Origin of the sequence: Streptomyces sp. NPDC048361 (assembly GCF_040651795.1) — a bacterium.
In the GTDB taxonomy this organism is placed as follows: domain Bacteria; phylum Actinomycetota; class Actinomycetes; order Streptomycetales; family Streptomycetaceae; genus Streptomyces.
In genome coordinates this window covers 82672-140342 of sequence record NZ_JBEZKW010000012.1, presented here as the reverse complement: position 1 = coordinate 140342, position 57671 = coordinate 82672, and the positions used below count along the sequence as shown (strand labels likewise).

General features: G+C 71.6%; 46 protein-coding genes and 1 pseudogene (1 of these 47 running past the window's edge). 27 read left to right on the top strand and 20 right to left on the bottom strand.

Translation table 11 applies throughout. The features are described from left to right. Nucleotides 1-385, bottom strand: the 5' portion of a protein-coding gene (locus tag AB0D31_RS09760) for a class I SAM-dependent methyltransferase (RefSeq protein WP_362719474.1). It extends 392 nt beyond the left edge of the window; 385 of the gene's 777 nt are visible here — the first part of the coding sequence; its start codon is at nt 383-385; its stop codon lies off the left edge, out of view. Between the two features lie 205 nt (nt 386-590). Continuing rightward, a complete protein-coding gene (locus tag AB0D31_RS09755; protein WP_362719471.1) occupies nt 591-1178 on the bottom strand; it encodes a molybdopterin-dependent oxidoreductase in 588 nt (195 codons plus the stop codon). A gap of 737 nt (nt 1179-1915) precedes the next feature. Here AB0D31_RS09755 and AB0D31_RS09750 point away from each other — a divergent pair. From AB0D31_RS09750 to AB0D31_RS09715, 8 genes are all read left to right on the top strand, one after another. Continuing rightward, a complete protein-coding gene (locus AB0D31_RS09750; protein WP_362719468.1) occupies nt 1916-3463 on the top strand; it encodes a DEAD/DEAH box helicase in 1548 nt (515 codons plus the stop codon). Between the two features lie 432 nt (nt 3464-3895). Then, a complete protein-coding gene (locus AB0D31_RS09745) occupies nt 3896-4666 on the top strand; it encodes a GntR family transcriptional regulator (RefSeq protein ID WP_362719465.1) in 771 nt (256 codons plus the stop codon). A gap of 74 nt (nt 4667-4740) precedes the next feature. Then, nucleotides 4741-4968 (top strand): ferredoxin family protein, encoded by a 228-nt coding sequence (locus AB0D31_RS09740; RefSeq protein WP_362719462.1) that lies wholly within the window; start codon nt 4741-4743, stop codon nt 4966-4968. A 14-nt stretch (nt 4969-4982) separates the two neighbouring features. After that, nucleotides 4983-6338, top strand: coding sequence for an ABC transporter substrate-binding protein (locus tag AB0D31_RS09735; RefSeq protein ID WP_362719459.1), 1356 nt, complete (start codon nt 4983-4985; stop codon nt 6336-6338). Next, on the top strand, nt 6335-7189 hold the full coding sequence (locus AB0D31_RS09730; protein WP_362719457.1) for an ABC transporter permease: 855 nt from the start codon (nt 6335-6337) through the stop codon (nt 7187-7189). The genes AB0D31_RS09735 and AB0D31_RS09730 overlap by 4 nt, the downstream gene beginning before the upstream one ends. Beyond that, nucleotides 7186-7944 (top strand): ABC transporter ATP-binding protein, encoded by a 759-nt coding sequence (locus tag AB0D31_RS09725; RefSeq protein ID WP_362719454.1) that lies wholly within the window; start codon nt 7186-7188, stop codon nt 7942-7944. The genes AB0D31_RS09730 and AB0D31_RS09725 overlap by 4 nt, the downstream gene beginning before the upstream one ends. Nucleotides 7945-7985: 41 nt before the next feature. Further along, a complete protein-coding gene (locus AB0D31_RS09720) occupies nt 7986-10727 on the top strand; it encodes a fumarate reductase/succinate dehydrogenase flavoprotein subunit (protein ID WP_362719452.1) in 2742 nt (913 codons plus the stop codon). 328 nt (nt 10728-11055) lie between these two features. Further along, nucleotides 11056-11508 (top strand): ATP-binding protein, encoded by a 453-nt coding sequence (locus tag AB0D31_RS09715; RefSeq protein WP_362719449.1) that lies wholly within the window; start codon nt 11056-11058, stop codon nt 11506-11508. Between the two features lie 57 nt (nt 11509-11565). On the opposite strand, the gene AB0D31_RS09710 is transcribed toward AB0D31_RS09715, so the two are convergent. After that, a complete protein-coding gene (locus AB0D31_RS09710; RefSeq protein WP_362719446.1) occupies nt 11566-13578 on the bottom strand; it encodes a SpoIIE family protein phosphatase in 2013 nt (670 codons plus the stop codon). Between the two features lie 420 nt (nt 13579-13998). Then, the gene (locus tag AB0D31_RS09705) at nt 13999-14379 is read right to left on the bottom strand and encodes an STAS domain-containing protein (RefSeq protein ID WP_362719444.1); all 381 of its coding nucleotides are present in this window, start codon (nt 14377-14379) and stop codon (nt 13999-14001) included. 226 nt (nt 14380-14605) lie between these two features. Between AB0D31_RS09705 and AB0D31_RS09700 the strand changes: the two genes are divergently transcribed. The 3 genes from AB0D31_RS09700 to AB0D31_RS09690 all read left to right on the top strand — a co-directional run bounded on the left by AB0D31_RS09700 (nt 14606) and on the right by AB0D31_RS09690 (nt 17311). Next, entirely contained in the window at nt 14606-15415 is an 810-nt protein-coding gene (locus AB0D31_RS09700) for an MEDS domain-containing protein (protein ID WP_362719441.1), read from the top strand. Further along, a complete protein-coding gene (locus AB0D31_RS09695; protein ID WP_362719438.1) occupies nt 15412-16392 on the top strand; it encodes a sensor histidine kinase in 981 nt (326 codons plus the stop codon). Before AB0D31_RS09700 ends, AB0D31_RS09695 begins: the two co-directional genes overlap by 4 nt. 262 nt (nt 16393-16654) lie before the next feature. Beyond that, on the top strand, nt 16655-17311 hold the full coding sequence (locus AB0D31_RS09690; protein ID WP_362719435.1) for a hypothetical protein: 657 nt from the start codon (nt 16655-16657) through the stop codon (nt 17309-17311). Nucleotides 17312-17489: 178 nt separating this feature from the next. Here AB0D31_RS09690 and AB0D31_RS09685 read toward each other — a convergent pair whose 3' ends face one another. Genes AB0D31_RS09685 through AB0D31_RS09675 form a run of 3 tightly spaced genes read right to left on the bottom strand, consistent with a single transcriptional unit; the run spans nt 17490 to nt 22278 of the window. After that, nucleotides 17490-18887 carry an MFS transporter gene (locus AB0D31_RS09685; RefSeq protein WP_362719433.1) on the bottom strand — a complete coding sequence of 466 codons (1398 nt, stop codon included), beginning with the start codon at nt 18885-18887 and terminating at the stop codon, nt 17490-17492. Nucleotides 18888-18898: 11 nt separating this feature from the next. Then, the gene (locus tag AB0D31_RS09680; protein WP_362719430.1) at nt 18899-20908 is read right to left on the bottom strand and encodes a PEP/pyruvate-binding domain-containing protein; all 2010 of its coding nucleotides are present in this window, start codon (nt 20906-20908) and stop codon (nt 18899-18901) included. Then, nucleotides 20905-22278, bottom strand: coding sequence for an ATP-grasp domain-containing protein (locus AB0D31_RS09675; protein ID WP_362719520.1), 1374 nt, complete (start codon nt 22276-22278; stop codon nt 20905-20907). Before AB0D31_RS09675 ends, AB0D31_RS09680 begins: the two co-directional genes overlap by 4 nt. A gap of 435 nt (nt 22279-22713) precedes the next feature. Here AB0D31_RS09675 and AB0D31_RS09670 point away from each other — a divergent pair, with 435 nt between their 5' ends. From AB0D31_RS09670 to AB0D31_RS09650, 5 genes are all read left to right on the top strand, one after another. Continuing rightward, on the top strand, nt 22714-24009 hold the full coding sequence (locus tag AB0D31_RS09670) for a PAS domain S-box protein (RefSeq protein ID WP_362719428.1): 1296 nt from the start codon (nt 22714-22716) through the stop codon (nt 24007-24009). An 88-nt stretch (nt 24010-24097) separates the two neighbouring features. Further along, on the top strand, nt 24098-24271 hold the full coding sequence (locus tag AB0D31_RS09665; protein ID WP_267057763.1) for a hypothetical protein: 174 nt from the start codon (nt 24098-24100) through the stop codon (nt 24269-24271). Between the two features lie 460 nt (nt 24272-24731). Next, nucleotides 24732-24998: a hypothetical protein gene (locus AB0D31_RS09660; protein ID WP_362719425.1), complete on the top strand. Its 267-nt coding sequence runs from the start codon at nt 24732-24734 to the stop codon at nt 24996-24998. A 499-nt stretch (nt 24999-25497) separates the two neighbouring features. Continuing rightward, nucleotides 25498-26019: a MarR family transcriptional regulator gene (locus tag AB0D31_RS09655; RefSeq protein ID WP_362719423.1), complete on the top strand. Its 522-nt coding sequence runs from the start codon at nt 25498-25500 to the stop codon at nt 26017-26019. A gap of 152 nt (nt 26020-26171) precedes the next feature. Then, the gene (locus tag AB0D31_RS09650) at nt 26172-27776 is read left to right on the top strand and encodes an MFS transporter (protein WP_362719517.1); all 1605 of its coding nucleotides are present in this window, start codon (nt 26172-26174) and stop codon (nt 27774-27776) included. Nucleotides 27777-27813: 37 nt separating this feature from the next. Here the strand turns inward: AB0D31_RS09650 and AB0D31_RS09645 are convergent, their stop codons facing one another. After that, complete coding sequence (locus AB0D31_RS09645) at nt 27814-28782, bottom strand: LysR family transcriptional regulator (protein WP_362719420.1); 969 nt, start codon at nt 28780-28782, stop codon at nt 27814-27816. 421 nt (nt 28783-29203) lie between these two features. Between AB0D31_RS09645 and AB0D31_RS09640 the strand changes: the two genes are divergently transcribed. From AB0D31_RS09640 to AB0D31_RS09630, 3 genes are all read left to right on the top strand, one after another. Beyond that, a complete protein-coding gene (locus tag AB0D31_RS09640) occupies nt 29204-30403 on the top strand; it encodes a serine hydrolase domain-containing protein (protein WP_362719417.1) in 1200 nt (399 codons plus the stop codon). Nucleotides 30404-30837: 434 nt separating this feature from the next. Continuing rightward, complete coding sequence (locus AB0D31_RS09635) at nt 30838-32187, top strand: APC family permease (protein WP_362719414.1); 1350 nt, start codon at nt 30838-30840, stop codon at nt 32185-32187. A gap of 282 nt (nt 32188-32469) precedes the next feature. Beyond that, nucleotides 32470-33387, top strand: coding sequence for an SDR family NAD(P)-dependent oxidoreductase (locus AB0D31_RS09630; RefSeq protein WP_362719411.1), 918 nt, complete (start codon nt 32470-32472; stop codon nt 33385-33387). 256 nt (nt 33388-33643) lie between these two features. Here the strand turns inward: AB0D31_RS09630 and AB0D31_RS09625 are convergent, their stop codons facing one another. Continuing rightward, nucleotides 33644-34084: an OsmC family protein gene (locus AB0D31_RS09625; RefSeq protein ID WP_362719408.1), complete on the bottom strand. Its 441-nt coding sequence runs from the start codon at nt 34082-34084 to the stop codon at nt 33644-33646. A gap of 298 nt (nt 34085-34382) precedes the next feature. Here AB0D31_RS09625 and AB0D31_RS09620 point away from each other — a divergent pair, with 298 nt between their 5' ends. From AB0D31_RS09620 to AB0D31_RS09605, 4 genes are all read left to right on the top strand, one after another. Next, the gene (locus tag AB0D31_RS09620) at nt 34383-34757 is read left to right on the top strand and encodes a VOC family protein (RefSeq protein ID WP_362719405.1); all 375 of its coding nucleotides are present in this window, start codon (nt 34383-34385) and stop codon (nt 34755-34757) included. Between the two features lie 642 nt (nt 34758-35399). Further along, nucleotides 35400-35636, top strand: coding sequence for a DUF397 domain-containing protein (locus AB0D31_RS09615; protein WP_362719402.1), 237 nt, complete (start codon nt 35400-35402; stop codon nt 35634-35636). An 89-nt stretch (nt 35637-35725) separates the two neighbouring features. Continuing rightward, a complete protein-coding gene (locus AB0D31_RS09610; RefSeq protein WP_362719399.1) occupies nt 35726-36664 on the top strand; it encodes a helix-turn-helix transcriptional regulator in 939 nt (312 codons plus the stop codon). A 401-nt stretch (nt 36665-37065) separates the two neighbouring features. Beyond that, on the top strand, nt 37066-37860 hold the full coding sequence (locus AB0D31_RS09605) for an SDR family oxidoreductase (protein ID WP_362719514.1): 795 nt from the start codon (nt 37066-37068) through the stop codon (nt 37858-37860). A 30-nt stretch (nt 37861-37890) separates the two neighbouring features. Here AB0D31_RS09605 and AB0D31_RS09600 read toward each other — a convergent pair. The 4 genes and pseudogenes from AB0D31_RS09600 to AB0D31_RS09585 all read right to left on the bottom strand — a co-directional run. Further along, nucleotides 37891-38064, bottom strand: a pseudogene (locus tag AB0D31_RS09600) (IS5/IS1182 family transposase); the annotation flags it as partial. A gap of 138 nt (nt 38065-38202) precedes the next feature. Beyond that, a complete protein-coding gene (locus AB0D31_RS09595) occupies nt 38203-39012 on the bottom strand; it encodes an SAM-dependent methyltransferase (protein WP_362719511.1) in 810 nt (269 codons plus the stop codon). A gap of 198 nt (nt 39013-39210) precedes the next feature. Continuing rightward, a complete protein-coding gene (locus AB0D31_RS09590) occupies nt 39211-39753 on the bottom strand; it encodes a hypothetical protein (RefSeq protein ID WP_362719397.1) in 543 nt (180 codons plus the stop codon). Between the two features lie 184 nt (nt 39754-39937). Continuing rightward, nucleotides 39938-40195 carry a hypothetical protein gene (locus tag AB0D31_RS09585; protein WP_362719394.1) on the bottom strand — a complete coding sequence of 86 codons (258 nt, stop codon included), beginning with the start codon at nt 40193-40195 and terminating at the stop codon, nt 39938-39940. Nucleotides 40196-40653: 458 nt separating this feature from the next. Between AB0D31_RS09585 and AB0D31_RS09580 the strand changes: the two genes are divergently transcribed. Next, nucleotides 40654-41010: a VOC family protein gene (locus AB0D31_RS09580; protein ID WP_362719391.1), complete on the top strand. Its 357-nt coding sequence runs from the start codon at nt 40654-40656 to the stop codon at nt 41008-41010. A 54-nt stretch (nt 41011-41064) separates the two neighbouring features. Here the strand turns inward: AB0D31_RS09580 and AB0D31_RS09575 are convergent, their stop codons facing one another. From AB0D31_RS09575 to AB0D31_RS09550, 6 genes are all read right to left on the bottom strand, one after another. Further along, the gene (locus tag AB0D31_RS09575; RefSeq protein WP_362719388.1) at nt 41065-42867 is read right to left on the bottom strand and encodes an FAD-dependent monooxygenase; all 1803 of its coding nucleotides are present in this window, start codon (nt 42865-42867) and stop codon (nt 41065-41067) included. 284 nt (nt 42868-43151) lie between these two features. Beyond that, the gene (gene meaB, locus AB0D31_RS09570; protein WP_362719385.1) at nt 43152-44138 is read right to left on the bottom strand and encodes a methylmalonyl Co-A mutase-associated GTPase MeaB; all 987 of its coding nucleotides are present in this window, start codon (nt 44136-44138) and stop codon (nt 43152-43154) included. Further along, nucleotides 44135-46309, bottom strand: coding sequence for a methylmalonyl-CoA mutase (scpA, locus tag AB0D31_RS09565; RefSeq protein ID WP_362719382.1), 2175 nt, complete (start codon nt 46307-46309; stop codon nt 44135-44137). Before scpA ends, meaB begins: the two co-directional genes overlap by 4 nt. Further along, nucleotides 46309-48126: a methylmalonyl-CoA mutase family protein gene (locus AB0D31_RS09560; protein WP_362719380.1), complete on the bottom strand. Its 1818-nt coding sequence runs from the start codon at nt 48124-48126 to the stop codon at nt 46309-46311. The genes scpA and AB0D31_RS09560 overlap by 1 nt, the downstream gene beginning before the upstream one ends. Before the next feature lie 193 nt (nt 48127-48319). Then, nucleotides 48320-48952 carry a response regulator transcription factor gene (locus AB0D31_RS09555; protein WP_362719509.1) on the bottom strand — a complete coding sequence of 211 codons (633 nt, stop codon included), beginning with the start codon at nt 48950-48952 and terminating at the stop codon, nt 48320-48322. Further along, nucleotides 48952-50241, bottom strand: a complete 1290-nt coding sequence (locus AB0D31_RS09550) for a sensor domain-containing protein (protein WP_362719377.1) — start codon at nt 50239-50241, stop codon at nt 48952-48954. The genes AB0D31_RS09555 and AB0D31_RS09550 overlap by 1 nt, the downstream gene beginning before the upstream one ends. Nucleotides 50242-50511: 270 nt before the next feature. On the opposite strand from AB0D31_RS09550, the gene AB0D31_RS09545 reads away from it, so the two are divergent. The 3 genes from AB0D31_RS09545 (at nt 50512) to AB0D31_RS09535 (ending at nt 55269) form a co-directional block, all read left to right on the top strand. After that, on the top strand, nt 50512-52968 hold the full coding sequence (locus AB0D31_RS09545; RefSeq protein WP_362719374.1) for an ABC transporter permease: 2457 nt from the start codon (nt 50512-50514) through the stop codon (nt 52966-52968). 232 nt (nt 52969-53200) lie between these two features. Next, nucleotides 53201-53953 carry an alpha/beta hydrolase gene (locus tag AB0D31_RS09540; protein WP_362719371.1) on the top strand — a complete coding sequence of 251 codons (753 nt, stop codon included), beginning with the start codon at nt 53201-53203 and terminating at the stop codon, nt 53951-53953. Nucleotides 53954-54117: 164 nt separating this feature from the next. Beyond that, a complete protein-coding gene (locus tag AB0D31_RS09535) occupies nt 54118-55269 on the top strand; it encodes a hypothetical protein (RefSeq protein ID WP_362719368.1) in 1152 nt (383 codons plus the stop codon). Nucleotides 55270-55648: 379 nt separating this feature from the next. On the opposite strand, the gene AB0D31_RS09530 is transcribed toward AB0D31_RS09535, so the two are convergent. Next, nucleotides 55649-57154, bottom strand: coding sequence for a SulP family inorganic anion transporter (locus AB0D31_RS09530; RefSeq protein ID WP_362719366.1), 1506 nt, complete (start codon nt 57152-57154; stop codon nt 55649-55651). Between the last annotated feature and the right edge of the window lie 517 nt (nt 57155-57671).

Below are 57671 nucleotides of genomic sequence, written 5' to 3'. Positions count from 1 at the left end.
CGATCGGGCCCCGCGTGACGCGGCGCATCTCGCGCAGACCGGCCGCCGGGTCGGACCACTGATGGACGCTGAAGAGGGTCATGGCGGCGTCGAACCGGCCGTCGGCGAACGGGAGGTCCTCGGCGACGGCGTCGATGGCGGTGGCCAGCTCGGCGGGCCGCTGGGCCCGCATCGCGAGAGAGGGCTCCACCGCGGTGGTCTCGTGGGCCTCGCTCTCGTACGAGCCGGTGCCGGCGCCGACGTTGAGGACGGAGTGTGCGTCGCCGAGCGCCTGGGCGATGACGCGGGCGATGCGCTCGTCCGGCCGACGGTAGGAGCGGTATCCGGGCGCGAGGGTGCCGTAATAGACATCGCCGACGCCTGCGTCGTAGGTGCGCATGACCATGGGGACCTCGCCTTGTGGGCCTGTTGTGGGCCTGTTGTGGGCCTGTTGTGGGCCTGTTGTGGGCCGGGGGCGGTGCCTCCGCGTCCCGGGCGACGCATCTCATCTTGCATCTGCGAGGCTCGATCGCCTAGATGGTTCGCCCATGCTTGTCCCATCAGCCAAAAAGCGCCGCACCTGCGATAGTGCGTTTGGAGGTTGTGGGGCGCTACGGGGTCTCGTCCTCCTGGTACGAGTGGCGCCGGCCCGACCAGGGGTCGGCGATGTTGTGATATCCGCGCTCTTCCCAGAAGCCGCGCCGGTCCCGCGTCATGTATTCGATGCCGCGCAGCCACTTGGGCCCCTTGTAGCCGAACAGGTGGGGTACCACCAGGCGCAGCGGGAAGCCGTGTTCGGCGGTGAGCGGCTCATGGTTGTGGTGGGTGGCCAGCACGGTGGTCTCGGCGGTGAAGTCCGACAGCCGAAGGTTGGCGCTGTATCCGTATTCGGCCCAGGCCATGATGTGCGACACGCCGTCGGCGGGCGGCGCGAGGGCGAGCACGGTGCGTGCGGGGACGCCGAAGAACGTGTGGCCGAGGGTGCTGGTGCCCGACGCGCAGTGCAGATCCGCCTCCACGGTCGTCTTGGGCATGTCGAGGACTTCGTCGAACGTCCAGGAGCGGGTGCCTCCGTCGGCGGTGGCACCGAAAACCTGAAGCGTCCACCGTTCGGGACGGAAGCGCGGCACAGGGCCGTAGTGGGAGATGGGCCATCCCTTGGCCAGGCGTTGGCCCGGCGGCAGCATGCCGTGGTCCATGAGGCGGGCTCACCCTTCCTGTCGACGCAGATACAAGGGGAAAGCCTAGGTCAGTGGGGCAGGTGCGACTTGATGACGCTAGCCGGCCTGCACCCGCGAGGCCCGGGCCGGGCAAGGCCGAGCCGTCGCGGGCCGCCTGTTCTTCTCGATACCTCGCCGCGGTGCGCGGCCGCACCCGTCCACGCCTCGATACGGGCGGGCGATATCTATCACCGCGAGATCAGGATTTACCGCGCGGTGCGGGGAGTGTTTGTGCGGCGCCGGGCGGGGCGGAGTTATTTTCCGTATGCCGCCGGTCGCCCCGTGCTACTGTCGATCTCAGTTGCTGATGTGGTTCCCAAACCTTCAGGCTCTTCCGTCGGATTGTCCGACGTCGACCACAGCCGGCATCCCTCGGGGCGCGACCCCGGCCGCGGACATTTCACGCAATAGTGTCGCCACCCGCAAGGTGACCGACACCGCCGGCCGCCCGTCCTCGAGTGGGGCGCTCCCTCAGAGCCGCACCGGTCGCGTCGTCAGACGGAATTCGATATGCGCATCGTGGCGCATGGCGCCCGCCCTTTCGAAATCCGCATGACGTTCCTTTTCGGATTCACACCACGTCGCACTTGTCCTCGCATTTCATTCGGTTCGTTCTTGTGATTCCCCGCGCTGTGTTTTCGCTGCGGAATTCCTTGATGCGCGCCGTATCGCCATCCCGCCGTATCGCAGAATCGGCGCATCAAGGAAGGTTCTCGATGAACCCCGCACGTACGAACAGCCGTTCCGCCCGCCCGCGCCGCACCGAGGGGGCTGCCCCCTTCTCCGCCTCCGGCGGCGGTTCTCGGCGGGCCGCGCGCTTCGGCTCGCCCGCCCCGGCCCGCTCGGGCGGCCCCGCCCGCTCCACTGGTTCGGGCCGCTCCGGGGGGCCGGGCCGTCAGGGCGGCCGCCGGTCCGGCGGCGTTCAGGGCGAGTTCGCCCTGCCCAAGACGATCACTCCCGCGCTGCCCGCGGTCGAGGCGTTCGCCGACCTCGACATGCCTGCCCCGCTGCTCGCCGCGCTGAGCGCGCAGGGCGTCAGCGTGCCGTTCCCGATCCAGGGGGCGACCCTGCCCAACACCCTCGCTGGCCGCGACGCCCTGGGACGCGGGCGCACCGGCTCCGGCAAGACCCTCGCCTTCGGGCTCGCCCTGCTGGCCCGCACCGCGGGACAGCGCGCCGAACCGCGCCAGCCGCTGGCCCTGGTCCTCGTACCGACGCGCGAGCTGGCCCAGCAGGTGACCGACGCCCTCACCCCCTACGCCCGCGCCGTGCAGCTGCGCCTGACCACGGTCGTCGGCGGCATGTCGATCGGCAGGCAGGCCGGGATGCTGCGCGGCGGCTGCGAAGTCGTCGTCGCGACACCGGGCCGGCTCAAGGACCTCATCGACCGCGGTGACTGCCGGCTGAACCAGGTCGCGATCACCGTCCTCGACGAGGCCGACCAGATGGCGGACATGGGCTTCATGCCGCAGGTCACCGCCCTCCTGGACCAAGTACGCCCCGAGGGCCAGCGGATGCTGTTCTCGGCCACCCTCGACCGCAACGTCGACCTCCTGGTCCGCCGTTACCTCGTCGACCCGGTGGTCCACTCAGTCGACCCGTCGGCAGGCGCCGTCACTACGATGGAACACCACGTCCTGCACGTCCACGGCGCCGACAAGCACCGTACGACCACGCACATCGCGGCCCGCGACGGCCGGGTGATCATGTTCCTGGACACCAAGCACGCCGTCGACCGCCTCACGCAGGACCTCCTGAACAGCGGGGTCCGTGCCGCGGCCCTGCACGGCGGGAAGTCCCAGCCGCAACGCACCCGCACCCTGGCCCAGTTCAAGACCGGGCACGTCACCGTGCTCGTGGCCACCAACGTCGCCGCCCGCGGCATCCACGTCGACAACCTCGACCTCGTCGTCAACGTCGACCCGCCGACCGACCACAAGGACTACCTGCACCGCGGCGGCCGTACCGCGCGAGCCGGTGAGTCCGGCAGCGTCGTCACCCTGGTCACCCCCCAGCAGCGCCGCGACATGAGCCGCCTCATGACGGCCGCCGGGATCGTGCCCCAGACCACCCAGGTCAGCTCCGGCGACGAGGCGCTCAGCCGCATCACCGGCGCACAGGCCCCGTCCGGCGTCCCCGTCACGATCGCCGCGCCGGTCGCCGAGCGGCGCCAGCGAAGCGCGTCCTCGCGCGGTCGGCGTAGCCCCGCCGCGGCGGCCCGGCGCGTCAACGCCCGCCAGACGTCCTTCGGCACCGTGGCCTAGGGAGTCGCTTCAAAGGAGCGTCGCCGCCCACCGGGCCGGACGAAACTTTGAAGCCATGACCTGGCCGCATCGCTGAAGCGAACCGAGGGCCCGACCGAGACATACCGGTCGGGCCCTCACCGCGTAAGGACTCGCGTAGCAAACCGTCCAGGGACGCGGGTACGGAGTCGCGCAGCAAGCCGTGCGGGGAAGCGTGGCGTACGGAGTCGTAGCGATTCGTGTATCGAGTCGCATCCCGAGTCGCGGAGAAGTCCTGGCGGTGAGCGCGGATCCCGTGCGGCGCCGGCCTCCGTCCACCCTGTGGGCACCCCAGTGGCGGATCTCACCGAAGGGCTCTGCATCACCGCAGGTCAGCGGCGTATGCGGCGTGTGCGAGGTGGCGCAATACTGTGGCAACACCATGCGGCGCGCTCCGCCGGTACGTTCCCTGTCATGCCAGCAGAACCCGCCCCCGCCTCGCCTCCGGTCGCCGCCGCGCGCCGTCGGCGGCTGCGCGCCGACCAGGCGCGACAGCTCGCAGACCTGCTGCGCCACCAGATCCTCACGGGCGGCTTCCCCGGCGGTTTGCTCCCCCTGGAACACGCCATCGCCGCCGACTACCGGGCCAGCCGCAACACCGTGCGCCAGGCCCTGGAAATGCTGCGCGACGAGCAGTTGGTGGACCGGCAGCCCGGCGTCGGCACCGTGGTGGTCTGCGAGAAGAAGTACCCGCACGGCCTCGACCGTCTGCAGGGGCTCGCCGAGACCCTGCACGAACACGGCACGGTGACCAACGAAGTACGCACCGTCGGACCGGTCCGCGCCCCGAGCCCGGTGGCGCACCGGCTCGGGCTGCCCGAGCAGAGCGATGTGCTCTGTATCGAGCGGCTGCGCCGCCTGAACGGGCTTCCGCTCTCCCTCGACCTGTCCTATCTGCCGATGGACGTGGGCGGTGAACTGCTCGGCTGCGACCTGGAGAACACCGATGTCTTCCGCCTCGTGGAGTCGCTGACCGGTGCCCCGCTCGGCCACGCCGAGGTCACCCTGGAGGCGGTCAACGCCGACGCGCACTCCGCCGCCGTGCTCCAAGCCCCGCGCGGAGCAGCCGTGTTGATGCTGGAGCGGCTCACCCACCTGTCCGACGGGCGCCCCGTGGACCTGGAGTTCATCCGCTTCCGCGGCGACCGCATCAGCATGAGCGGCGTACTCCACCGCTCCCTCTGAACCGCGGCCCCGTCACGCCCACAGCCTGCGCCCTCTCCTCTCTTCTTCTCCCTTCCCATCGCCTGGAGACAGCCATGCCTCTCGTCCCGCACCTCGCCGACGTGCCCGTGACCATCGACGAGTCCAAGTGCATCGACGGCTGCACGCTCTGCGTCGACATGTGTCCGCTCGACTCCCTCGCGATCCGGGAGGACAACGGCAAGGCGTACATGCATGTGGACGAGTGCTGGTACTGCGGCCCCTGCGCGGCCCGGTGCCCCACCGGCGCGGTCACCGTCAACATGCCCTATCTGCTCCGGTGAAAGGCCACACCAGCATGCTCGGCAAGCGAGTCACACCGCTCCTGGCCCTCGCCCTGACCCTGTCGTCGGCCACGGGCTGCGGCGGCGCGGCCGGGGCCGACGACGGCAACGGGGCGAAGTCGGTCACGGTCACCGTCGGCTACCAGTCCAAGACCATCAACACCGTCACCGCCGGCACCCTCCTGCGCTCCCTCGGCTACTTCGAGGAGGAACTCGCCGCGCAGGGCCGCAAGGATGGCAACACGTACCACGTGCAGTGGCAGGACTACGCCACTGGCGCCCCCATCACCGCCCAGATGACCGCGGGGAAGATCGACATCGGCTCGATGGGTGACTTCCCGCTGCTCATCAACGCGGCCCGCGGCAAGGAGCTCAAGCAGCCGACGCAGCTCGTGTCCGTCACCGGTTACAACTTGCGCGGCGGCCTCAACACGGTGCTCGTCGCGCCCGGTTCACCGCTGAACTCCCTGAGCGACCTGCGCGGCAAGAAGGTGTCCACCAGCGTCGGCTCCGCCGCCGACGGCACGCTCGTTCGCGCGCTCCAGCAGGCCGGCATCGACCCGGACAAGGGCATCCACAAGCTCAACCAGCAGCCGAGCGTCGGCGCCTCCGCGCTCACCGCGGGCAGTGCCGACGCGCTCTCCCAGTTCGTCGCATGGCCGGGACAACTGGCCTTCGAGGGCAAGGGCAGGGCGCTGTACGACGGGGCCGAGTTGAACCTTCCGACTTTCCACGGCGTCACAGTCCGCGCGAAGTTCGCCAAGGCCCACGCCGCAGCCCTCGACGCCTTCCTCGCGGCCCAGCGCCGCGCCACCGACTATCTGCGTGCCAAGCCGGTCGCCGCCGCGGAATCGGTGGCCAAGGAGACCGGACTCCCCGCCGAGGTGGTGTACCTCTACAACGGCGCCAACGGCATCGCGACCTTCGACCCCGCCCTGCGTCCCGAACTGATCGACGCGCTCAAGCGGGACGTACCGGTCCTCAAGGGCGAGAAGCTCGTGAACGACGTGGATGTGGACGCCTTCGTCGACCCGGCGCCGCTCACGCGTGCCGTGCGGGCCCCCGCCTATCCGCAGGCACCCGCGGCCCGTCCCGAACTGTGGCTCAAGGGCCAGGACACGACCCGCTCCTTCGACAGCCCCAAGGACCTCCTCAAAGCGGTCAAGGCCGTCGACGCCACCGGCGTCCGCGCCGCGTACGTGCCCGACGCGGTGACCGGCACCCTGTGGTTCGCCGACCGCGCGGTGTGGGTGGCGGACGGCACGGACCTGCGCGCCTTCATCACCGCAGCCGGCGCCCGGGCATATGTCGCCCGGCACCCCGCCGCGCGGACCGTCGACTACGCGAACGCACTGGAGCTGGCCTCATGAGCGCGGGACGCCGGCTGCTGCGGGTGGCCTCGATCGTCGCGGCGCTCGCGCTGTGGCAGCTCCTCACCTCGCTCGACGTCGACCTGTGGCTGCGCTTCTCGCAGTTCCCCACCGTCGGCGAGGTGGCGGCCGCCTTCACCGACCGCGCCGCGACGGCCGCGTACTGGCAGGACCTCGGGTACAGCCTGCGCCGCATCGCGGTCGGCTTCCTGCTCGCCGCGGTCCTGGGCGTGGCGACCGGCACCGCCGTGGCCCGCTCGCGGTGGGCGGCGGACCTGCTCGGCCCGCTGATCGAGGCGGTCCGGCCGGTGCCCGCCATCGCCCTGGTGCCCGTCGCGATCCTGCTGCTGCCCACCAACGAGCAGGGCATCGTGTTCATCACGTTCACCGCCGCCTTCTTTCCCGTCGTCGTCTCGACCCGGCACGCGGTGCGCGCTCTGAGCCCGGTGTGGGAGGAGGCCGTGCTCACCCTGGGCGGCGGCCGGCTGCGCGTGCTGTTCTCGGTGGTGTTGCCCGGGGCGCTGCCGGGGATCTTCGGCGGCCTTTCGGTGGGAGTCGGCGTCTCGTGGATCTGTGTGATCTCCGCCGAAATGATCTCGGGGGAGTACGGGGTGGGCTACCGCACCTGGCAGGCGTACACCGTCGTCGACTACCCGGGCGTGTTCGTCGGCATGGTCACCATCGGTGCGCTCGGCTTGCTGACCTCGACGGCCGTGGAACTCGTCGGCCGCCGCGCCACCGCCTGGCTGCCCAGCCCCGCCGGCAGCCGCGCGACCCGTCGCGGCAGCGCCGCCATCCCCGTGCGGAAGCGGGTCGCCACGCTCGTACCGCGGAAGGAGCCCGTCGCATGAGCACCACCACGACGCTGCCCGCCCCGGCCGCCCTGGCCGGCGCCGAACTCGTGTTGCACGGCGTGCGGTTGGGCCACCCCGGCACGCCGCCTCTGTTCGGTGCGCTCGATCTGCGGGTGGCGCCGGGGGAGGTGCTGACCGTCGTCGGGCCCTCCGGCTGCGGGAAGTCCACCCTGCTGCGCACCCTGGCCGGACTGCTGCCCGCGCTCGGCGGCCGGGTCACCCAGGACGGGCGGGCGATCACCCGCCCCGACGCCGACCGGGCCCTGGTCTTCCAGCACGACGCGCTGCTGCCGTGGCGCACCGCGCGCGCCAACGTCGAGCTGCCGCTGGCGATCCGGCGCATCCCGAGGGACGAGCGCCGGCGTGCCGCCGCCGAGTGGCTGGACCGGGTCGACCTGTCCGGACACGCCACCAGGCTCCCGCACCGGCTCTCCGGCGGCCAGCGTCAACGGGTGCAGCTGGCACGGGCGTTGGCGGGCCGGCCCCGCTGCGTCCTGATGGACGAACCCTTCGGCGCACTCGACGCACACACCCGGACCGGGATGCAGGACCTGCTCGTGGACATCCTCGGCGAGTCCGGCGCCACCGTCGTCTTCGTCACGCACGACGTGGACGAGGCACTCCACCTCGGCGACCGGGTCGCCCTGCTCGCCACGGGCCAGGTGCTCCCCGTCCCGCACCCCCGGCAGCGCGACGCGGACCAGGCCCCCGCCACCACGGCGCTGCGCCGCCGCGTCCTTGCCTCCCTCTGAGGCTCTGAAACTCTGAAAGGCCCTCTGTGGAAACCCCTTTGATGACCGTACCCGCCCTCGCCGACGCGACCGAACTCGCCTGCGACGTGCTGGTCATCGGCGGCGGCACCGCCGGCACCATGGCCGCGCTCACCGCCGCCGGGCGCGGCGCGAACGTCCTGCTCCTGGAGAAGGCACACGTGCGGCACTCCGGGGCGCTCGCCATGGGCATGGACGGGGTCAACAACGCGGTCGTCCCGGGCCGTGCCGAACCCGACGACTACGTCGCCGAGATCACCCGCGCCAACGACGGCGTCGTCGACCAGTCCACCGTGCGTCAGACCGCGACCCGGGGCTTCGCCATGGTCAAGCGGCTGGAGTCGTACGGGGTCAAGTTCGAGAAGGACGAACACGGCGAGTACGCGGTACGCCAGGTCCACCGCTCGGGCTCCTACGTACTGCCCATGCCGGAGGGCAAGGACGTCAAGAAGGTCCTCTACCGGCAGTTGCGGCGGCGCGAGATGCGCGAGCGGATCCGCATCGAGAACCGGGTGATGCCCGTACGGGTGCTCACGGCAGGCGGCCGTGCCGTCGGCGCGGCCGGGTTCAACACCCGCACCGGCGAGTTCGTCACCGTACGGGCGGGCGCCGTCATCCTGGCCACCGGCCCCTGCGGCCGGCTCGGCCTGCCCGCGTCCGGCTATCTCTACGGCACGTACGAGAACCCGACCAACGCGGGCGACGGCTACGCCATGGCCTACCACGCCGGGGCCGCCCTCACCGGGATCGAGTGCTTCCAGATCAACCCGCTGATCAAGGACTACAACGGGCCGGCCTGCGCGTATGTGGCCAACCCGTTCGGCGGCTACCAGGTCAACCGGCACGGCGAACGGTTCGTCGAGTCGGACTACTGGTCGGGGCAGATGATGGCCGAGTTCTCCGCCGAACTCGCCTCCGACCGGGCGCCGGTGTACCTCAAGCTCAGTCATCTGCCCGAGGAGACCATCGGCGCCGTCGAGTCGATCCTGCACACCACGGAACGGCCCACCCGGGGCACCTTCCACCAGGGCCGCGGCCACGACTACCGCACCCACGACATCGAGATGCACATCTCGGAGATCGGACTGTGCGGCGGGCACTCCGCGTCGGGCGTACGCGTCGACGCCCACGCCCGCACCACCGTGCCCGGCCTGTACGCGGCCGGCGACCTCGCCTGCGTACCGCACAACTACATGATCGGCGCCTTCGTCTACGGCGACCTCGCCGGTGAGGACGCCGCCCAATTCCCCTGCTACGAGGGCGAGTTGCCCGCGTCTCAAATAGCCGCCGCGCACGAGCTCGTCTACCGGCCGCTGCGCAATCCGGACGGGCCGCCGCAGCCGCAGGTGGAGTACAAGCTGCGGCGGTTCGTCAACGACTATGTCGCGCCCCCGAAGACCGGCGCCAAGCTGTCGCTCGCGGTCGAGGCGTTCGACCGGATGCGCGGGGAGATCGCCGGGATGGGCGCCCGCACCCCGCACGAGCTGATGCGCTGCGCCGAGGTGAGCTTCATCCGGGACTGCGCCGAGATGGCGGCCCGCTCCTCGCTCGCCAGGACCGAGTCCCGCTGGGGCCTGTACCACCAGCGTCTCGACCATCCGGAACAGGACGACGCGGGCTGGCTGCACCATCTGGATCTGCGTAAGTCGCCTTCCGGAACCATGGAGTTCACCGCCCGCCCGGTCGAGCCGTACGTCGTCCCGGTCCCGGAGTTCACACCGTCCGGCGGACCCGAACGGCCCCTCGGAGAGGTCGCCCTGGTACCCGTCGCGACGGCAGGACCACGCGAGACGGCCCGGGCCGCGGGGGCGGGGGGAGCGGCGGGGACGGAAGGAGCGGCCGGGGCGGCGCCCGCCGAAGCCTCGGCTCCGTACGCCCCGCTCCCGGTGTCGGAGCCAGGCGCTGCCCTGCTGGACCTGCTCGCCCTGGCCGAGGACTCCCCGGACCTGGCGACGCTCGCCCCCTATCTCGTCGACACCGACCCCGCGGTCCGCGCGGCCGCAGTCACCGTGCTCGGCGAGACCGTGCCGTCGGGCGCCGGCATCGCCCTGGCCGCACGGCTGCGGGACGGCGCGCCCGCCGTACGGTCCGTCGCGGCGGCCGTCCTGCGCGAACTGGCCGAAGTGCTGCCCGCGGACGCCGAGTTGAGCGCCGCGCTGCGCGAGGCACTCGATGTGCCCGACCCCACCGTACGCACCGCCGCCCTCGACGTGCTGCGGGCGCTGCGGCTGGGCGACGCTCCGCTGTACGCGGCCCGCCTCGCCGACACCGACATCGAGGTGCGCATCCACGCCGTACGGGGCTTGGTGGCGGTGGACGCCGTCACGGAGCTGGCCCGGGCCGCGGCCGACCCCGCGCGCGAGGTACGAGTCGCGGTGGCCCGGGGCGTCGCGGCCCTGCGCGCCCCGCGGCCCGTCTCGCTCGACCCGCTCCTCGACGACCGCGACCCCCTCGTCAGGGCGGCCGCCCTCGCCGCCCTCGCGGCGACCGGCTGCCCGGCCCCGTACGCGGAACACGCTGTCACCGCGCTCGCGGACCCCGCCTGGCAGGTCAGGGCCGGTGCCGCCGCGGCCCTGAAGGGAGCCGCCCCGGAGGCCGCCGTCCCCGCCCTTGCCGAGACGCTCACCGACACCAACGCGGACGTCCGCAAGGCCGCTGTCCTGTCCCTGCTCGCCCATCGCGCCCACGCCGAAGCCCGTGACGCACTGGCGACCGCCGTCACGGACACGGACGCCGACGTCCGCGCCTACGCGGGGCGCGCCTGACGCGGCCCGTGGGGCGGCGCCGCCTGAACAGGTCGTTCCGCCCCGCCCCGTACCCCACCCGTACCGCGGGCCGCCCCGTGCGCCGCGGGCCGCGCGCCGAGAAGCCGCTTCGTGGCTTTCGCCCCTGGTCGGCTTGGGGCGGGCCGCCTGCGCAAGGACCTGCCGGTGTACTGACGGCGGTCTTTGGACTCCAACGGAGCGGGACTAAGGGCCTGGTTCACACGGAAAAGGGCGCTGCTGTCCGCATATTCGCTTTCATTCGCCAGCGGCAGGGCAATGAGAGGCGTATACCGGCGCATTCTCCGTATGAACAGGAGTCACTAGTCCGATGCTGACGCTCAATTCCTCGCAGATCGGCCCCTCGGCGGCCCGGAAAGCCACGTTGCACTACTGCCGCGCCCACTGCCCGTGGGTGGACCCGGACGAAGTCGTCCTGGTGGTCGCGGAGTTGCTCGGCAACGCCATACGGCACACGTACGGCCCCTGGCATCTCTTCCTGGACCAGCGCAAGGGCAAGCTCGTGGCCGGAGTTCGCGACCACAGCAACGCCGTTCCGGCTCCGAGGGCCGGGGGCCCGGACCATGACGGCGGATTCGGGCTCGGTATCGTCCGCCGGCTCGCCAGCGACCTCTCGGTCATCCCGCACCCGCACGGCAAGACCGTTCAGGCGATCTGGGTCCGCACCGAGCGGCCCGAGCGCACCGAGCGGCCGCACGTCACGGCCGGTCGGACGAGGCCCGGCCAGCAGAGCCGGCGCGCCTGCCGGGAACAGGTCAACTGAGCTGCTGCGCACCATGGTTGAGCGCTGCTCCCGGCTCTCGTCCGACCCCCGCGTCCCTTACACCCCGCTCTCGTACGCCTCCCTGCGGCGGACCACGAGTACGGCTCGGTCGTCGACGTGTCCCGTCAGTGAATCGCCCTGCGCCATCAGGGCGTTCGCGATCTCGGCGAGGGGCATCCCGCGCCGGCGGGCGGTGGCCTCGCAGATGACGGCGAGCCCGGCGTCGATCGGCAGCTGCGGGCCCTCCACCAGGCCGTCCGTGACGAGGGCGAGCAGATCGCCCGGGGCCATCTCCAGCGAGTGCACCGGAAAGCGGCTGCCCGCGACCACACCCAGCGGAGGCCCGCCCGGGTACTCGCGGACCTCTGCGCCGTCCTTGTCGGAGAGCACCAGCGGGACGTGCCCGGCCCGCGCGGTCGCGACCCGGCCGTCGGGGGTGAGCAGGGCGTACAGGCAGGTCGCGAAGACCGGCATGCGCATCTGGAGCATCAGGTCGTTGGTGCGGGCCAGCACCTGATCGGGGGCCGGCTCCTGCCAGGCGTAGGCGTGCATCGCGGTGCGCACCTGTCCCATCAGGGCGGCGGCCTGCACATTGTGTCCCTGTACGTCACCGATGATGCACGCGGTGCTGCCGTCGGGCAGGGCGATCACGTCGTACCAGTCACCGCCGACGTCCAGACCCTGGTGGGCGGGGCTGTAGCGCGCCTCGATCTCGTAACCGACGACGGCCGGCAGCGTGGCGGGCAGCAGATCGCGCTGCACGGTGGCGGCCAGTTCGGAACGGGCCGCCTGCAGCCGGATGCGTTCCCATGCCTGCCCGGCGACGTCCGCCATGACCCCGACGAGGGTCCGCTCCTGGTTGGAGAGGTCGTGCGGCCGGTCGAAGGTCACCACCCAACCGCCGAGCGGCGAGGCCCCCTGGCCGCGCAGCGGAATCATGATGAACGACTCGGCGGAGGTGGCGTCGAGCAGGCTGTGCGCCTGCGGCCACGACCGCCGGTAGTCCTCGCGCGTCGCGATGAACAGGGGCGTCCCGGTGCGGATCGCCTCGGTCAGGGGCTTGGGGGCGTCCAGCGGCAGCCCGTGCAGGGAGCGGGCGAGCGCGGGGTCGATCCCGGAGCCGAACGTCACGCGCAGCCGTTCTTCCTCCACGAACGCCAGCAGGGTGCCGGTGCCGCCGAAGGCCGGCGCGACCTTGTTCAGGATCGCCGCCGTCAGCTCGTCCTCCGTCGCCGCGGCCACGAACGCGGCGGCCAGCTGCTGTGCGAGGTCAACGCGCCGCCGGGCGTCGGCGTGCGCCTTGACGAGCGACTGATGACGTTCCATGGCCGCCGTGGTGTTGGTGGTCGTTCCCACGACGCGTCGGCCTCCGTCGAACCCGAAGCGCACGAGCCGGGCGAGGGTGCGCAGCCAGTTCAGACGACCGTGCCCGTCGGGCATGCGGAAGTCGACGTCCACCTCCCGCGAGTGGCCTCTGCGCAGCGCCCAGAACGCCGCCTCCACCCGGCCCACGTCCTCGGCGTAGACCAGGCCGAGCAACGCGTCGAGCGACATCGTGTCGCCCGGTCCCATGTCGTTGTACAGGCGTTCGCCGTCGAGCCAGCTGAACGCGTCCGCCTGCTCGTCGTAGACCCACAGGGAGTGGTCCGCGAGGACCGTCATGGAGCGCAGCGCCTCCCAGTGCAGCCACTCGCCCTCTTCCTCCTCCTCGATCTCCACCAGGACGGCGGGGTCGCCGTCGCAGCGGTCGATGCGGCGCGCCGACGTCATGCAGATGACCGCGCCGTCCGGGTGGGCGTACTCGATCGGCTGCCGGCAGGTGCGTCCCCCGCCGTGCAGGGCGTCCAGGAGCAGCTGGCGGGAGATGGCCATGCTGGTCGGCGCGAGCAGGTCGGAGAAGGTCCATCGGGGCGACGCGTCGTTCAGCAGGGCGGCCCGGGCCCGCGGACTCGCCTGGACGAGTTCGGCCGCCCCTGAGGGTTCGGCGGCGGGTGCGAGCAGCATCCACATGCCGTCGGCGCGGAGCTCGGCGTGACGGAGGCAGGCGTGGTCGGGGGTGTCTTCGCGCATGGACATCGATCTCGATAGCGACGGGATGGGGGGCGGGCCTTCCTGCGGGCGGGTCTTCCATCCCAGCCGACCCGGGCCCGGCCCGCCGCCCGCGAAAGTCCCTTGCTGCGGGCCAAAGGTCCCCTACGACCCGTCACATCGGCACCGCCACATCGGCGACCGTCACCTCGGAGTCAGTTACGCTCACGCCCCGTCACGCCCCCGGTCACCTCGGCGGCCCCTTACACCCGGGGCCGGTACGTCCGTGATCCGCCCCGCCCACGCCCCGACACGCCCACACCCCGCCACGCCCACGCCCGGCACAACCTCGACGGGGCGGAGCTGTTCGACAGGGTCTGAAGAACGCTCCGCCCGTGCGGCGCCGCTGCCGCCGCCGCACGGGGCGGCAGCGGCGCGGCCCCTCCTGAACGGTCAACGCGCCTACGGGCGGCCTGAGTCGGGGCCGGCGACGGCGGCTTCGAGGGTGGGGTGGACGGTGAAGAACTGGTCCGTGCCGGTCACGTGCAGCAGGCGGAGCAGGCTCTCGGAGGGTGCGGCGATGCTCAACGCGGTGGCGGCGTGCACACGAAGCAGAACGTTGAGTGCGGAGGAGTCGCAGAACGTGATGCGCGAGGCCTCCAGAATCACGTGCCGGTGCCGGCCGGCGGCCTCTTCGAGGGCGTCCTTGAGGGGACCGAGCGTGTCGAGATCGAGGTCACCGGCGGCCTCGATCGCCCAGGCGTCGTCCAGCGGGTACTGTGCGCCGAGTACTCCGGCCGGCGGCACGGCTGCTCCGTGGTCCGCTCCGTGTTCTGTCGTCATGCGGAGAGTATGCCCACCCCCGGCTCCGGCGGTCCGCATCGGTGTGCGAGTGCGCGCATCACGACATGGCCGCGTGGCCCGTTTGTTGGGTTCTGCGTGATTTCCCGTCACCGACCGCCGCCCGGCTCGCGCCCGACACCCCGCCAACCCTCGCCACGGCAACCGCTAGGCTCGGCCTTCTGCGTACATGCCGCCGATGGGCGCGCGGCGTTCGGAAGGGGGCCAGGTGAGAGCGGCGCGCGCGTTGGCGACGCTGGACGAGGTCGAGCTCGGGGACCACGTCTGCTGGCGCATGCGGCAGACCGGCGGGTCGCTGGCCGACACGCGGGCCTTCGTGGCCGACGGAGCCCTGTACGGCGACAAGATCGTGATCGTCGGCTCCACCGGAGCCGTCTCCCGCATCCCCCGGGACGCGGGGCCCGCCGTCTCGGTCGTCGTCGACGTCCCGGGCGCCGCCGACGCCGACTTCGTGCTCGCGGCGGTGCGCCGCGAGGCACGCACGGCGGTGCGCGAAGGGTTCCGCTCCGTACGCGTGCTCAACGAGCGGACACCGCCGAAGCCGGTTCCCGGTGCGGAGGAGGAGCTGCTCGCCCAGGAGCTCAAGCTCGACCAGTTCGCGTCGGAGAGCGGCGCGATCGTGGTCTGCGCCGTGACGCCTTCCGGATGGGACGCGTCTACGCTGGAACATATGGCATGTGTGCACCCGCACGAGGTGGGCATGCGTGCTGAACACCCGGCCTTCCGCATGTTCAGCACGGGTGCCGACAGCTGGAGTGTGGACGGTGTGATCGACTCGCAGTGCGCGCCGGTGTTCAGCGCGGCGGTACGCGCGGCAGCGCTGCGCGTACCCACGCTGACGCTGCGTTTCGACACAGTCGACATGATCGACGCCGCCGGTATGCACGCCCTGGTGGACGCGGTCCGCGGCCTGCCGGACCGCCGCGTCCTCGTGGAGGGCGCCAACGACACCGTACGGCTGTGCTGGAATCTCGCCGGCTACGCGACGAGCGACACCGCGGTGGTGATGGGCGCATGAGCGGCACCCCGCCCGCCAAGACCTCTCCGCCGCCCAGGACACCCGACGCGCCCGAACCCGGATTCCGCCACGAGCTCTACCCCTACCGCGGGAACGCCGAGTTCCTCTCCGGCACCCAGGGCTTCATCCGGGCAGCCCTTGAGGCCGGGGAGGCCGTCGTCGTCGCCGTCCCCTCCGACAAGGCCTCACTGCTGCGCGAGGAGTTCCCCGACGAGCCCGCCGTGACCTTCGTGGAGACCTCGACGGCCGGCGCGAGCCCCGGTCGCCTCGTCGCCGCCTGGACGGAGTGGATGAGCGAGCGCGGCGAGGGCGGCAGGCCGGTGCGCGGCATCGGCGAGACGGCCTGGCGCCAGGCGCGCAGCGCGGCCCACCTCTCCGAGCTGCGCTACCACGAGTGGCTCCTCAACCGGGCCTTCGCGCGCAGCTCCGCCTGGTCGATGCTGTGCCCCTACGACACCGCCGACGACGACCGCGGCGCGCTGCGCAGCGTCTCCCGCTGCCACCCGCTGATCCACCAGGACGGACGGTCCGTGCGCAACGAGGGCTACCTGAGCGCCGACGAGTACGTCTTCGACGCCCTGAGCGACCCCTGTGACCCGCATCAGGAACTGACCTACACCAGCGGCGACCTCTCCGCGATCCGCTCGAAGGTGTCGCAGTGCGCCAGCGACGCGGGGGTGGCCGAGGACCAGTTGCCGAAACTCGCGGTGGCGGTCACCGAGATCGCCACGAACAGCATCCGCCACGGCGGCGGCCAGGGCACGCTGCGCACCTGGTCGGACCCCACGACGTTCCTCTGTGAGTTCCGGGACGGCGGCTACATCTCCGACGTCATGGCGGGCCGCACCCGCCCGACGGCCGGCCAACTGGGCGGCCGCGGGCTGTGGCTCGCCCACCAGCTCTGCGACCTGGTCGAGATCCGCTCGTCCCCCGAGCAGGGCACGACCATTCGCCTGCACACGGACATCTCTCAGTAGCAGGGCGGCCGTTGGGCCGCGGCGGGTCACGGAGGTGTCGACGGATTCCCGGGCGCGGGCGCGCAAGATCCCGAGGCTTCCCTTCCGGCGGGGTCCAGTGGAGCGGGCAGGTGACCGCACGTGCCATGACCGACGCCGAGCGAAGAGATCGCGCGAGTTTTCGGTCACCCCATGAGACACTCTGGCCCATCGCATGTCATGTACCGGACATCAGCGGGCCGCGGGCATCCCCGCGGTGCGCACGACGTTGGGGGAGTACGCCATGGACCGATCCACATCCAAGGGCTGGAGCCGGGCGAGCCTCGCGCTGGGGACGGCGTTGGTGTCGACCGTGCTCTGCGCCACGGCGAGTACGGCGGCGCCCGCAGACACGAGCGGCCGCGCCGGGAGTGCCGCCGCATCCGTGAGTGCAGCCGCCGCATCCGTGAGCGCTCAACGCGCCTGTCCCGTCGTCTACTTCGACCTGGGCGAGACGCTGGTGCACACCTCCGACGACGGCGGCACCAGCTATCAGCCGGGCGCCGCCGCCTATCTGCGGGCCCTGCGCGCGCGTCACATCAGGGTCGGTCTGATCACCAACGTCCCGCCCTCCTGGGGCGCGACCGACGCCGAGCGCGCCGCCCGCCTGAAGAAGGAGGTCGACGCCACCTGGCGGGGCTCCGCGCCCTTCGCCTGGCAGGACTTCGGCGACCGGATCCTCACCCCGCGTACCGACGCGGAACGCAAACCGGCCCCCGTCCTGTGGCAGCGCGCCAAGGCCGTATCCGGGCGCTGCCTGCTCGTCTACCAGGCGGAGACGGCCGAGGAGATCCAGATCGCGGCGTCCCTCGGCTTCGTGCCGTACCAGGTCGAACAGCCTCACAGGCCCGCCTTCCTGCCCGTCCGCCTGGTGCGACTCCTCGGCCGCCTGCCGCACTGAGCCAACCCGGCACTGCCCGGTGTTCCTCGAAAACCCCTGGGAACACCGGGCCCCCCGCCGGCTCAAGTCCGGTCCGGTGCATCATGGCGGCGGACGCTCCAGCGCAACCCACGCCGGAGTGCGGGCTCGAACAGGGGGAGGGACCCGTGGCTGCCGTCCGATGATCCGCCGACAGAACCTACGGGCCCCGCGGAGGCCCACGGCGTACGCCTTCGGGTGACGACCCGGCCGCGTCGCCGCCGTCCTGGTCACCACCGCCACCGGTCGCGTCCGCTCCCGACCCGGGGCCGGCGCCCGGCGCCCGGGGCGTGTGCTGCGCCGACGGGGCGGCGTGCCGGGGCTGCACCACGCCGCTGTGCAGCAGCAGTTGGACGGCGCCGAGCAGGACGGCCGTGGCCAGTGCGCTGTGCAGCAGCAGGGTGTCCAGATGACCGGCGGAGACGTAGGCGCCCACGGCGATCGCGGCCAGCGCGCACACCGCGCGGTCCACGATGCTCTCGATCGACAGCAGCGTGGCGCGCGGGGCGTCGGCGGGCATCGCGTCGTTCACCAGCTTGCGCTGGACCGGATAGACGAAGCCCGTCGCGGCGGCGAACAGACACAGCAGCGCGACGACGGTCCAGGGCCCGCCGACCGCCATCGCCGCCAGGGTGCCCGCGAGCGCGAGACTCAGGACCGACACCCACGCGACCGGCGTGAGCCGGCGGCTCAGCCACTGGGGGCGGGCCGAGGCCACCGCCTCCGCCACCGTCATCGCGGCCAGCACACCACCGCTCGACGCCTCCCCGATCCCGTGGTCGAGCAGAATCGGCTGGAACAGGTTGACCTGGCAGATCCGGGACAACGTGAACACCGCCACACCCTGCACCATCACCAGACCGAGCCACCGCGACGAGGCCACGCAGCGCAGCGCGGCCCCCGCATCCCGCAGGAAGGCGCCACCCCCGCGTCCCGCGGCCGCCCGGCCGCCCGGCTCCCGCCCACCCGCCGCCCGGGGCAGCGCCACGGCGCAGACGAGGGAGCCCGCCGCGCTCGCCGCGCTCAGCACGTACGGCGCCGTGTGCGCGACCGCCATCAGGGGCCCGACCAGCGGCCAGCACACCACCTTCGCCGCGAGCCCCAGGGCGCGCGCGGTGCCCTCCGCGTTCAGATAGTGCGCGTCGCACTTCTCGGCCCGCAGCCCGTCGTACAGATAGGCACTCGCCGCCCCCGAGGTGAGCGAGCGGCCCAGGGCGATGGCAAGGAAGTGGAGCAGGAAGCCGGTGTACGAGGCGCTGAGCACCGGAGCCAGGTTGGCGGCCGTCATCACCACGGCCCCGGCCCGCAGACAGTTGCGGGCGCCGATCCGGTCGGCGATCAGCCCGGTCGGGATCTCGAACAGGCAGAACGCCACGTAATAGATGCTCTGGATGCCGAAGATCTGCCCGTCGGAGAGCCCGGCCGTCTTCTGGTACTCGTAGAAGACCGGCATCCACCACAGCAGGTTGAACAGGAGCTGGAAGCCGTAGTTGAGCCGGATGATCCGCCGGGCCCGAGGCGTCGCAGGGGCGCGCGTCTTCCCGCCTCGGCGCGACACGAGACCCGGGCTCACAGGGCGTAGGGGCGGATCTGGACCAGCCGGAAGTCGCCCCGCTCGGTCATCAGCCACTCGATGTCCAGCGGCCGGTCGACGTCGGCCGCACTGAAGTGGGACTGCAGCAGCCGCCCGGTCAGCGACAGGTCGGCGAGGCGGGCGCGGGTGGCGGCGGGCAGCCCGTCGCCCCACGAGCCGAGCGCGACGGTACGCCCGCCGCCCTCCACCACGTTGTACAGGTACTGCTGCGGCAGGACCGATCCGTCGACGACCTGTTCCGGCGAGCCGGGCGAGCAGTTGAGGTAAACGTTGCGGAAGTCGCCCCGGCGGGTCGGGTCGCACGTCACGAGGACACCGCCGAGCGAGGCCGGCACGTACTCCTGGATGATCACGCCCATGTACGTGTCGTCGAGGGAGATCCCCACCTGGTGACGGAGCCGCACGCTGCGGGGCGACACCAGGGAGGCCCACACCTGGCGTACGGCGTCCAGGAGTTGACCGGTGCCGTGCACGGTGGTGACGGAGTCGTAGACCCCGGCCGCGGAGAACCCGGGAAGGTCCTCCGCGTTGGAGGAGGAGCGCACCACGAGGCGTCCGCTCGCGGCCGGCGCGGTGGGGAAGGCCTGACTGATCTGCCGGGTGACAGACTCGGGTACGGGCGTGTGCCGGATCAGCTGCTGGAGCTGGAGACAGAGCGAGTCGAGGACGTCGCTCGCGTCGAGTTCGAGCGCCATCTTCAGCTTGCCGATGCCCTGTTGCAGCGCGGGCGACGAGGCGAGGAAGTGCTGCTGAAGGGCGAAGGGGAGCGCGACGCCCTCCGGGGCGCCGACCGTCGACGCCACGAAGTCGGCCGCGCGGGCGCGGAGTTCGGCCGTGGTCGGGTCCGTGAGGCCGAGCCGGCCTGCGAGGTGCCCGTAGAGGTCCTCGCGCGGCGGCCGGGGCCGCCCGTAGAAGGCGGTCAGATCGGCGGTGCGGCTGTCGAGGACGTGGTGCAGCTCGCCCAGGTTGGCGGCTTTGGTGCCGTACCGGTCGCTGTCGGCGGCGCGCAGCCGGTGCAGGGAGAGCACGGGGGCGTCTTCGAGCAGCGGGGGTTCGAGGCGGATGCGCTGCTGGTGCCAGGCCGGCGCCCGCAGCTCCGGCTCCGTGTCGAGGCGCTCCAGGGATATCTCTTCCTCGCCCACCCGGTAGCGCACCCACGCGCCGTCCAGGGCGTCCTTCTCGACGAGTTCCTCCAGATCGCGCACGATCGCGTTGGGTATACCCCAGCCGGAGGCCAGCACGTTGGTGTGGGAAAGCGGTGTGATAGGCGCGGTGTTGAGGAATCCGGCCACCCGGGGCACGTCGTCGGGCAGACACGGCATCGCCACGATGTCCGCCCAGCCGAGTCCGGCCTCCGCGGCCGCGTACTGCGCGCTGTCGCGGAAGTACCGCAGCCGTCCGGTGGCCTCACCCGGGTTGAGCGGAGTCCGTACGCGCGAGCCGAAGAGTTCGTGGCTCAGGATGCGCGGCACGCGCAGTTCACTGATCGCGGCCAGCTCCTCCTCCTGGCCGTGGTTGGCCGGCTTGAGCAGCACCGGCAGCCTCCCGTCGACCCGCTCACGCACGAACTCGTAGAAGAATTGCAGGAGTTCACCGTTCATGGTGTCGGCCTCGGTCGTCTCCAGGACGAAGAAGGTGCGCTCGCGGCCCTCCGCTTCCCGCTCGGTGTGCAGGGACAGCACCCCGAGCAGGAAGCGGCGCGCCGGGTCCATGTAGACGGAGGCGTTGAACGCGTCGAGGTCCGCGTCGAGTTCGGCGAGTTCCATGCCGAGGACGCGGGTGGCTATGTAGTTGACGTGGAAGGGGTGGGCCGCCGTGTCGAGCAGGTGCCAGGTGTCCTCGGCGCGGTCGACGACGACCTTCAGGTACGGATGCCCCGCGAGCACCCCCGACAGGGTGCGGAAGAGCGGCAGGGACAGGTTCTCGCCGACGACCGTACGGTCCGTGGCGGGCTGGGCGGCCCCGGCGAACAGCTGCGCGGTCATGCGGAGACCTCCTCGGGTCCGGCGGCGGGAAGGACGTGGGGCAGCGCGTCGACCAGCGTCTCGAAGTCGTGCAGCACGGTCCGTGCGTCGGTGGCCGAGAGCAGACACAGGGCGGCCATGGTGTTGGCGCCGGCGGCCGGGTCGTAGACCGGCACGACACTCCCGTCGGCGAGCGAGCTCTCCGCCACCACCGAAAGGTCGCTGCCCCGGCTCAGGGGCACCTCCTTGGCGACGGCCGGGAAGTCCCAGACCTTACGGCCCTGCCAGGCCTCACCCCGGCCGTCGACCGCGAGCACGACGAGCGAGCCCGCCGCGCCGGCCGCCTGCGCCGGCGTGAGGGACCGCTCGGGCCACTCGACCGTACGTCCGAGCAGGTGGTCGACAAGCATGCCGACGAGGTCGAGCCCGAAGACGTCCTCGATCTGCGGCACCGTCATCGCGCCACCGAACCGGGCGGCCGTCTCGATCAGCCACATGCTGCCGTCGGCGCCGAGCTTGATCTCGGTGTGCGTCCCGCAGTCCCGCAGACCGAGGGCGTCGACGGCTTCGCGCGCGAGCGCCACCACCCGGTCCTGGGCGTCCTGCGACAGCAGGGCGGGAGTGATGCCGGCGCGTTCGGTGAACGGCTCGACCGTGGGCATCCGGCCGCTGAGGCAGACCGGGTGGAACGCGCCGTCCGCTACGACCCCCTCCACGCTGACGTAATCGCCCCAGCCGGGCTCGTCGAACCAGTCCGCCGCGGTCCCCGTCACGATCTCCTCGACCACGAAGTGCCCCTGAGCCTCGGCCACATGCAGCTCCGCATACCCCAACTGCGCCGATGCGGCCATTACTTCACGCGAGCGCCGCCAGGCCTCGGCCACCTCGTGCGGGGCGCGGATGACCTGATGCGCGGTGGAACCCGCGCTCCAGGCCGCCTTCAGGAGCAGCGGGAAGCGCAGCACGCCGGCCGCCTCGTGCAGATCGGCCTCCGTGGCGACGGCGCGGAACTCGGGCTGCGCCAGACCGTGCTCCCGCCACGTGCGGCGCATCAGCCGCTTGTCGCGGGCGAGCGACGCGGCGCCGCCCGCCCCCGCGAGGCCGAGCTCCGCACACGCCTCGGCGACCGCGACAACCGCGTACTCGGAGAAGGTGAGCACTGCCTTCGCGCCCACTTCCTCGGCACGGGTGACGATCAGGGACACCAGGTCGGAACGTTCCGCCTCGCCGGGCGTCACGACCGAGGCGCACAGTCTCCGGGCGGAGCCCGCCACAGAGGGAGGAAGAGCGCTGAGCGCCAGCAGGTGCACCTCCGCCCGCGCGGCCGTCCGGGACAGGACGTGACCGAGCGGGGGACCACCCTTGGCATGCACTAACAGCACCTTGCTCACTGAAGTTCGTCTCCATTCGTCGTGTTGGTCGCGTCGGATCGCTCGCGTCGTGCCGGTCGCGTGGCGGGCCGCGGTGCCGTACGCGTCGCGCGAGTCGTCCTGTGCGTCGTACGTGTCGTCGGATGCGCCCGGGTGGGGACCGGTGACGCGCATCGGGTGCGGGGACACCCCGGCGTATGTGTCGGAGCGTGGTCACCCGCACACTCAAGGGGACCACGCGACAGACGCCCGCGACACCACAGGGGACGCCTGCCGTTCAGGCAAATGCCTGAGTCGCAGGCCGCGTTGGCGACCGCGAACGTTCTCCGGGCACGCGCCCCGGCCGCCACTTCGGCCGAGAACCGGGCATGCGCGGGACCGGGGCGGGATACCCATCGCTTTGTGACAGTGCGTCAGCCAACTGCGTACCGCATGCATACGGACGGAGAGACCGCTGTGAACGACTCCAGCTTCAAGGCACTCCTCGAAGACCTTCCCGTCTTCTGGTGGGAGGTGGACGAACCGTGGCAGGTACGGGAGCGCGGAGGCGGCGCCTTCGCCGACACCGGCACCGCGCAGCGCTTCCTCGACCGGATGCGCCAGGAACTCGCCGCCCCCGGACACCCGCCCCAGGACGGCCGCTGGCAGGCCAGATTCGACGGGCGCACCTTCGACGTGAGCTGGCCCCTCGACGAGAGCCCCGCCCCCAGCCGTACACGCGGGCTCGCCGTCGAGGTCGACACCCACCCCGACGCACCCCGCCGCTACGCCGCCTTCGCCGACCTCGTCGACCTGGCACCCGCGGCCGCCTTCATCCGGGACCGCCACGGCCGCTACCTGTGGGCCAACCACGCCTACGCGCACCTCTACGGAACCGTTCCCGAGGACGTCGTCGGCAAGTTCATCGAGGACCTTGACGCCCCCGCCGAGTCCGTCCAGTTCCGCGCCCTCGACCAGGAGATCCTCACCCGGGGCACGCCGGTGCGCCACACCCTCGACTACCGGCGCCCCGACGGCAGCGCCGGCCAGGCCGTGGGCCACCGCTTCCCCGTCCGGGAGAACGCCCACACCTGTGTCGCCGGGATCTACGTCGACATCACCGACCATCTACGGGCCACAATCCAGCGGCAGGAGGCCGAGGACAGCCTCCAGGCCCTGCGCGACCACAGCGGCCTGCCCTGCGCGCTGCTCTCCGCGAACGGGCGCGTGGTGGAGGCGAGTTCGGCGGCCGCCGAACTGTTCCGGCTGAGCCTGCCCGACCTGGTCGGCCGCCGCGCCCACACCCTGCTCGCGCCCGAGCCCGGCCTCGACCCGCTGCACCGCAAGTGGAACGGGCTGATAGCGCGCCGCACCCGACGCGTCGAGACGTACGCGGTGCTCATCGACGCCGAGGGACGCCAGCGCCGCGCCCAGCTCCATCTGACGACGGTGGGCCACTCCACGGCCCGCGCCCGCCATGTGTGGGCCGTGGTCACCCACCAGAGCCTCGCCCACGATGCCCATCCCGCGCTCACCGCCGCGCAGGTCCGCATCCTCTCCCTCCTCGCCGAGGGCAGCAGCAACGGCGACATCGCCACGTCCCTGAACCTGTCCCGGCAGACGGTCGACTACCACCTGAGCCGCCTGCGCGCCTTACTGGGCGCCGCGACCCGCCCCGCGCTCGTGGCCCGCGCCTACGTCCTCGGGATCCTCGCGCCCCGGGCCTGGCCTCCGCGCTCGGCGACGGCCGCCCACCCGCTGAGCACCGCCTGACCCCTTCGCGGCGGGCTCCGCCCATTCATGGGGTTCCTGCTGACGGGATGGGGCACTCGGGGGGCATCAACCGGATAGAGGAGATGCCATGTTGGCCATAGGCGCGGCGGTCCTGTTCGTGATCGCGTTCCTCATCAACGCTGCGGACATGTCGACCAACCATGTGTTCACGTCCACCAACGTCATGCTGCTCGGACTTGCCGCGCTGGCCCTGCACGTGGCGGGCATCGGCGCGGGCTGGTCCGGCCGCCGCCGACGCTAGGGGGTGTCTGGCGGGTGCGCCCGTCCGCAAGGCGGGTGCTTGGCCCGTAGTGGGGAGGGCCGCCTGACGACCCGCCCCACGCTCGTCCCGAGGGCGGCGCCCGACGATCCGCCCGACGCCCGACCTGAGGGCGGCGCCCGTCTCCTCCTCCCCGGGGAGCCGTGGACGCCGCCCTCACGCGCGTGGGCCGCGGATGGGAGCCGGCTCTCGTCCGCGGCTCGTGCGGCCCTTTAACGCATATGTCATGTCCCCGCACTTGTAGCCGCTCCGGAACTGGACAGAGCATAGAAGTGCGCAGAAAACTGGGGGGTCGCTTTTCTGGGGGCGTGCGTGGTTTAACTCGCAACTGCTTCATGCTCCCGCGCGCCCGAGCGACAACCGTATTCCGTCGGGGCATCGGTGATAAAACTGTCGTTGTCCCACTCGTCGGACGGTGTTAAAAGAACAGAAAGGTGGCGTCATGATGGAAGGCGTCAAGCGGATGATCGCTCTCGGTGCAGCTACTGCCGCACTCGCCGGGGGAGTGGCTTTCTCCTCGGTCGGTGTCGCTGAGGCGGCGCCGCAGCACACGGTCGCGGCCGCGTCCCACGGCAAGGAGAAGTGCCACGTGGTCAAGGGCTACTGGACGAAGACCTGGCACAAGGCCACGCGTGACCGGCACGGCAAGGTGCACCCGGGGTACTGGACCAAGACCTGGCACAAGGCGCACAAGGTCTGCCACCGCTAAGCCCGCCGGGCTCGCGCAAAGAGTTGGCGAGCCGGCGCTCAAGAGGTCATAAAAAACGGCACGGCGTCACTCGTCGGAAAACCCGACGGGCGGCGCCGCGCCGTTTTGCCGTGGTGCATTTCTGTGAATTGACTGTGCTTGACGCCGGGCGGATGGGGCTGAAGGTGCGGCAGGGCTGGAAGCGTTTTATTCCAAAACTTGACCCCTTGTTCTGCAACCGCCGGAGAAAATGCGCCGCGAGGGGGTGCCGTTCTTGCCGTCTTGCCGGGGAATGTCTATTTCCGGGTCCGATATGCGGGTCCGATTCGGATTCGGGGTCCGATTCCGGATCGGGCGCAGGGCGCGGGTCGGTGGGGAGGGCTGGGTGCGAGCACTCGGTGGGGAGCACTCGGCGTCGAGCGGGCGGGTGGCGCCAGGCGGGGGGCTGCGCCCCGCGCCAGGCGGGGGGCTGCGCCCGACCTATTGTTACGACAGCTTGATAAGCCTATTGTAACTATCCATGGACCATGCCATACCTGCCACGGAAGACCCGAGGGACCCGAGGGACCCGACGGGCGCGACGGGCGCCGCCGGTGTGCCGGGTGCGACGGGCGCGGACGACCCCGGTGAGGTGGCGGCGACGCTGCGGCTGGCCGTCGGCCGGATCGCCCGCAAACTGCGGCGGACCCATGCCGTGGGCGACACCACCCTGTCCGAGGTGTCCGTACTGGCCCGCCTGGAGCGGGACGGGCCGGATTCGCCGGGAGCGCTCGCGGAGCTGGAACGCGTCCGGCCCCAGGCCATGGCCACCACGCTGGCCGCGCTCGAACAGCGCGGGCTCGTCAGCCGAGAACCCGACGCGTCCGACCGGCGCCGCGTGGTGATGACGGTGACCGAGGCCGGCCGCACGGTGATCCTGGACCGGCGGTCGGAGTCCGTACGAGGCCTCGCCCACGCGATCGAGGCCGAACTCACCCCCGCCGAACGACGCGAACTGGTGGCGGCCCTGTCGCTGCTCGAACGACTGGCGGAGCGACTGTGAGCGGCAACGGGCCAACATCCAACAAGCCCTCGGGCAAGGCCACTTCGGGCCCCGGAGGCGACGGCGGAAAGGCTGACGGCGAAGGACCCGGCGCGCCCCGGGAACGGGACGACCGCTACAAGTGGGTCGCTCTCTCCAACACCACCCTCGGCGTGCTGATCGCGACGATCGACGGCTCGATCGTGATCATCTCCCTGCCCGCCATCTTCCGCGGCATCGGACTCGACCCCCTCGCCCCGGGCAACATCGGCTACCTGCTCTGGATGATCCTCGGCTATCTGCTGGTCTCCGCGGTGCTCGTCGTCTCACTCGGACGCCTCGGCGACATGTTCGGCCGGGTCCGCATGTACAACATGGGCTTCGCGGTCTTCGCCTGCGCCTCGCTCGCGCTCTCCCTCGACCCGTTCAAGGGCGGCAGCGGCGCGCTGTGGCTGATCGGCTTCCGCGTCGTCCAAGCGGTCGGCGGGTCGATGCTGACGGCGAACTCGGCGGCCATCCTCACCGACGCCTTCCCCACCCGGCAGCGCGGCATGGCGCTCGGCGTCAACCAAATCACCGCCCTGGCAGGCCAGTTCCTCGGGCTGATCGTGGGCGGCCTCCTCGCCACCGTGGACTGGCGGGCCGTGTTCTGGGTCAGCGTGCCGATCGGCGTGGTCGGCACCATCTGGTCGTACCGCAGCCTGCGCGAGACCGGCAGCCGCAGGCCCGGCCGGATCGACTGGATGGGCAACCTGACATTCACCGCCGGCGCGGGCGCCCTGCTCGCCTCCATCACGTACGGAATCCAGCCCTACGGCGGCCACTCGACCGGCTGGACCAACCCCTTCGTGCTGGGCGGACTGAGCACAGGCGTCCTGCTCCTCGGGGTCTTCTGCATCGTGGAGACACGCATCGCCGAACCCATGTTCCGCCTCGGCCTCTTCCGCAACCGGGCATTCGCGGCCGGCAACATGGCGGCGCTGCTCACCGCGATCGCCCGAGGCGGCATGCAGTTCATGCTGATCATCTGGCTCCAGGGCATCTGGCTGCCACTGCACGGCTACGACTTCGAGCGCACACCGCTGTGGGCCGGCATCTTCATGCTGCCGCTCACGCTGGGCTTCCTGATAGCCGGGCCCGTCTCGGGCTATCTGTCGGACCGCTTCGGGGCGCGGCTCTTCTCCACCAGCGGGCTGCTCCTCGTGGCCTGTTCCTTCGTCGGACTCCTGGCCCTGCCGGTCGACTTCTCCTACCCGGCCTTCGCGGGGCTGCTGCTTCTCAGCGGGGTCGGCCAGGGCATGTTCTCGGCGCCCAACACGTCGGCGATCATGGGAAGTGTCGCGCCGGAACAGCGCGGAGTGGCGTCCGGCATGCGCTCGACGTTCCAGAACTCCGGCACCGCCCTGTCGATGGGCCTCTCCTTCTCGTTGATGATCGTCGGCCTCGCCGGTTCGCTGCCGCACGCACTGAGCGGCGGCCTCCAGGCACAGGGCGTACCGGCGGGCACGGCCGAGCAGGTGGCGGGTCTGCCGCCGGTCAGCACCCTGTTCGCCACGTTCCTCGGCGACAACCCGATCAGCCATCTACTCGCGCCCAGCGGGGTTTTGGACACCCTGCCCGCGCACAACGTCGCCGTCCTCACCGGGCACAGCTTCTTCCCCGCACTGGTTTCGGGCCCCTTCCACGACGGTCTCGTCACGGTGTTCGGCGTGGCCACGGTCATGTCCCTGGTGGCGGCACTCGCATCGGCACTGCGGGGCCGGCGGACTTCCGCCTAGCCGTACGTCACGACGGTTCGCTGTCAGCTGTCAGCTGTTATCTGTCAACTGCCCGGCGTCGGGTGCCAGTTGTCAGCGGGCCGGTCGCCCAAGTCGGGAGCCAGACCGGCTCCGGGAGCTTCGGCAGGGTCGCGAGGTGGTCGACGATGCCGCGCAGCCCGGGATGCGGACTGGTCCGGGGGAGGAGGAGCGAGAGCGGATAGGCGATGGCCGGATTGACCAGGGGAATGCGGCGCAGATCGTAGGTGGCCGGCCAGATGTACCGGTCGCGCGCCCCCACCAGCGTGGCCACGTCCGCCGACTCGGCGAGGGTGTCCAGGAGCACCTCGTCGCCGAAGTGCGGGCCGGCCGCGTCGATACGCAGGTCGAAGTCGGTGGCGAGCTGATCGTAGAACTCCGCCCATTCGCTGCGCGGCGCGATGCCCGGCAGCCAGATCCGGTGCTTGCGCAGCTGCGCCGGTGTCAACCGCCGCGCGGAGGCGAGCGGGTGGCGCGGGCCGACGAGCAGTTCGAGGGGGGAGTGGAACGCCGGGACCATGCGTACACCGGGCGGGAGCAGGGCGGGGTCGGTGACGGACCGGAACGACGCGTCGACATCGCCCGCCTCGACGGCGGCGACCGCCGCCCGTGGGTCGTCGACCCGGAGAGTCACCACGTCGAGATCGGTCCCGGGATGAGACCGCCAGTACGCGTGCAGCATGACGGCCTGGGCGCTGCGCCGGCCCAGGACGTCGATGCGGAGGGCACGGGAGCCCGGCCTGACCGCCGCGACGGCCCGCTCGACGCCGCTGACGACCGTGCGCGCGTGGGGCAGGAACGCCTGGCCGTCGAGGGTCAGCTCGACCCCCCGGGTGGTACGGGCGAACAGGCGTACCTCCAGGGCACGCTCCAGAGCGGCGATCCGCTTGGAGATCGCCTGCTGGGTCACGCCCAGCTCGTCGGCCGCCTGCTGAAACTGCCCGAGCTCCGCGGCCCGGACGAACGATCGCAATGCCTCGGTGTCCACCGGGCCACTCTAGGCGTACCCAACCAAAGGTTGTGATGGTCGGCCCCCCAGTTGTCCCACCACGGCCCGCGCCCCTTGCGGTACGCCGCCTCTGTCAACCGTTGGTTGTCACCGACCCAAGCCCAGCAGAGCCGAAGCGGGTTGGACGCACGACGGGACCGGACAGTCAACGAGGTGCCATGGGACGGTGCCGCCCCGGGACCGTCCGCCCCCGCGGTCCCGTTCGCTGCCCCGGGGCCGACCCACCGCCCCGTCCCGTTCGCTGCCCCAGGGCCGCCCGCCGGCCCGTCCCGTACGTGGCCCCGAATGAGTGGACTCGCCACGCCGCGGCTCGCAGCCGGACGCGCACCGAGGCGTCGGTGGTCATGCTGCGTTCCGACCGTGAGTGTGCTCGTGACCGTGACTGAAAGAGGCGTTCTTCATGCGTCGTATCCCCCGCCGTCGGCCGCTCGCCGCCACGCTTCTGGTGGCATCCGTGCTGGCCTCCACGCCGCCGGCTTCCGCCCTGCCGGGCCACCCCGCGCGTGCGGCCCGGGACTACCAGGACGACCGCGAGCACGGCGGACTCGGCACGGAGCTCACGGCCCGGCTGGACAAGACCATCGCCGAGGTCAGGCGGCAGGCGAACATCCCGGGTGTCATCGTCGGACTGTGGATGCCGGGCAAGGGGAGCTACATCCGCGCGACCGGCGTCGCCGACACCGCCACCCACAAGCCGATGGCCGTCGACTCGTACGTCCGGATCGGCAGCGAGACCAAGACCTTCACGGTCACCGCGCTCCTCCAGCTCGTCGACGAACACCGCGTCCGGCTCGACGACCCGATCGCCAAGTACATCGAGGGCGTCCCGAACGGCAGCCGGATCACCCTGCGCCACCTCGCCGAAATGCGCAGCGGTCTGTTCCCGTACAGCTCGGACCCGGACTTCAACCACGACCTGCTCAGCAACCCGGAGCGCTCCTTCACGCCGCAGGAGTTGCTCGCGTACGGCTACAAGCATGACAACACCGCGGCGCCGGGACAGCAGTTCCAGTACTCCAACAGCAACCTCATCCTGCTGGGCCTGGTGATCGAGAAGGTCACCGGCCACCGGCTCGCCGACGTCATCCACCACCGGGTGCTCGGCCCGTCCCACCTGAACAACACGCTGTTCCCGCGGGGCGCCGAGTTCCCCATGCCCCACCCGCGCGGCTACACCGACCAGACGCTCAGCGGCGAGGTTGCCGACTCGACGAACTGGAACCCCAGCTGGGCGTGGGCGGCCGGCGCGATGATCTCGGACCTGCACGACCTGCACCACTGGGCGAAGAGCGTGGCGACCGGAGAGCTGCTCAGCCGCCACACCCAGCAGGAGCGGCTCAAGACGCTGCCGACGGGCTTCCCCGGCACCACCTACGGTCTCGGCATCCTGGAAACCAACGGGTGGATCGGCCACAACGGCTCGCTCCCGGGCTACGAGACCGTGACGGTGTACCTGCCCGCGCGGAAGGCCACCCTCGTCGTCATGATCAACACGGATATCACCGTCCAGGGCCAGGAGCCGTCCACGCTGCTCGCCCGCGCGATCACGGGGGTCGTCACCCCGGACCACGTCTACGACGGCGCGGTCGTGGAGGGCTAGGGCCAGTCAGCCGGAAGCCGAAGTCCGGGCCCGCAGCGGGCCCGGACTTCGGCGCGTCGGCCTCGGCTACGGGGCCCGGGCCTCTTCGCGTCGGCTCGGCCACGGGGCGCTGCCCTTCCGCCTCAGCTCGGCTGCGGGCTGCGGGCTGCGGGCTGCGGGCTGCGGACCACGGACCACGGACCACGGACCTACGGGCCCCGCCCGTTGCCGGCGGCTCGGTGAGCGCCGGCTCAGACCTTCGCCCGGGTTTGGCAGCGGGACATAGCGGTCATACGGCGAAAGCGATGCCCACGGGTGGGGGGCCGGCGAGTACCGGCCATGACCAGCGGCCTTCCCGGCCGGTCGGACGGCCACCCGTGACGCCCACCCGTACCTCCCCGTATTTCCCGTACTCCCCGTACCTCCCGACGCACGAGGAAAGCCCGAGCACCGACGTGAGCACGCAGACACAACAGCCCGCGCCCAACGCGCCCGACGCCCCGGCCACGCTCAAGCGGGCGCTCGGCACACCCCTGCTGTACTTCTTCATCCTGGGCGATGTCCTGGGCGCCGGCGTGTACGTCCTCATCGGACAGGTGGCGGCGAAGTCCGGCGGCGCGGTGTGGGTGCCCCTGGCCGTGGCCCTCGGTCTCGCCCTGCTGACCGCGGCCTCCTACGCGGAGCTCGCCACGAAGTACGCCAAGGCGGGCGGAGCCTCGTACTACGCGAAGCTCGCCTACGGACCGTTCGTCGGATTCTTCACCGGGTTCTGCATGCTCGCCGCCGGCATCGTCTCGGTCGCGGCGCTCGCGCGGGGCTTCGGCGGCACCTACCTCACGGCCTTCGTCAACCTGCCCATCGCCCTCGTCGCCGTCCTGTTCCTCGCGGCTCTCGCCCTGCTCAACGCGCGGGGCATCAGCGAATCCACCCGCGCCAACGTCGTGGCCACGGTCATCGAGACGAGCGGTCTGCTCCTCATCATCGGCCTCGGCGTATGGCTCGTCGTACGCGGCGACGGTGATCCAAGCCGGCTCGTCCAGCTCGGCACCCCGACCGATGGACCGGTGGCCGCGGCGCTCAGCGGCGCCGTGCTCGCCTACTACTCGTTCGTCGGCTTTGAGACGTCCGTGAACGTCGCCGAGGAGACCCGCAACCCGCGGCGCGCCTACCCGAGGGCACTGTTCGGCGCCCTCGGCACGGCCGGACTCGTCTACGCGGCCGTCGGCGCGGCGGCCTCCGCGGCCGTGCCCACCGGTGTCCTGGCCCGCTCCGACGGCCCGCTCCTCGAAGTCGTCCGGGCGGCCGGCGCCGTCCCCGAGTGGCTGTTCTCGGCGATCGCGCTGGTCGCCGTGGCGAACGGAGCACTGCTCACCGGCATCATGTGCTCACGCCTCGCCTTCGGCATGGCCAGGGAACGCCTGCTGCCTTCCTTCCTCACCCGGGTCCTGCCCCGGCGCCGCACGCCGTGGGCCGCCATCGCCGCCACCACGGCGCTGTCCCTGCTGCTCGCGCTCACCGGCTCCATCGAGACCCTGGCCGCGACCCTGGTGCTTCTGCTGCTCGTCGTGTTCTTCACGGTCAACACGGCGGTCCTGGTCTTGCGCCGTCGGGACCACTCCGGGAACCCGGACCACTTCCGCGCACCGGCCGTCATCCCGGTCCTGGGCGCCCTGTCGTGCGTCGTGCTCGCCACCCAGGTGGACCGTGAGGTGTGGCTGCGCGGTCTGGTGCTGCTCGCGGCGGGCGCGGTCCTCGGGCTCGTCGCGACCGTGGTGTCCCGCCGCACGGACACGACGACGCGCTGAAGGCCGGAGCGCGCGCTCCCACGCCGACCGGTTGCGGGCGGGGCGGATCCGCGTTGTCGTGAACGGAGGGGCCCCGCCCTGCCCACCACCGCCCGAACCGTCCCCGCGCCCTCGCGCCCCGCCCCGTCGCGCGTCTCGTGCACCTCGCGTACTGCGTGCGTCTCGTGTGAGAACACCGTCGGCGGGAACCGGGAGAGCGGTGGAACACCTCGCCCGCCCCACATCCACGGGAGCAGCAGCATGAACCCTCGACGGAATCGTTTCGCAGGCCACACCGCCCTCGTGACCGGGTCCTCTCGCGGCCTCGGGCTGCTCATCGCCAGGGAGCTGGCCGCCCGCGGCTGTCGCGTCATGCTCTGCGCGCGGGACGCCGAGGAGCTCGCCGCCGCGGAACGGAAACTGCGGGCCACCGGGGCCGACGTCGCCTCGATCCCCTGCGACATCACCGACGCCGATGCGCCGCGGCGACTGCTGGACGCCGTCCACGACCGGTTCGGGCCGCTGGACGTCCTCGTCAACAACGCCGGGATCATCCAGGTGGGCCCGATGGAGGCCTTCGAGGAGAAGGACTTCCGCGAGGCCATGGAGACGATGTTCTTCGCCCCCGTGCGGATCGCCCTGGCGGCCCTGCCCGACCTCCGCGCGAGCCGGGCCGGCACGCTGGTGACCATTTCGTCGATCGGCGGCCGGATCGCCGCCCCGCACCTGCTGCCGTACGTCACGGCGAAATTCGCCGCCGCCGGCTTCTCCCAGGGACTGCGCGCCGAGCTCGCTGGTTCGGGCGTCAGCGTGACCACGGTGTTCCCGGGCCTGATGCGGACCGGTTCGCACACCGCGGCCCGCTTCCACGGCCGCCCGGGCGCGGAGTACGGCTGGTTCGGCGCGGCGGCCACCCTGCCCCTGCTGTCGATGGACGCCGAGCGCGCGGCCAGGGCCGTGGTGCGCGCGGCCGAACGGGGCCGGCCCGAGCTCGTCCTCACCCCGGCCGCCAAGGTCGCCGTACGGCTGCAAGGTCTGGCGCCCGCCTCCATGACCCGTCTCCTTTCGGTGACGGACCGCGCGCTGCCCGGCCCCGGGCAGCACCCTCGGCGCGACGTGTCCGGCGCCGAGGCCGCCGGCCGGTCCGCGCTCCCACGCTGGGTCACCACGCTCGGGGACCGCGCAGGCCGACGATGGGGCGAGCCCAGGCCGCACAACTAACCTTCGCCGCAAGCAACTTGGGGTGACTGAGCAGCCTGAACCGTGCTTGGTGCCTGGTGCCTTGCTCCCTGTGCTGCTGGACACCCCCACGTTCGTCAACGAGACCACGCGGGAGCAGGACGTCGTGGTTGCACGCGCCAGGACCGCGGCACTGCGCGGCCGCCACGAGGAAGCGACCCCCCTCCCCGGACCACCCCAACGGCGTTGCTACGGAACCAACTTGAGGCCTCCTGCGTGAGCGCTCCGACGTGAGCCCTCAGGATCCTTCCGCCGCCTCGGCCACGGTCGCGATCACCGGCGTGCCCGCCTCGATGGTGCGGCTGACCGTGCAGAGCCGGTCGTGCGAGGTCTTCACGGCACGGGGGAGGATCGCGCGGGCGCGGTCACCCGAGGGGCCTTCCGGGAAGGCGACGGTGAAGGTGACGACGAGGTCCGACATCCGGTTGCCGCCCTCGTCCTCGACCTTGTCGCCGGTCACGGAGAGGGAGAAGACGGACGGCTCGGTATGGCGGCTCGTGGCGACCTCCACGTCGGCCGCGCTGCAACCGCCGATCGCCGCGAGGAAGAGCTCGACGGGGGTGAAGTCGGTGCCGGAGCCGGTGCCGAAGGTCAGTGTGCCCCCGCGGGTGTTGGTCGCGGTGAACCGGCCGGGGCCGGACCGCTCGATACTGACGGAACGCAGCGAGTTGTCGGTCATGACGACGACGGTAGCGCCACGCCGGACCGACGGTCGGCATGCCGCGCCCCGCCCGGGCCCGCAGAGGTCGGCATGCCGCGCCCCGCCCGGACCGCCCGGGTTCGGCATGCCGCGCCGGGTCGGGGCTGGCAGGCGCGACGACGGGCCGCTACACCCGTGCCGCGCTCACGACCGGCTCTCGGCCAGAGGTGGCGCCCCCGCCCCGGTGTAAGGTCCGCGCATTCCCGGCCGCGTGATGGGTACGCCCACACCCGTACGCGGTGTCACAGAAGTGGACCACGAGCGAAAGGTGTTGGACGTGATTCGAAAGCTGCAGGCCGTCGCGTTGGACTGTGCCGATCCGGCACGGTTGGCGGAGTTCTACGCGGAGCTGCTCGGCGGCCGCGTGGTGGCGGACCCGGACGACCCCGACTGGGTCGAGGTGCACGGGTTCGAGGGCACGCCGCTCGCCTGTCAGCGGGTGGACGGATATGTGCCGCCCGAATGGCCCGGCCAGCAGCGCCCGCAACAACTCCACCTGGACTTCGACGTGGACGATCTCGACGGGGAGGAGAAGCGGGCGCTGGCTCTCGGCGCGACCGTCCTGGAGCGGACGGACCAGCTCCACGCGGACGCCAACTGGCGCGTCTACGCGGACCCGGCCGGCCACCCGTTCTGCCTCTGCTTCCACTGAGCCGACCCGCCGGGCCACCCCGCCGGGCCGCTGGGACGGCTCGGCGGTCAGCCCGTTCAGCCGGTTGGTCGGTTAGTCACCGATCGTCAGCCGTCAGCCGTCAGCCGTCAGCCGTCAGCCGTCAGCCGTCAGCCGTCAGCCGTCAGCCGTCAGCCGTCAGCCGTCAGGACGGGACCACGCACCGGGGCGTGGGCACGGTCACCCGGAACAGCACCTCACCGACGCGCAGGGTCCGGCCCACCCATGCATCCTCCAGGAAGCCGGTCGCATCCAGTACGGCGTACGCGCGATCCCGGCCACGCCGTGTTCGGCGACCCACATCTCACGTCCGTCCTCGCCGAGCATGGACTTGACCGGATGGCGGCGCAACGCCGTCACAGTTCCCACGTGGTGATCATGCGGCGGGGACCCCAGGAGGGACAAGAGTCGTCCGTGGCCCGCTGAAACCCCTTGCAGAGGACGGGAATTGCCCACTTTCGAGGGACAGTACGGCACGACGTGACCTCGCTACGATCGGCGGCACTCCGGGGCCATGAAATTTCAGCGGCGGGGAATGTCTCCCGGCGCGGGGTCCGTGGAGGTGCACGGGGCGCGGCGCCAACCAGGGCTTCGCGCCGCTCGGGTCAAGGAAGGCGGCAGACGATGGCGGAGTACGACAACGGTGTACGGGCCGACGCGATCGCGGGTGCGACATGGGTGAAGGCGACGGCGAGCGATGCCTACAACGACTGCGTTGAAATTGCGCGGCTGCCCCGGGGCGAGGTGGCGGTGCGCAACTCCCGCTTCCCCGACGGCCCCGCGCTGATCTTCACCTCCTCCGAACTGGCGGCCTTCCTCGACGGAGCGAGCAAGGGCGAGTTCGACGGCATGGTTGGCTGAAATGCCGTAGCCGTGGGTTGTGGTGGCCACCGTGGTTCCTCAGGATGGGCGCGTATCGGCGAGGGACGCCGTGCGCTGGAGGAGTCAGGGTGGCCGTACGCGTGCTTGATCCCGTTCCGGAAGAGGGATCGGAGGACCGTCTCTCGGGCGTGGCACCACCGGCCCGTGTGCTGGGTCTGCGGCTGAGCGCGATGCGAGCCTCGGTGAACATGCTCGGCAGGGACGTGGTGGCCGCCGGGGCGATCAGTTCGACGTCGATGCTCAGCCGGTACGAGACGGGCAGCAGGGACGTCAAGCCCGACCTCGCGACGGTGCTCGGGCTCGCCGAACTCTACGGCCACGGCGACAAGGAGTCGCTGTGCACCCTCACCCGCCTCGTGGACGATACGAATCAGCGCCGGTGGTGGACGGACTACAGCGACGTCGTCGACGCGTCCCTGCACCAGCTCATGATCGTCGAGAGCGCCGCCAACGAGATCCGCACCTACTCCGGGTCCCTGGTGCCCGGGCTGCTGCAGACACCCGAGTACGCCCGCGCCGTGATGCAGGTCCCCTACACGGGGAAGCCCGACCACCCCGCCATCAAGCGCCGGTGGGAGGTGCGGCGCCGGCGTCAGGAGATCCTGGAGCCGCCCGACGCCCCCGACTACTCGGCCGTGATCGCCGAATCGGTGCTCCGCGCGTGGGTGGGCGGACGCAAAGTGATGCGGGGGCAACTACGGCATCTGTTCAACCTCGCGGAGAACAGCGACCGGGTGCATATCCGCGTCTTCACCGACCGCGCGTGGGAGAACGTGTGCCCGCTGACGGTCGCGATGACCGTGTTCAAATTCCCGGCGCCGGGCGATCCGGACCTGGTGTACCGGGAAGGGATGAACAGCGGCGGAGCCTGGCTGAGCGAGGCGGCCGACGTCGATCTGCATGCCGCGTCGATGCTGGAACTGATCCAGCACAGCCTCGGCAAGGAGGACACGCTGATTCTGCTGGACCAGCTCATCAGAGGCTTCGCGGACCCGCCCCGGAGCTAGGGGTGTCTGACGGATCAGGGTCGGTCGGACACCCCCTGGGTCCAGCCTGGACAGGACTGGGGTCCGTTGCGAAAGTGCTGGTTACATCCACTCGTTGAGGACTCCCAGCACGGTCGCCCTGTAGAGGACTGCGAGCTTGTCGTACCCCAATGGCTGGAGCTCGGTGGCGCTTGAGGCGGTTGATCCCGCACTCGACCGCGTGCCGCTGCTCGTAGTCGTCCTGGTCGAACTCGGGCGGCCGTCCGCCTTGCCATCCGCGCTTGAGGCGGTTGCGGACGCGGTTCGTCGGGACCTTGATCCGCTTGCTTGAAGTGCACTCCAAGGCCATAGCGTTGAGACATCGGAACCAAAACCCCCCGCGTCGACGCATCATCCCGCACGATCAACTGAAAAGACGGCAAGTGGTAGACAGCCAATTCACAACGCATGCAGAACTTTTCGATCTGCGTGGAAAGCGCGCGCTTGTCACCGGTGGCACCCGAGGCATCGGAATGATGATCGCGCGGGGCCTTCTGCAGGCGGGCGTCCGCGTGGTCGTCAGCTCACGCAGCGCAGAAGCGTGCGCTCAGGCGCAGGAACAGCTTTCCACATTTGGTGAGGTGTGGGCCATCCCCGCCGACCTGTCCCGCCACGACGAGTGTCGGCGACTGTCCGACCTCGTCACCGCCGACTCGGAGCGTCTCGATGTCCTCGTCAACAACGCGGGCGCCATGTGGGACGAGCCGCTGGCTACGTTCCCAGACGCGGCCTGGGACACGGTCGTCGACCTCAACCTGAAGTCGCCGTTCTGGCTGATCCAGGCGCTGCTGCCCGCACTTCGCAGGGCGGGTACCGCCGACGATCCCGCGCGGATCATCAACATCGGTAGCATCGCCGCCATCCACGTCCCCCAGCGGCCCAACTACTCGTACTCCAGCAGCAAAGCCGCACTGCATCAACTCACCAGAGTGCTCGCCAGGGAACTAGGACCGCAGCACGTCACCGTGAACGCCGTGGCGCCGGGGGCGTTCCCGTCGGCGATGATGGCTGCGACCCTCGATGAGTTCGGCGAGGCGATCGCGGCGTCGGCCCCGCTACGCCGGATCGGCCGTGACGACGACATGGCGGGTGTCGCCGTGTTCCTCGCCAGCCGGGCAGGCGCATACCTGACGGGCGCCGTGATCCCCGTCGACGGCGGCATCGCCACAACCGCTTAGGCCGCCCAGGGCGCGTATCGACCGTGCTGGTTACAGCCACTCGCTGAGGGCTGCGACCAGCACGGTCGCCTCGCGGCGGACGGCGAGTTTGTCGTATCTCGTGGCCACGGCCGTGTGGCGTTTGAGGCGACTGGTGCCGCACTCGACCGCGTGCCGGGCCTTGTAGTCCTCGGCATCGAATTTTGGTGGTCGTCCGCCGCGCGAGCGTCCGAGGCCGTGGTCGTCCGGCTCGACCGCGACGCCGCAGGGCGCCTCGCGTTGCAGGTCCCCCTTTTCCGCGCCCCGGCGGCGTGCTGATGGGCCCGGCACAGGGCCAACCACCCGCCAGCCGCGTCCCCAACCTCACAGGGCAACACACCTAGGGCGTACGACCTTGCCGACCCCGCCGTACTCGATCCACTCCTGCGTGGCCTGCCGCGGCGCGATGTCGGTGTCCGGGTACCAGGTGGACACCTCGACGGGCGCGTCGGCCTTCTGCGGGGCGAGGCCGTCGAAGTAGCGTCCGACCTCGGCGGTCGAGCGCACCCGGCCCCACGTGCCGCCGGTGGTCTGCCGCATGAACTCCGTCACGGTATCCCGGAGTTGGGCGTTGTCGCTGGTCAGCTGCGAGACGACCAGGAAGCTGCCGTCGGGCAGCCGGTCGGCGACATCCTTGACCAGCTGCCAGGGGTCGTCGTCGTCCGGGATGCAGTGCAGGACGGAGACGAACAGGGCGGCCACCGGTTCGCCGTCCTCCATCAGCCGGCGGACCTCGGGGCGCTCGAAGTTCCCGTCGACGTCCCGCATGTCGGCTTCGATCACGGCGGTGGTCTTCAGGTCCTCGGCGAGCATGAGACGGCCGTGCGCGTGCACGAGCGGGTCGTTGTCGATGTAGACGACCTGGGCGCCCGGCTGGGTCTCCTGCGCGACCTGGTGGACGTTGGGGCGGGTGGGCAGCCCGGATCCATGGTCGAGGAAGCGACGGATGCCGCACTCCTGGGCGAGATAGCGCACCGACCGTACGAGGAAGGCCCGGTTGATGAGCGCCAGCTCCCGGGTGCTCGGCGCCATCTCCAACAGCGTCTGGCACGCGGCCCGGTCCGACGCGTAGTTGTCGGTCCCGTTGATGAGGAAGTCGTACATGCGCGCCACGCTGGGTGTGCTGACGTCGATGGAAATGGCTCTCTCCCCCTTCAGGCGCAGCACCGGCCAACCGGGCTGCGGTCACTGCCAGTTGACAGGAGAAACATGCTAGGAGCGAGGGCCGGTGCCGACCAGTGCGCTCAAGGGTGACATGGGCGCACGGGGGAGCAAACCAGACGCGGTGGAACGGGGTGGGAACGGAAGCGGCATGCGTCCGGTCGCGATCGGTCACTCCTTGTCGCCGCGGCCCCCTTCGGCTAAGGGCACGCCGGTACGGGTGGCGAGGAGTCGTATCGCGCCGCCGAGCCGAACGGTGAACTCCGGCACCTCCATCCCCATCACGGCCGCCGCCTCGTCCAGGGGCAGGCCCAGCCGGTAGCGGAGCACCAGCATGTCCGTATCGGCCGGCGTCAACAGGGCGGCCATCGAGGGGCGTTGAGCCCGCGCGGCTATCCGCCCACGGACCAGTGACCAGCATGCCGCGGCCGGGGACGCCTCCCGCAGGACGAGGTGCCATCGGGCGGCCACGCCCTGAAGAGCGGCGCGGACGGTGAGGTCCGCGGCCTCGGCACTGGTGAGCCGAACCCGCGCGTACCGCACATAGACACCCTCGTACCGGGCGCAGAACGCGTCGTACGCCATCTGCTGAGCGCTGGACGCGGCCCGTGACGGGGGGCCTTCGAGGCGGGGATGGCGCGCGAGCGCGCCTTGGGTGCGGGGCGGGATGGTGCGGTGTCCGGACGGGGGGTGGGGTAAGTGGCCCGAATCCATCGGGACTCCTCGCGGCAGCGGCGGACGGGGACAACCGGTGGGGCCGCCCGGCGGTTCTGGCACGGGGGCGCACAACGACCGTGCGGCGCCCGCACCTTGACCGAAAACCGCGGGGCGGGTGAGAGGGCGCCGGTCCTGCCGTCGCCAGGGGGGCTCAAGCACGGTGGGCCGGCGCCCGGGGGTCCTAGAGGCGCCTGACGCGCAGATAGGTGACCGTCGTCCGGTCCGCCCAGGCCATCGGCGCGGCCATCATCAGGGTCTCCGGTGGCAGCCCCTTCCACACCACTCCCGCCATCGTCGCGGTCACCAGGACCGAGGCCCATCGGGCCGTGACGGCGAGCATGCCGATCACGGCCGTTCGGGCGATCACCTGGAGCGGAATGCTAAGGTCGGGCCGCTCCGGAAGCAGCGCGGCGAACTTCCGGTAGACGCGTTCAAGCACGTCGTCCTCCTAGAGATGGAACCGTGGGAACGGACGCGTCAGGGCTTCGAGTCAGGCGACCAACCCCTCGGAGCCCTTACTCATGTCCGGGCCCCGAACACAATCAGCACCGGGGCCGCCTCGCCATCGCGGGAAATCCCTGAAAGCGGAACGAGCACTCCCACGTCACCTCCGCCCCACCGCCCCGCGCCGCCACGCGCCGCCACAGAGCTGTCGTCGGCGATCGGTGAAGGGCCGAGCCGATCGCCGACGGTCACGATCGGTCAGGAATGAGCATGGTGTGCGCGGGTGGCCAGAAGGCTTGTGCAAGCCGGTCCTTACGCACGCGCCCCTGTTCAACCCGAACGTATGAACATGGGAACACCGTCACCCATCGCGTCCGCAATTTCATGTGAGGGAGGGGCGGGAGTGGGGTTGGATGGCGAGGGCTCAGCCTTCCGCCGACCTTGGAGTGCCGCATGCGCGTTCGCCGGATCGTTCCCAACTTCCAGTCCGAGGGGCAGGCCCTCGCCGAGAGTTCCGACTTCTACGGTGTGCTCGGCTTGGAGGAAGTGATGAACCACGGCTGGATTGTCACGCTCGCCTCCACGGAGAATCCCGCCGTGCAGTTGAGCCTGATGAGCAAGGACCTGTCGGCCCCCGTCACCCCGGACGTCAGCGTCGAGGTCGAGGACGTGGACGCGGTCCACCGGGCGATGGTGGAGCGCGGAGCCGAGATCGTCCACCCGCTGACGGACGAGGAGTGGGGCGTACGCCGCTTCTTCGTCCGCGATCCGAACGGCCGCGTGGTCAATGTGCTCGGCCACCGGCAGTAACCGGACAGGCCCTGGAAAACACCGGGACAGGTTCCAGGGACAGCCGGACACGTTCTAGGGGGAAACGGACAGCGTTCCTAGATAGGCGCCGACGGCCGCTTCCGTGCCGGACAGCGGGAACCGGGCGCCCAGTTGTCCGTCCGGACGGATGACGAATCCGGTGGGTCCCTCCGGGCGGTAGAGCCGGGCGAACTCGCCTGCCGCGTCCACATATCCGGGAACGGGCAGCCGGGAAAGGTCCGACAGGGGCGGCGCGCCCCCGGGCGCGGTGGAGGCCGCCTCGGCCGCCTCCTGGGCGACGACGGCAACCGTCCGTGTTTCGGTCCGCCCGCCGCCGGCGCCGGCCGTGGCAGCCAGGGCAGCCGTGGCCGCGGTCACGGCAGCGGCCGCCTCAGCCGGGGCCGCCGTATCGGCGGGATCACTGAGATAGAGAACGACGACGTGCCCCGCGCACCCGCGCACGATGTCGAGCAGCCGCAGTCGGTACGTGGCCAGGGGCGCAGCGGTCAGTCCGGCACAGTCCGGGGCGCGGTCGCCGGGCTGGGGCGCGTCGTCGGGCCCGTAAGGCTTGGTACCGAGCGGGCCGTCACGGTAGCCCACCAGGAGCTGGGCCTCGCGGACCATGGGGAACTTCGGGTCGTCCTCGTCGGCGTCCACACGGCCGCTGCTCGTGGTGTGCCGTACGGTCGTCTGCCCCACGACCTCCTCGCCCACCGGGCGCCGCTCGGCGTCATAGCTGGTGAGCAGGGCCGGGGCCGCCGCCCCCTGGACGACGAGGGCGAGCTTCCAGGCCAGGTTGCAGGCGTCCTGGATGCCGGTGTTCATGCCCTGGGCGCCGGTGGGCGGATGGATGTGAGCCGCGTCGCCGGCGACGAAGACGCGTCCCTCGCCGTACCGGTCGACGATGCGGTGGCTGATGCGGAAGACCGAGGACCAGCGCATGGCGGAGAGGGTCGCGGGGGTGGGCGAGAGCCGGTCGACGACGGCCCGGATGTCGGACAGCTCCGGGACTCGGGCGCCTCCGAGCCCGTGGGCCACCTGGTCGACGGCGGGCACCACGGCCGTCCCCCTCGTCGCCCCGGCGGGGTTCCGCACGTCGTCGGGCTGTCCTGGCGAGCCGCGGCGCGCGAGCTCGTCGGAGAACCCGGGGGGCGTCAGCATCGACAGGCGGTAGCGGCCGGCGCCCGGCAGCGGCACACACACCAGCGCGTCGTCGAAGGAACCGTCCGCGGCGCGATGGGTGCAGCGCACACTGTGCCCGCGCGGCATGTCCCAGTCCACTTCGACATCGGCCAGCATGTACTCCTGGGGGAACGCCCCGCCCTCGAACGACAGCCCGAGCCCTTTGCGTACGGTGCTGTGCGCGCCGTCGCACCCCACGAGGTAGCCGGCCCGGACTTCTTCCTGCGCTCCGGAGGCGGCGGTCAGACGCGCGGTCACACCGTCCGCGTCCTGCTCGAAGGAGGTGAGTTCCGTGCCCCGCTCGACCGCCGTGCCGAGGCCCGCCAGGTACTCCTCCAAGAGGCGCTCGGTCTCGTACTGGGGCAACGCGGCGAATCCGTACGGGACTTCGGGCGGCAGCTCCAGGACGATGCGGGGCTGCTCGACGCCGTTCACGTACGCGCGCTGACCGCGCAGCGGCACCGAGGCCTCCAGGATGTCGCGGATCAGGCCCATCCGGTCCCAGATCTCCAGCGTGCGCGGCTGGATGCCGACGGCCTTCGCGTAGGGGAGCCGGGCCGGCAACCGGTCGATGACGCGACTGCGCACTCCGTGCCGGGCGAGTTCCGCCGCCGCGCTCAGACCGACCGGTCCTGAGCCAACGATCAGTACGTCGGTGGTGTCGGTGTGTGCCACGGGTACCTCCCGGCCCCTCGGGCCCCCGGACGCGATCCGTCTTCCATTGTCGCCCCGGGCCGCGGCGCCGTCGCGGCGAGCCGCACACGGCCGAAGGGGCGTGGTGATCGGCATCGCCTGCCCGGGCCTGGGCGCGGCGCATATTGCGTTGCGGCCCGGCACAGGCCGAGACCTCCGGCCCCGGGCGCCGGCTCGCCCGGCACGAGCGCGGCGTCGATGCTCCATGCTCAGCGCCGACCCGCCGACCCGCCGACCCGCCGACCCGCCGACCCGCCGGCTCGCCGTCAACGGGGCTGCTGCCCCCCGAACGTCTCCAAGATCCGCTCCGCTGCCAGCGTCGCCGTCAACTCGCCCTCCCTCACCCGCTGTTCGAGCGCCGGGGCCAGAGCGCGGACGCCGGGGTGGGAGCGCAGGCGGCCGAGGAGTTCATCGCGGACCATCGTCCACGTCCAGTCGACCTGCTGGTCGCGGCGCTTGGCGGCGAGCCGGCCCGTTGAGTCGAGCAGGCTCCGGTGCTGTTCGAGGCGCTCCCACACGGCGTCGAGGCCCATGGACTCGCGCGCGCTGCAGCTCAGTACCGGCGGCGCCCAGAACGCGTCCGGGCCGTGCATCAGGCGCAGCGCCCCCGCCAACTCCCGCGCGGCGGACCGGGCGTCCCGCTCGTGCGGGCCGTCCGCCTTGTTGACGGCGATCACATCGGCCAGTTCGAGGACGCCCTTCTTGATGCCCTGGAGCTGGTCACCGGTGCGGGCAAGCGTCAGGAGCAGAAACGAGTCGACCATGTTCGCGACCGCGGTCTCCGACTGGCCGACGCCGACCGTCTCCACCAGGACCACGTCGTAGCCCGCGGCCTCCATCACCACGATCGATTCGCGCGTCGCCTTGGCGACCCCGCCGAGCGTGCCCGAGGTGGGGGAGGGGCGTACGAACGCCGCCGGATCGACCGCGAGACGCTCCATCCGGGTCTTGTCACCCAGGATCGAGCCGCCCGTACGGCTGGAGGACGGGTCCACGGCGAGCACCGCCACCCGGTGCCCGGCCGAGGTCAACAGCGTGCCGAACGCGTCGATGAACGTCGACTTGCCGACACCCGGCACACCGCTCACGCCGATCCGCCGCGCCCTGCCGCTGTGCGGCAGCAGCGCGGTCAGCAACTCCTGCGCCGCCGCACGGTGGCGGGGATGGGTGGACTCGACGAGCGTGATGGCGCGCGCGACGATCGCCCGCTTCCCGTCGAGCACACCCCTCACATAGGCGTCGACATCGATCACAGGTCGTGCCCGAGGTCGGCCGCAAGGCGCCGCACCAAATCGTGGGCCGCGTCCGGGATCACCGTCCCGGGCGGGAACACGGCCGCCGCGCCCATGGCGAGCAGCGTCGGCACGTCCTGGGGCGGGATCACCCCGCCCACGACCACCATGATGTCCTCGCGCCCCTCCGCGGCGAGCTGTTCGCGCAGCGCCGGTACGAGGGTGAGGTGGCCGGCCGCCAGGGAGGAGACCCCGACGATGTGGACGTCCGCCTCGACGGCCTGGCGGGCGACCTCCGCGGGCGTCTGGAACAGCGGGCCGACGTCCACGTCGAAGCCGAGGTCGGCGAAGGCCGTGGCGATCACCTTCTGGCCGCGGTCGTGGCCGTCCTGACCCATCTTGGCGACCAGGATGCGCGGCCGGCGCCCCTCGGCCTCCTCGAAGTCGGACACCAGGGTGCGGGTGCGCGCCACGGAGGGGGACTCACCTGCTTCGTTGCGGTACACACCGGAGATCGTACGGATCTGGCTCGCGTGCCGTCCGTACACCTTCTCCAGGGCGTCGGAGATCTCGCCGACCGTGGCCATGGCGCGCGCCGCGTTCACGGCCAGCTCCAGGAGGTTGCCCTCCCCGCCGGCCGCCCGGGTCAGCGCGTCCAGGGCGTCCTGACAGGCGCGTTCGTCGCGCTCGGCCCGGAGCCGGCGCAGCTTCTCGATCTGCTGGGCACGCACGGAGGAGTTGTCGACCGCGCGTACGTCGATCTGCTCGTCGCTCTCGACACGGTACTTGTTGACACCGATGACGGGCTGGCGTCCGGAGTCGATGCGGGCCTGGGTGCGGGCCGCCGCCTCCTCGATACGGAGCTTGGGGATGCCGGCGTCGATGGCCTTGGCCATGCCGCCCGCGGCCTCGACCTCCTCGATGTGCTGCCAGGCCCGGCGCGCGAGATCGTGGGTGAGCTTCTCGACGTAGGCGCTGCCGCCCCACGGGTCGATGACCCGGGTCGTGCCCGACTCCTGCTGGAGCAGCAGCTGGGTGTTGCGGGCGATGCGCGCCGAGAAGTCGGTGGGCAGCGCGAGTGCCTCGTCGAGCGCGTTGGTGTGCAGCGACTGGGTGTGCCCCTGCGTCGCCGCCATCGCCTCCACACACGTACGCGTCACGTTGTTGAACACGTCCTGAGCCGTCAGCGACCAGCCCGACGTCTGCGAATGGGTGCGCAGGGAGAGCGACTTGGTGTTCTGCGGGTCGAACTGCTTGACCAGTTTCGCCCACAGCAACCGGGCCGCCCGCAACTTGGCGACCTCCATGAAGAAGTTCATGCCGATCGCCCAGAAGAAGGAGAGCCTGGGCGCGAACGCGTCCACGTCAAGGCCCGCCTCGCGCCCCGCCCGGATGTACTCCACGCCGTCGGCGAGCGTGTACGCCAGCTCCAAGTCGGCCGTGGCACCGGCCTCTTGGATGTGGTAGCCGGAGATGGAGATCGAGTTGTAGCGGGGCATCCGCTGCGAGGTGTAGGCGAAGATGTCGGAGATGATCCGCATCGACGGCTTCGGCGGATAGATATAGGTGTTGCGGACCATGAACTCCTTGAGGATGTCGTTCTGAATGGTCCCGGCGAGCTTTTCGGGCGGCACCCCCTGCTCCTCCGCCGCCACGATGTACAGCGCGAGCACCGGAAGCACGGCGCCGTTCATGGTCATCGACACGGTCATCTTGTCCAGCGGGATGCCGTCGAAGAGCTGCCGCATGTCGTAGATGGAGTCGATGGCCACACCTGCCATGCCGACGTCACCGGTCACCCGGGGGTGATCACTGTCGTAGCCGCGGTGGGTCGGCAGGTCGAAGGCGACCGACAGGCCCTTCTGGCCGGCCGCGAGGTTGCGCCGGTAGAACGCGTTGGACTCCTCGGCCGTCGAGAAACCCGCGTACTGGCGGATCGTCCAGGGCTGGTTGACGTACATCGTCGGGTACGGGCCGCGCAGGTACGGGGCGACACCGGGGTAGGTGTCGAGGAAGTCCAGGCCCTCCAGGTCAAGGCCGGTGTAGAGCGGCTTGACCGTAATGCCCTCAGGGGTCTCCCACAGCGGTACGTCGCCGCCGGCCGCTGACCGGGCGGCGTCGCTCCATGTCTCGGCGTCGCCGTCCGCGGCCGGGGTTCCCAGCTCGATCCCGGAGAAGTCGGGGATTCCCATCAGGACACTCCCATGCGGTCGAGGGTGGCGGTGAGTACGGCGACGGCGTCGCAGCCCGCGAAGACGTAGGAGTCGACACCGGCGTACTGCCCGGGCCGGCCGGCGAGGAAGACATGCCGGGCACCGGCCTCGGCGAGCGATCGGGCGGTGTCCTCGGCCCGCTCCTCGTACAGCGCGTCACTGGAGCACAGACAGGCCTCCGTCGCACCGCTCTCCTCGAACGTGCCCTCGGTGACGGCCTCGATGCCGCCCGCCTGGAACAGGTTGGCCGCGAAGCCGGCGCGCCCGGTGTGGGCGGCTGCGGGACCGAGCGTGGCCAGGAAGATCCGAGGCCGGGCCCCGGTCGCCGCGAGGTGGGCGTCCGAGCGGGCGCGCAGTGCCTCGTACGCTTCATCGCGCCTTACGCGGGGCAGTCCGCCGGACGGCCGCGCGGGCACGGGCGCGCGCTCCACCGGGCGTTCGGCCAGGTGCGGGAACTCGCTGACCCCGGTGATGGGTTCACGTCGCTTGGCGAGGCGTGTGCTCCGCTCGCGCCAGGTCTCGGCCAGATCCTCGCCGAGCCGGCCCGACCGCAGGGCCGCCGCCTGGCCGCCCAGCCCTTCGACCCGGCGGAAGAACTCCCAGCCCGCGTGGGCGAGTTCATCGGTCAGCCGCTCCACGTACCAGGAACCACCCGCGGGGTCGATCACCCGGGACAGATGCGACTCCTCGATCAGGATCGTCGAGGTGTTGCGCGCGATGCGGCGGGCGAAGGCGTCCGGAAGGCCGAGCGCATGGTCGAAGGGGAGCACGGTGACGGCGTCGGCGCCGCCCACACCCGCCGCGAGGGTGGCGAGCGTGGTGCGGAGCATGTTCACCCACGGGTCGCGGCGCGACATCATCACCGGCGACGTCACGGCGTGCTGCACCTGGGCCCCGGCTCCCGGCGCCCCGCACACCTCGGCGACCCGCGCCCACAGCCGGCGCGCCGCCCTCAGCTTGGCGATCGTCAGGAACTGATCCGCGCTCGCCGCGTACCTGAACTCCAGCTGCGCACAGGCCTGTTCAATGCTCAGGCCGGCGTCGGTGAGCTCGCGCAGATAGGCGACGCCCGTCGAGAGCGACGCGCCCAGCTCCTGCGCGGCCGAACCGCCGGCCTCGTGGTAGGGCAGCGCGTCCACGGTCAGCGCGCGAAGCCCCGGGTACTGCTCGGCGCACCGCAGGGCGAGCGCCGCGGCGGGCGCGAAGGCCAACTCCTCGCCCGTGCGTGCCTGGTGACCCAGTGGGTCGGCGCCGAGACTGCCGCGCGCCGCGTCCTTGGCGACGCCGCGCTCCTCGTACAGCCGGAACAACTCCTCGGCGGCGGCCTCGACATCGCGCCCCCCGTCGAGGACGACGGGCGCGAGGTCGAGATGGACACCGTCGAGGACGCGCTCCAGCGAGGCCACGGGGAAACCGCCCTCGCCGAGCACCAGCCACAGCGAGGTGACGCCGTTCTCCAGGTCCGCGAGCACCGTGGCGCCGTCACCGACCGTGTGCTGCTGGCGTACGTCCCAGCCGCCCGCGGTGTTGCCCTCGGCGCGGCCTCCTCGCACGAAGGGCGCGAAACCGGGGAAGCCCGGATCCACGGCGTCGGGCGCGGTGGTGTGCGCGGTGTACAGGGGCCGGGTGCGCAACCCGTCCTCCAGCGCGGTGGACAGGGCGTCCTCCGCTGCCTCGCCGGAAGCTTCCTTGCCCGACTTGCGCAGAACACCAGCCACGAGGCTGTGCCACTGCTCAAGGGTCGCGTCAGGGAACTCGGCGGCCAGAGAGAGCCCGTCGTCAGGCAGGACCGTCATGCTCGGATGCTAGGGCAGTTCGACAAGTGAGCAGCAGAGCAATCGGCTGTGACCTTGACCTCTTTGCCGCCGTGACCTCGGCATCTGCGCGACACGCGACGGTTGGGCGCCGGCTGCCGGGCCGCGGGCAGGGGGCGCCGCGCCGGGGGCGCCACCCGTCAGGGCCGAGGGCCGTCACGCCAGGGGGAAGCCGTCACGCGCGGAGGAAGGCGAGCACCGCCAGCACCCGGCGGTGGGTCTCGGTCGCCGGTGGCAGGTCCAACTTGGTGAGGATGCTGCCGATGTGCTTGCCCACGGCCGCCTCGGACACCACCAGCGCGCGAGCGATCGCGCTGTTCGATCTGCCTTCGGCGATCAGGGCGAGGACCTCCCGCTCCCGGGGGGTGAGCCGCTCCAGCGGATCGCGGCGCCGGCGCAGCAAGTGCCGCACCACCTCCGGGTCGACGACCGTGCCGCCGGCGGCGACCTCGCTCAGCGCGTCCATGAAGTGCTCGATGTGACCGACGCGGTCCTTGAGCAGATAGCCCACGCCGGTGCCGTCCCCGGAGTCCAGGAGCTCCGCGGCGTACGCCCGCTGCACATACTGGCTGAGGACCAGGACCGGCAGGGTCGGGCGCCGCCCGCGCAGCCGGACCGCGGCGCGCAGCCCCTCGTCCTGGAAGCCGGGAGGCATACGCACATCCGTCACCACGATGTCGGGCGCGTGCTCCTCGACGGCGGCGACCAGCGCGTCGGCGTCCCCGACGGCGGCGACCACCTCGTGCCCGCAGCGGTCGAGCAGGCCGATGAGTCCTTCGCGCAGCAGCACGCCGTCCTCGGCCAGCACTACCCGCAGAGATTGGTCGGTTCGCAAGGGAGCTCCACATCCACCAGAGTCGGTCCGCCCGGCGGACTGGACAGCGTGAGTCTTCCATCCAGCACCGAGATCCGGTCGGCGAGTCCGGCGAGGCCGCTGCCGGCCGCCGGGTCGGCGCCGCCCACGCCGTTGTCCCGGACCCGCAGGAACAACCGCCCCGCACGGTGCTCGCCGCTCACCTCCGCGATGCTGGCGTTGCTGTGCCGGGCGATGTTGACGAGCGCCTCGCACACCACGAAGTACGCGGCGGACTCGACGGCCCGGGGCAGCCGGCCGGGCAAGGCGACATCGACGTCCACGGGGACCGGCGAACGGTCGGCGGCGTCATCGATCGCCGCGGGGAGGCCGTAGTCGGTGAGGACCTGGGGGTGGATCCCGCGAATGAGCTCGCGCAACTCCGTCAGCACCGCGCCGGCCTCCTCGTGCGCGGCTGCGAGCCGGTCGGCGAACGGACCCGGCGGCGCGTCCATCCTGGCCAGACCGAGCGCCATCATCAGGGCCACCAGCCGCTGCTGCGCCCCGTCGTGCAGATCGCGTTCGATGCGCCGCCGTTCCGCTTCGAAGGCGTCCACCAGGCGCAGCCGGGAGCGGGTGACTTCGGCGAGTGCCACGGTCAACTCATGCTCCGGCGAAGCGATCAGACGCCGCGTCAGGTAGGCACGTCCTCCGGCGATGGCCCCCAGGGCGTACGCGCCCACACCCGTCAGGACCAGTCCGAGTACGGCGACGGCCACGGCGGCGGGCCAGGAGGTGACGGTCACGAGCTTGAGCACCTTGGTCTCCCGTCCGTCGCCCACCGTGGCCAGCAGCAGTGGGGTCGCAGTTATGGAGAGCGGAAGGAGCAGAGCGCCGGTGAGCGCGAGGGCGTCGAGGGGCCACAGCGCGGTCGCGAACAGCAGCGCGTATCCGAGTTCGCGCCACGTCGCCTTTTCCTTGAGCCGGGTCGTCAGCCAGGCCCCGAGACCGACGGAGACGGGGGGCCGGTGCGGGTCGGGCGCAGGAGCCACGTCGACCAGGCGCAGCCTGCGCCGCTCCACCGCGGCCACCGGTATGCCGATGAGGGCCGTGGCGACAAGCAGCGGCAGCCCCACCAGCACGAGGGCCAGGGCCCCGCCGAGCGCCGTCAAAGCGGCGACGCAGAGAAGAGCGGCGGCACCGGCCGGGGCGCCGGTGGCGAGATAGGCGGCCGAGCGCCACGGCCACGGCGACAGGAGGAAGCCGGGCCTCGCGAGGGCCTGCCACACATTCCGAGGGTGCATGGCGATCACCGTAGGAGCCCCGTCCGTCCGATGCCATCGGCCCAGGCCGAGGAGCGGGGGTATGTCTGGCCCTACCCCAGGTCTCGGCTCTGCCGTAATGCACCGCCACGGCCCCGCACGGTTACGTGGACCCATCGACGACGGGTGCTCCCAGGACGGGCCCCGGACCTGTGGGGGACCGATGAACGAGCCCGGAACGCAACACCGCACCGACCGCCGCGGCCGGCGACGGCGCATCGCCGCGCACCTGACTCGCCGGGAGACCGTCCCGTGCTGAAACTGGCCCTGCGCACCCTCCGCACGCGGTGGGTCCTGTTCGTCGGCAGCTTCGTCGCGCTCGCTCTCGGCGTCGCCCTGATCGCGGTCATGGGTCTGACCCTCGCCTCGTCGCTGGACGCCCCCGGCCGGGCGCCGCAGAGGTTCGGCGCGGCGGCGGTCGTGGTCAAAGGCGCGGACACGCTGTCCGTGCCCACGCGCAACGGCGTGAAGACACAGAAACTCGCCCAGCCACGTGTCGTGCCCGCCGCCACCGTCGCGCGACTCAAGCGGCTCGGCGCCGTGGTCGAGGACCGGTCGTTCCCGGTACGCGCCCGGGGCGGCCCCGGCGACCTGGTGGGGCACCCCTGGTCCGTCGCCGCGTTCGCGCCGTACACGATCGACGCCGGGCGTGCGCCCCGTGCGGGCGACGAGGTCGTCGCCGGCGGGTCCTGGGCGAGACCGGGCCAGAGCCTGCGCACGGACCACGGCACGGTGCGGGTGGTGGGCACGGTCGGGGACCGCGGATTCGAGCACGCGCTCTTCTACACCGACGCCCGTGCCGCTCAACTGGAACCCACCAGCGAGCAGTTGGTGATGGCCGACGCGAACCCTTCGGCTGTGCGGGACGTGGTGCGCGGCAGCGGCGCCCAGGTGCTGACCGGGCAGGACCGCCACCAGGCCGACGCCGACCCGGACCGCGACGGCAGGGCGCTGACCGCGATGAACGCCCTGTTCGGCACGGCGGGGGCCGTCGCCTCCTTCGTCTCGGTGTTCGTGGTGGCCTCGACCTTCGCCTTCGCAGTCGCCCAGCGGGGACGGGAGTTCGGGCTGCTGCGCATGGCCGGGGCCACGCCGGGACAGATTCGCCGGATGGTGCTCGCCGAGGCCTCGACGGTGGGCGTGCTCGCTTCGGCGTCCGGCTGCGTGCTCGGTGCGTACGGCGCCCCCCGGCTGGCCGCCTGGGCGGTCGACGGTGCACTCGCGCCGGCCTGGTTCACCATCGGCGACTCCATGTGGCCGTACCACATGGCTTTTTGGACGGGTGTGGTCGTCGCGCTGTGTGGCGCCGCGGCCGCGTCCTGGCGGGCCGGCCGCACCGCCCCGACCGAAGCGCTCCGCGAGGCGTCCGTGGACGCGCGGCCCATGACATGGGGCCGGGGACTGTGTGGCGTCGCCCTGGCACTGGTCGCCGCCGTGACCCTGGGCATGGCCCTTGCCACCGACCCGGGTGGACTGCTGCACCGCAAGTCCTATGTGAGCCGGCCGATGCTGCTCATCACCGCGGTCGCGCTCCTCGCTCCGGTCGTCGTGCGCCCGCTGGTGCGGGTGATCGCCTGGCTTCCGACCCGACTGTCGGGCATCGGCGGCACGTTGATACGGGCGAGTGCTCTTGCCGGCGTGCGGCGCACCGCGGCGATCGCGGCCCCCGTCCTCGTCATGGTGGCCCTCGCGGGATCGCTCCTGGGCGCCACCGCCACGCTGGACAGGGCGAAGATCGCCGAGAGGCGGGAGCAGACCGCCGCCGATGTCGTCGTCATCGCCCCGAAGGGCGCGGGCTTCGACGCGGTGACGCTGCGGAAGCTGCGCGCGCTGACCGGCGCCGAGGTGTCCCCGACCTCCACCACGGCCGTCTGCGTTCTGGAGGACGAGGTGGCCCTCGTCAAGTCCGACGCCCGCGCCGCCGAACCAGGAGCGCTCACCGCCACGACGCACCTTCCGATCACCGCGGGCAACGCGAGCGACCTCGATGACGGCTCGATCATCGTCACCGAGGAGTGGCAGCGGCACACCGTGGGGCAGCGCGTGCGGGTGTGGCTCGGCGACGGCACGGAGAAATGGCTGCGAATCGCCGCGGTGATGGCCACCGGCACCGGCAACAACGGTGCGTACGTCACCCCTCACAACGCACCCGGCGCACGGGTGGACCGGCTCGACATCACGGCCGCGCCCGGCACGGAAACCGGGTCCTTGCTCACTACGCTGCATGCGGCACTGGACGCCACGGGCGCCCGAGTCCTCACCAAGGCCCAGTGGACGCAGGGGAGCGATCCCGCCGCGAACCGGACGACGCGACTGGGTCTCTTCCTGGTCCTGGGCATCGCCCTGCTGTACACCGGCATCTCCGTGGCGAACACCATGGTCATGGCCGCACCCGGCCGGGTCCGTGACATGGCCGTCCTGCGCCTGGCCGGGGCGACGCGGTGGCAGGTGCTTCGGCTGGTGGGGGGCGAGGCGCTGCTGGTGGTGGCCGTGGGCGCGATCTTGGGGCTGCTGGTGACCGTGCTCAACCTGGCGGGCCTGTGGGGAGCCCTGGACCGCTTGTCGGTGAGGGATGCCGTCGCGATCCCCTGGGCGTCCCTCGTCGCGGCGCCGGCCGCCTGTGCGGGCCTCGCCGTGGTGGCCTCCGTCATCCCCGCCGCGCTCGCTCTGCGGCGCGCGACGGGCGAATTCGTGGGCGTCGCCGTATGAGCCGTCGGGCGCCGCGCTGCCTGACGTGATGCCTAACCTGTGGCGCCGGGCCGTGACCGCGGTGCGGGGAGGGGGAGTTGTGAGCAATGCTGTGGTGAGGGCGCTCGATGCGCTCATACCGGGGGGTGCGACGGGCGGCGAGCTGGAGCGCTGAGGGCGGGCTCTGCGATGGGTCGAGGCGGGGGCACGACGTACCACCGTGGTGCTCGATGCGGCGTGCGGCACTCCGGCCATGACCTGGGCGCCGATCCTGCCCGCGCTGGCCCGGCACACGCGGGTCGTGGCGTACGACCGGGCGGGGCTCGGCATGAGCGACCCGGCCGGGGCGCCGACCGCCGTGAGCGAGCAGGACGACCTGGTCGCGTTGCTGACCCACCTGGGGCCAGGGCCCCGTGTGCTGGTCGGCAACAGCTGGGGCGGTCTGCTCGCACAGCGGGTGGCGTGGAGCGCGCCGGAGCTGGTGGCCGGGCTCGTCCTGGTCGACCCGGGCCACGAGGCGTTCCAGCCCCCCGTCCTGCGCTGGGCGGACGCGGCCCTCGCCGGCCTCGCTGCCGCGCCGTTCATGCGGAAGGCCGCCGAGCGGTCCCTGCGCGAGAGCGCGTCCCGGGCGGCGCACCGGGCGACCGAGGATCCGTCCGTCCGGGACCTGCTCGTCGCGACGGAACTGGCCTGCCGGGCGAGCCCCCAGCAGGCGCGCACGGCGGCCGCCGAGAACCGGATGACGCGCGAGGAGATGCCGGCCTTGCGGCGGCTGCGCGCGTCCTCGTGCCTGCCGGATGTCCCGGTCACGGTCCTGAGCGCGACCGAAGGGCTGCCGAAGGGGATGCGGGCCCGGTGGACCGGGCTCCAGGCGGCCGTCGCCGCGACGGCCACGCAAGGCCGTCACCTGGAGGTGCATGACGCCGGTCACTACATTCACCAGAGCCGGCCGGACGTGGTCGCGAAGGCCGTGCTCGACGTCGTCGAGCGGGTGCGGCCCGGGTGACATCGGGCTCGTTCCGGGCTCGCTCCGGGCGCCGGCGCGGGGGGTCATTTCGGACTTCGGGGGAGCAAGGGCGAGCGCGACGCGGCCGCGGGTGGGGTACTGCGTTGCCAGGCCGGGCCGAACGACCATACTGGTCGGGCCCCGATCGCCCACAGAACGAATCCATGGCCAAAAACAGCAGCCCCCCGCCCACCGTCCCCGACACCGCGTGGCTGGGGCGCGGGCGCCACCTCGGGCCCGAGCCCGAGCTCGACGTCCGGCGCAACCTGATCGCCCTCCAGGCGGCCGGGGTGCTCGACGACTTCCTGGACCTCGACCCCGTCGAGGCGGCCCGCTCCACCGTCCTGCACCCGCTGGACGAGTCCGCCGACCCCGGCCCCACCGCCCGCCGTGTCTTCGAGGCGCGCTGGCGCGTCGCCGACGACATCGTGGTGCGCGCGCAGCTCACCACGTACGACCCCGAGTCGCGCCGCAAGGACGGGGAGGGTGTCACCTGGGTGCTGGCCGCCGAGGCGGAGCGCGCCTGGGATGTGCACTGGCTCTCGCCCGCGACCGTGTTCTGGCCCGACAGCGACCGCGTCGCCTGGGACCACGACACGGTTGCCGGCCTGCGCCTGCGCGCCACGAACTACTTGCCGAAGGACGACGACGAGCTGCGTCACCTGCTGCGGGACTGCACCCGGCAGAGCTGGTTCATCCACGTCGTGGTGCACGAGGCGATGACTCCGGACGCGAAGGGGCAGCAGCCCATCTCGACGTTCCTTCCGCCGAGCCTGCGCCACCGGGTGGTCGAGCACCGGGGCACGCCGGAGCAGGCCCAGATCGCCGACTTCGCGATGAAGCGCGAGCTGAACGTGCGGATGCCGCGCGGTGGAGCCGTCGTCCTGCCCACCGCGCCGCCGAGCCCCGGCTACGACGGGGACGCCTTCACGCTGCGCACCGTCTTCCTCGACGGGTCCCAGCCCACCGAACTCCTCGACAGAATCAAGGAGTTCGCCGCGCTGCCCCGTCCGCTGACGGCCGACGCCGAACGGGCCCTGACCCGGCTCCGCCAGGGCTGGCACCTGCTCACACCGGACGAGGAACTGGTGCACGCGCAGGGCATGGTCATGAGGTACGCCGAGGCGCTCGACGCCATGACGAACTCGCGCGACCTCTACCGCGAGGCCGCCGAGGCGGCCCAGGCCGCGCTGGCCGAGACGAGCGGCGGGGACGGTGTACTGCGAGCCCCCGTGCCGCGACCGGCGAAGGCGGACGGATCACCCCTGACCGCCCTCACCAAGGCCTTCGGACGCTTCCGCGACCCCGGCAAATAGGCGCGCCGCGGAAACCGGGCCGGCCGGCGTGACGGCTCGGCCGGTGCGTCGACGTGCTGACCGGGGCCGCAGATGGCTGAGGTCTTCGCCCGGGCGGCGGGCCGCCCCGTGCGGTCGCCGCCACGCCGATCGAGCGGATCCGCGCCCAGAGCGAAGAGAAGAGATGGCCGCGATGTTCGACTGGTTCGACACCGTGGGCTTCCGGGCCGACCTGCGGGCCCTGCGTGCCCGGCGCCCGCGCAATGGCGACGCTCGCCGCCTGGGTCGGCGAGCAGCGGTCCGTGCCGCGGAGCCGGGTGCGGCTTCCTGAGCCAGCAGGGTCCCGCCAACTGCCGTGGGGGCGAAGGACGTTGACCGTTGCCCGCACCCCGCGGGCTTGTCAGTGGCTTCCGGTGAGTTCACCGCTGAGGGTCTCGTGGATGTGGGCGCTGGGCTGGTTCAGGCCGATGATCTCCACCGTCTTGCCGCGTTGGGCGTACTTCGCCTCGATGGCGTCGAGCGCGGCCACGGACGACGCGTCCCAGATGTGGGTGCCGGAGAGGTCGATGACGATCCGGTCGGGATCGGTGGCGTACGCGAACCGGGTCACGAGGTCGTTGGACGACGCGAAGAACAGCTCGCCCGTGACGCGATAAACGACCTGGGTGCCGTCGGGGTCGACGACCGCGGTGACGTCCGCGACGTGGGCGACGCGCTTGGCGAAGATCACCATCGCCGTGATCGTGCCGACGACGACACCGATCGCCAGGTTGTGGGTGGCGACGACGACGGCGACGGTGAGCACCATGACGGCGATCTCCCCGGCCGGCATCCGCCGCAGCGTCTTGGGCGCGATGGAGTGCCAGTCGAACGTCGCGAACGACACCATCACCATCACCGCGACGAGCGCGGCCATCGGAATGTCGGAGACGACCGGCCCGAACACGATGCACAGCACCATCAGGAATGTGCCCGCCAGGAACGTGGACACCCGGGTCCGTGCCCCGGACACCCGCACGTTGATCATGGTCTGGCCGATCATCGCGCAGCCGCCCATACCGCCGAAGAACCCCGTGACGATGTTGGCGATCCCCTGCCCGATGGATTCGCGGGTCTTGCTGGAGTGGGTGTCCGTGATCTCGTCCACCAGCTTCGCCGTCATCAGCGACTCCATCAGGCCGACCAGCGCCATGGCGAGTGCGTACGGGGCGACGGTGGTGAGGGTATCGAACGTGAACGGCACGTCGGGCAGGCCGGGCGTGGGCAGCGAGGAGGGAAGGGCGCCCTTGTCCCCTACGGTCGGCACCGCGATGGCGGCGGCGACCGTGATGACCGTGAGGATCACGATGGAGACCAGGGGGGCCGGGATCGTCCGGGTGATCCTCGGGAAGAGCACCATGAGGGCGAGACCCCCGATGATCAGCGGGTAGACCGCCCAGGGCACGTCGTGCATCTCGGGCACCTGCGCCATGAAGATGAGGATGGCGAGCGCGTTGACGAAGCCGACCATCACCGAGCGCGGCACGAACCGCATGAGCCGAGCCACCCCGAGCGCGCCCAGCACGATCTGGAAGACACCGGCGAGGATCACCGCGGCCACCAGATAGCCGAAGCCGTGCTCACGGTTGAGCGGAGCCGTGACCAGGGCCACGGCTCCGGTCGCGGCAGAGATCATGGCGCGCCGGCCGCCGACGATGGAGATGGTGACGGCCATCGTGAACGAGGCGAACAGACCGATCGCCGGGTCGACCCCGACGATGATCGAGAATGAGATCGCCTCGGGAATCAGCGCCAGCCCCACCACGAGACCGGCCAGTATCTCGGTGCGCCACACCCGGGGATCGTTGATCCAGTCGGGCTTGAGGCCGCGCAGCCGGGCGGCCGGGGACAGTGCGGACGTCGTCAAGACGGGTACCTGTCGTACTCGGGCACGCCGGGCGTCCGCCGGAGCGTGCGGGATAACGCGGGGCGGCCGGGCGGCCGTTCGCGGTGCCCGCGGGTCGGCGGGCGAGAAGCATTCGGAGGTCCCGAAGCGCGCGGTGCGCGGGACGCACGCAGGCTCGGGGCACTCGCCGCTCGGGGCGCTCAGTGTCGCTCAGGGCGACGACTCAGGGGCCGGGATTCACGGCGGGCAGGCGGCGGCGCGGGACACCATGGTCATACGCACGCTGTCTCCTGCGGGCTCGGTCGTCCGGGTTCGTCGTCGCCGGGGGCGGCATCGACCCCGACAGACGTGACGACCGACCAGGGGAGCGGTCGGCCGGTTCGGCGGGCCCCAGCACGGCGAACGGCAGGCCCCGCCCCGCCAACTCTACCCGACCTCCCTTGAGCGGGGCCGGGGTCCCGAGCGGCCCGGGGAAGGGGGCGGGTGACTGAGGCGCCCGGGGCGCCCGGGGCGCCCCGGCGGGACGAGGTGGCCGGAG

Bases quoted from the DNA above. Each gene is read 5' to 3' on its own strand.
- AB0D31_RS09755 (WP_362719471.1), bottom strand. From the start codon at position 1,178: ATGGACCACGGCATGCTGCCGCCGGGCCAACGCCTGGCCAAGGGATGG.
- AB0D31_RS09750 (WP_362719468.1), top strand. From the start codon at position 1,916: ATGAACCCCGCACGTACGAACAGCCGTTCCGCCCGCCCGCGCCGCACC.
- AB0D31_RS09745 (WP_362719465.1), top strand. From the start codon at position 3,896: ATGCCAGCAGAACCCGCCCCCGCCTCGCCTCCGGTCGCCGCCGCGCGC.
- AB0D31_RS09740 (WP_362719462.1), top strand. From the start codon at position 4,741: ATGCCTCTCGTCCCGCACCTCGCCGACGTGCCCGTGACCATCGACGAG.
- AB0D31_RS09735 (WP_362719459.1), top strand. From the start codon at position 4,983: ATGCTCGGCAAGCGAGTCACACCGCTCCTGGCCCTCGCCCTGACCCTG.
- AB0D31_RS09730 (WP_362719457.1), top strand. From the start codon at position 6,335: ATGAGCGCGGGACGCCGGCTGCTGCGGGTGGCCTCGATCGTCGCGGCG.
- AB0D31_RS09725 (WP_362719454.1), top strand. From the start codon at position 7,186: ATGAGCACCACCACGACGCTGCCCGCCCCGGCCGCCCTGGCCGGCGCC.
- AB0D31_RS09720 (WP_362719452.1), top strand. From the start codon at position 7,986: ATGACCGTACCCGCCCTCGCCGACGCGACCGAACTCGCCTGCGACGTG.
- AB0D31_RS09715 (WP_362719449.1), top strand. From the start codon at position 11,056: ATGCTGACGCTCAATTCCTCGCAGATCGGCCCCTCGGCGGCCCGGAAA.
- AB0D31_RS09710 (WP_362719446.1), bottom strand. From the start codon at position 13,578: ATGCGCGAAGACACCCCCGACCACGCCTGCCTCCGTCACGCCGAGCTC.
- AB0D31_RS09705 (WP_362719444.1), bottom strand. From the start codon at position 14,379: ATGACGACAGAACACGGAGCGGACCACGGAGCAGCCGTGCCGCCGGCC.
- AB0D31_RS09695 (WP_362719438.1), top strand. From the start codon at position 15,412: ATGAGCGGCACCCCGCCCGCCAAGACCTCTCCGCCGCCCAGGACACCC.
- AB0D31_RS09690 (WP_362719435.1), top strand. From the start codon at position 16,655: ATGGACCGATCCACATCCAAGGGCTGGAGCCGGGCGAGCCTCGCGCTG.
- AB0D31_RS09680 (WP_362719430.1), bottom strand. From the start codon at position 20,908: ATGACCGCGCAGCTGTTCGCCGGGGCCGCCCAGCCCGCCACGGACCGT.
- AB0D31_RS09665 (WP_267057763.1), top strand. From the start codon at position 24,098: ATGTTGGCCATAGGCGCGGCGGTCCTGTTCGTGATCGCGTTCCTCATC.
- AB0D31_RS09660 (WP_362719425.1), top strand. From the start codon at position 24,732: ATGATGGAAGGCGTCAAGCGGATGATCGCTCTCGGTGCAGCTACTGCC.
- AB0D31_RS09655 (WP_362719423.1), top strand. From the start codon at position 25,498: ATGGACCATGCCATACCTGCCACGGAAGACCCGAGGGACCCGAGGGAC.
- AB0D31_RS09640 (WP_362719417.1), top strand. From the start codon at position 29,204: ATGCGTCGTATCCCCCGCCGTCGGCCGCTCGCCGCCACGCTTCTGGTG.
- AB0D31_RS09625 (WP_362719408.1), bottom strand. From the start codon at position 34,084: ATGACCGACAACTCGCTGCGTTCCGTCAGTATCGAGCGGTCCGGCCCC.
- AB0D31_RS09615 (WP_362719402.1), top strand. From the start codon at position 35,400: ATGGCGGAGTACGACAACGGTGTACGGGCCGACGCGATCGCGGGTGCG.
- AB0D31_RS09590 (WP_362719397.1), bottom strand. From the start codon at position 39,753: ATGGATTCGGGCCACTTACCCCACCCCCCGTCCGGACACCGCACCATC.
- AB0D31_RS09580 (WP_362719391.1), top strand. From the start codon at position 40,654: ATGCGCGTTCGCCGGATCGTTCCCAACTTCCAGTCCGAGGGGCAGGCC.
- scpA (WP_362719382.1), bottom strand. From the start codon at position 46,309: ATGGGAATCCCCGACTTCTCCGGGATCGAGCTGGGAACCCCGGCCGCG.
- AB0D31_RS09560 (WP_362719380.1), bottom strand. From the start codon at position 48,126: ATGACGGTCCTGCCTGACGACGGGCTCTCTCTGGCCGCCGAGTTCCCT.
- AB0D31_RS09550 (WP_362719377.1), bottom strand. From the start codon at position 50,241: ATGCACCCTCGGAATGTGTGGCAGGCCCTCGCGAGGCCCGGCTTCCTC.
- AB0D31_RS09540 (WP_362719371.1), top strand. From the start codon at position 53,201: ATGACCTGGGCGCCGATCCTGCCCGCGCTGGCCCGGCACACGCGGGTC.
- AB0D31_RS09535 (WP_362719368.1), top strand. From the start codon at position 54,118: ATGGCCAAAAACAGCAGCCCCCCGCCCACCGTCCCCGACACCGCGTGG.